Source organism: Helicobacter sp. 23-1046 (genome assembly GCF_053654635.1).
Genome location: NZ_JBSIUS010000001.1, coordinates 1,089,864 through 1,147,534 on the forward strand (window position 1 = coordinate 1,089,864; position 57,671 = coordinate 1,147,534).

Here is a 57,671-nt window from a genome sequence, read left to right on the forward strand (position 1 = left end):
TACCACACCGCCCATAGCATCGCTACCATAGAGTGTGGAGGCAGGACCACGGATTACTTCGATACGCTCAATGGCACTCATCGGCGGGATAAAGTAATTTACCGCACCACCAAAGCCATTGGGAAATAGCGCGTCTCCACCTGTGGTTACACGATTGCCATCGATGAGAGTAAGCACATCGGTTGAGCCACGAATAGAGATATTATACCCGCTCGTTTTTGACACGCCACTATCGATGCTGACACCGGGCACATATTGTATCGCTTCGCCCAAATCCCGCACAGGACGGCTCATCACTTCTTTTGGACTTACCGTGCTGATACTCGCAGGAGCAAGTGTGTATTCTTGTTCGTGTCCGCTGGCTGTAACCACAGATTTTTCTAATCGCACTTTATCACTTGGTGCAGAAGGGATAGAAGATTGTGTATTTGGAGAATCTGTATCATTTTGGGCAAGAAGTAACGGGGTGGCATTATTGTTTAATGATTGCCCCCCCCCCCGCTCGCTCTTTTGTCTCTTTTGCAGAAATATTACTTATCAATATAAATGCTAAAGTTGCACTTACTAACGCTTTTGTTTGCATTATCGCTCCTTTTTAATGTTTTATTTTGCACTTATTGTGAGCATTTTCATTTATCGTAAAATAATGATAATAACTTGCAAATTGTGCGAGGAAGTTTATAAGTTTTATTCTTAAATATTGCTTAAAAAGAAAGAAAAATTGAAATTTTTGTGAAAAGTTATGGTTGCTTTATCCCATTTTGTATGTTTTGGGAATCTTGCAATGGATTTTGGACAATGCGCTCTAAGTTGGCAAGGGCTAGGTGTATTTTGTGCTCAGATTGGTTAAAATGCAGTCTTGCTTGAGAGAGTGCGACTTCGGCATTAAGAAGTTCGCGTGAAGTTTCGATATTTTGTTTGTAGCGATTTTGGACTATCTTATAGTTCTCTTGCGCCATTTTCACGGCATTTTTTGCCACCTTATATTGTGTTTTTGCCACACTTAAATCATCTAATGCCTTATTGAGCGAGAGATTAAGCTCTTTTTTCATATCACTTATTTGACTTTGTAGGGCTAAATATTCATAGCCTTTTGCCTCAATGCTAAATTTATCGCCAAACCCACTAAAGAGATTCCAAGAAAGGCTAAGTTGTGCGCGAGAGTTTAGATTCGCCCCAGAATAAGTAGGTGTGGCAGCACTTCTCTCATACCAAAGACGCGAGTAACTCACATCAACAGAGGGCAAAAATGCTCCCCAAGAGGCTTTCTTTTGAGAATCTAGCGCGTTAAGAAGTTTTTGCATATACAGATATTCCGAGCGTGAGGCAAACATTTGGTGTTGCAAATCTTCGTATTGAAAGTCAAGTTTTTCCGTGTCAGCTTGGAGGCTTAAGGGCTCAAGCGTATCGACATCAATCTCTTGCATAATGAGTTTTTGAAGTGAGAGCAACGCGTAATTAAGGATATTTTTATCATTACTCTGTGTGATTTTGGCATTTGCAAGTGTAACCTCAACGCTCAATAAATCACTCTTCGCTCGAATACCCTGCTTGTAGAACTCTTCTGCTTGGCTTCTTTGGAGCTCTAAGAGGCGGATAGATTCTGTTGAAATAGCAAGATTATCGCGCGCTTGGAGGATTTGGATATACAAAGTCTTAGCAAGCAAAATAATATCCTCTCTCGTGGCTTCATACAGATAATTCTGCGCAGAAAGCAAATGTTGATACTGCTTAATGGCATAAAAATCCCTTAATCCATTAAAAAGATTAAAATTTGCATTTAAGTCGGTCAATCCAATCGTGTAATCCCCGATACTGCGATTAGAACGAGTAAGAGAATATTTTAAATCAAGTTTTGGGGAGAGTTTGGCATATTGGGCATACATTAGATTCTTGCTTTGGGCACTTAGGTGTTCTTGTTCTTTTACTTTATCGCTATTTTCTATGGCAAATGCGATGACTTCGCTAAGGTTTAAGCTAAAAAGTGGGGTTGCATACAACGCAAGCAAAACACCAATTCGCACAAAATTTTTCATTTCCACCACCATATTTATGTGATTTTATAACGCCATTTAAAAAACACGAGCAACGCACACGGAATCACAAACACACTCAACACCCCGCTAAAAAGCAAACCACCAATAATCACACTGCCAAGCCCGCGATAAATTTCACTCCCTGCTCCACCAAAAACCACCAAAGGCAACAAACCAAATACGCTTGTAAGGATACTCATAGAAATCGGTCGAATGCGACTTTTTGTAGATTCTATAATGCTTTGAATATGGGGCATTCCATAGCTTAGATTAAATTGTGTTTGGTAGATAATCAAAATCGCATTATTTACCACACTTCCAACCAAAATAATAAAGCCAAGCAGGCTTAACATATCAAGGTTTTGTGAATGCAAAAATGTATCCACCAATCGCAATCCCATCAATCCTCCAGCCACAGCAAAAGGCACGGTGAAAATAATAATAAATGGATAAGAGAAATTCCCATACAATGCACATAAAATAAGGTAAGTGATAAAGAGCGCGAGGCAAAAACCAAAAAATAACTCTCCTCTAGAATTTTGCAAATCCTTTGCCGCACCGCCAAAGACTAAACGATTATCACGCAATTCACCGCTAGATTCCAACTCTGGGATAATTTCTTGCTTAATAGTTTGTAAAATTTCCTCGATTGGGATATTGGCTGGAGGACTTAACACAAGCAAAATGGTGCGCTCTCTCTCATAGTGTCGCACTTGCGCCATTGTGTATTCTTGCCTTATATCACTAAGCGAGCTTAGCGGGACAATCTTACCACTTGGAGTATAAATTTGTATAAAGCCAATATCCTCTGGGCTTTGAAAGTCAATACTTTCCTTTGCCCTCTGCACGCTTTGTGCGCTTAAGTCTGGCAGGGCTTTAAGCACCAAATCAATCGTCTTGCCACTTGGCGTTTTAAACTCATCAATTTGCTTGCCATCAAGCACCACATCTACAATTTCACCAAAACTCTTCGCATCAAATCCATTAAGTGCCAAAGCAACATAATCAGGATAGAGCATAATTTCTCTGTTGGTGTTTTCTAAAGCAGGCAATGGACGCACTTGCATTGAGGGAATCTTCGCCTTAAGTGCGTTTTGGAGACTAATAGCCGTAGAAATAATAGAATCTAGTTCCTCTCCCACAATATTGATATAAATGCTTTGCGTGCTTGAACCTTTATCAAAGATTCCTTGTTGGACGATTGAGGCTTGCAAATCAGGGATATTTTGGATAGTTTTCCTTATTTGTGGAATAAGTCGTGCGACTTCATCTGGGTTACTTGAAGTTACCCCAAGCTGCATATAGTTTTCATTACCTGTGAAAAATAAATGCTTAATAGGGGGCAAATCACTGCTTGATTTTTGTCTATACCCTAATGATTCTATCAGATGCTTATTTTGGAGAAAAATACTCTCTCCGATTTCTTTGCGTTGCTCATAAGAAGTGCCCGGTGGTGCGTTAAGATAACCAATGATAAAGTTTTGATTCCCTTTTGGGAGATAATCTAATTTTGGGAAAAGAATTAAGGATATAAGCACACACAACCCCATAAACGCAAGGATAAAACGAATGCAATTTTTTGGGTTGGCTAGCAAATCCTCTAGCTTTGCCATAATAAGGCTTTGTGCTCGGATTCCAATATCGTGCAAAGAATCTAATGCCCTGCCCTGCTTGCAAACAACAACTGCGTTTTGCAAGCAAGGTGTGAAATTTTTTGTCGCATTTTTTGTCGCCTCGAATGCGTGGCTACTTGCAATCCTATCAAGTGGCTTTTTGAGAGATTCTCTCTTGTCTATGTATTGTTGAGCTGCATTCCACGCACGCAAGATATGGGGCAAAAGGCTCTTTATCACATTTACAAATCCTCCCCAAAATCTTGCAAACACATTTGGAATCTGCAATGCAAGATGCTTTAGATTCTCAAAAATCTGCAAAGCAAACGCCCTGCATTTTGCAAAAAGGTGGCGTATTTTTGCAAACGCTTGCCATAATTTAAGGGGGGCTAACGCCTCACAAAGGTGAGTATAAAGCAGAGCAATCTTTGGCTTCACACTCTTGTGCAAAAATATCTTCACTTCCTTGTATCGTAGCTCCACGCTTTTTTTATCATTAAAAAGTGCAAAGTTATAAAGCATCGAGGGAATCACAAAAAGCGAAACAAAAAACGAAATCCCAAGTCCAAAACACACACTAAGTGCAATATCATAAAAAAGCTGTCCTAAATCCTCACCCATATTCATAATAGGGATAAAAATAGCAATGGTCGTAACCACAGAAGCAAAAATCGCCCCGATAACCTCACGCACACCATTAACACAAGCACTAAAATAATCTTTGTTTTCTTTGAAATGGCGTGAAATATTTTCCACCACCACAATGGCATTATCAATAAGCATACTCATCGCAAAGCTAATACCCGCAAGTGAAATCACATTGAGGCTTCTACCAAGCAAATTTAAAAAGAAAAACGCACTTATCACGCAAATTGGCATACAAAGTAGCACTACAAACATACTATACCAACCCCGCAAAAACACATATAACACAACACACGCGAGTATGATTCCCAAAATGATGTTACCCTTTACCACACTAATGGCTGAGAGGATATAGCCCTCTTGGTCTCTACTCCATACAAGCTCCAACCCATTGTCTTTTAAGATTCCATCATTAAGCTCTTGCACGACACGGCGTGTTTGCTTAGAGAGCTCAAGCACATTGGCATCAGTCATTGGCACGATTTGCACGCTTAGCGCACGCGTATCATTTAAGAATCCATAGCTTGTCTGCTTGGCAAATCCCTCACTTACCACCGCTAAGTCCTGCAAATAGAGAATCTTGTTGTCAAAATGTTTAATAGGTGTGTGCAAAATATCACTTGCGTTGCTAAATTCAGATTGCACTTTGATTTTGTATGTGCGCATTCCATAATCTAAACTCCCAGCTGTGGTGTTTTTATTATGATTTGTAATCGCCTTTATCACTTCATTGATAGAGACATTATGAAAGGCAAGTTGTTTAGAATCGAGCAAAATGTGCATCTCACTCGCACGCCCACCGGGATAAAATACTTCTCCCACACCCTGTATGCGCTCTAAATGTTGTAAGATATAATCTTCAAAAAAAGTCTTATAAGTATCTACTTCACGCTCATTGCCCTCCAGCGTGCGCATAAACAAATAAATCGCAGGTGGGATACTCTCGCCACTTATAGCAATGACAGGTTTATCTACATCATTTGGATAGCCCTTTATCTCGTCCATTTTTGCACTCACTTTAAGTAAGGCGACATTTACATCAACTCCACCCTTAAACTCTAACCCCACAATCCCCCTGCCAGAGCGTGCCGTAGAGGTGATATACTCTAATCCCTCTATGCCTTTTAAATATTTCTCTTGGCGGTTGATGATTTCTTTTTCGATTTCTTGCGGTGTCGCACCAGCCCAATTTGTGTAAATACTAATCACAGGTCTGCTCACTTCAGGCATTAGTTGATAGGGCATTTTGCTTAAACCTAAAAATCCAAAAAGAAGCATAAATACCACACACACAAAAACTACCATTGGCTTTTTGAGGGAGAATGAAACTATGTTAATCATTGGATTTGTAAGTATCTATGGTGTTTTGGAGTTTTTGCTTAAAATTACCTTGCGGAAGCAAAATTGGCAACACATTCAAAAAAGATTCAAATTCTTTTTGAGGATTTTTTAGAGAATCTTTAAGCGAAGATTCTCTCACGCTTGTGCCATTTTTTAGCCTATCTTGCCCGCGAATGACTACTAAATCTGTGGGCTTAAGATTCCCTCGAATAATGGCGTTTTGCCCCTGCATACTGAGCACTTCCACAGGGATAGCATACGCTTTATCCTCACGCACGACAAATACACTTTGCGCACCTAAGTAATTCACCACAGAATCACGCTCCACCATATTTCCCTCAATCTTCCCCCCACTTGAGAGGAGCACGCGTGCAGCGTTCCCATCGACAAAGCTCCCATCATTTTCTACTGCGATATGCACAGGGAAAGTGCGTGTGTTACTATCTGCACGCGGGATAATGGCATAAATTTTCCCCATATAATTACGCTTTTCAATCTTTACGCCCACTTCTTGTCCATTTTTGAGATACCCGAGCATAGAGCTAGGCACATCGACAATCACTTCGGCACTCGTGGTATCTAAAATCTCACAAATCGCATCGCCCACCTCAATCCACTCACCACGATTGATTTTTTTATCCACAATCACGCCTTTTATAGGAGCGCGAATGGTTTTTTTTGTAAGCTCCATTTTGGCAGATTCCAACTCTGAGCTTAACGCAGCAATGTTTGAACTTTGGGATTTTTGCTCATATTCGATACTTTCATATTGTTGCAATGAGACAGATTCTGTGCGCAAAAGATTTCTATATCGCCCCAACTCTCGCTCTTGACGCTCATTGGTATATTGTGCTTCTTTGAGCCGAGCTTGTTTGCTTTGGATTTCTTTTTCTAGCACATCGGCATTGATTTGGGCGAGCTTTTGGTCGAGTTTGACATAATCCCCCACAGCAAAATCCACCTCCTCTACCACACCACGCGTTTGTGAAGCGACTTTAGAACTTTGCATAAAGTGCAATGTGCCGATAAAGGCATTTTGTGATTCTAAAATTCCCTTAGTTATGGGTTTAGTGATGACTGCTACCTCTTCAGCATATACACAAAAATGGCTTATTAGTAGCAACACAAGTATTTTTCTCATCGCCTATCTCCTTAAAAGCGATTTATTAAGCAAAAGTGTAGCAAAATTTATGCGTTTTTAAGCATTACAATGTGCTTTTTGCTATAATCCAAACCTTAAGGGCATAGCAGGTGGTTGCTTTTTGTAATGCAAAAAGAGGAAAGTCCGAGCTACAAAAGACAGGATTCCATTTAACGAATGGCTGGGGAAACTCAAGGGAAAGTGCAACAGAAAATAACCGCCAAGTTTATATGCGAGTCATTGTGCTACTTTGCTACCTTAGATTCTATTAAGTCTTGCTTTTTAAAAGTGCTTTATAGAATCTAAAAGCGTTCTTGGTAAGGGTGAAAAGGCGGGGTAAGAGCCCACCGACTTTTTAGTAATATGAAGTGCCGTGCAAACCCAATCCGTAGCAAGAAGAGTAGGTAAAAGTCTTATAATCTAAATCTCTTCGCTTGAGGGGTATAGTGATATATCTCCTAGATAAATAGCCACCCTAAGACAGAACTCGGCTTACGCTATGCCTTTATCATAATGTCTAAGCGGGTAATAATTTTTTATAAGATGCAAAAGAATCTTTGTCATCAAGTGAATAAAAGAACTTACGCAAAAGCGTGCCAAGCGTCTCAATCTCCTCCTCGCTAAACATTGGCAAAAACACACGCTCATATTTGACAATCATATCAAACATTTCAAGCACAATACTTTTACCCTTATCAGTAAGCAATATAAGATTCTCTTTGCGATTATTGGGGTTTTTTTGACGCACAACAAGACCAAGTTTTTCTAAATTATCAATAAACCCTCGAATGGTATTTTTATCCACTTCTAGCAAATGGGCAATTTCGATTTGAGAAATCTTATGCTTGCCTGCAATAAAGAGGATTCCCACTTCACGCTCATCACTTAGCCCCCAAGCACTCTCGTGCACTTTGTTGCGTATTTTTTCTTTCATTATGCAAGCAAGTTTCCCACACATAAAGGTTATTGATTTATCATACACTTCTTTACAAGCCTTTCTTTAAGACATAAATTATCATAACGAAATATTATAGTATAAAAATAGTATCTTTACGCCAAAAATACAATGCAATAAAAAAATTTGTATGACTTACTTAAATTTTACGCTATTGAGTGCAGTTTCTATAATCTGTGCGCGTCTATCCATTTCTTCAAAGCTCTCCACACCATCAAAATAAGCAAGAAACTTATCGTGCAATCGTTGGAGATTCCTATAAGTATCCATTGCCCTTTGCCCGTGCTCTGTGATTTTTGTGCCAGAATCTTTCCCCCCACCAGCACTTGAGATGACCAAACTCTCGGGGCTTGAAAGTTTATTAGCGATGTCAATCCCATCCCACGCAGCCTTGTAACTCATTCGCATTTGTCTTGCGGCCTTTGAGATTGAGCCACTTTGCTTAATGCGCTCTAAAAGCTCAATTCTCCCGAGTCCTAAGTAGTTTTTACCACTTTTTTTAATCCAAAACCTAGAGTAAATTTCCACAAGTGCCTCCTTAAGAATATAAATATAGGATTTATGGTGTTTGTGCATACTTTAAATACAATGTAATTATACAAAAAAAACCTATATAAACCACATTTATGCTAAAATTAAAGTCTAACCCTAAGTAATATATACAAAATTAGAGCAAAAGGACGAAATTAAAATCACTAGAAAATTAAATTTTATGGGGATAAATATTTTTGGAATACCATTTGCTTTTTAGCGACAAGGACAACTAAAAAATTACATCAAAGTCAAAGGAATGTTAATGAAAAATGTAGCGTTAAAAGGTTCTCTCATCACAGCGATTATGCTTGGAGTTGGCGGTTGTAGTATGATGGGCACAGGTGCAGATTCAAATGCGCTTGTCCCTCCAAGTGCGCAAGGGGGGTTGTCGCCTCAAGCACCGATACAAGCACCAACTTATCCGCCAATGCCGACATACAACCCAAACCCTAATCTGCTTCAAGCGCAGAATCCTAACTATCCAAAAAAGATAGATACTTTGGTAGTTGATAAAGTTGAGATTGCTGGACTTAAGCCTGAGAAGAAAGAAGAACACAAGTTTGAGAGAGATGAGGTGCTTACGCCTACTAATCGCCCAAATGATAGCATTATCCCTAACTCACCAATGCTCACAGAAAATAATGTGATTGAGCTTAATGCTGTGGGAATGGGGATTCCCCCAGAGAGCACTATCTCTCCGGGACAAGCAATGGCGTTAGCAAAGCGTGCTGCAATCATTGACGCCTACCGACAAATCGGCGAAAAAATGTATGGTATCCGCTTAAATGCGCAAGATACCGTCAAAGATATGGTGGTGCAAAACTCTAGTGTCAAAACCAAAGTCGAAGCCCTCATTCGTAATGCTGAAATTAGCGAGAGTGTGTGGAAAGATGGCGTAATGCAAGTTAGTATGCAGCTAAAACTTGATGGCAGGATTTGGCATCGCGTGCTAATGGGTAACAAATAAACGCCCTTAGTAGAATCTTTAATCCTAAAGATTCTCTCACATCACCTAAGATAAAGAATTTCTATGCGTTACTTTCGCTATGGTATCTCTATTGTTTTAGCCTTTGGTCTAGGAGCTTGTGCAAGTTTCTTAGAATCGCTTGGCTTGCAGGACAATAAGCCAAAATTCGGCGAAGAAGAAACCATAGAAGTTCCCACAAAATTTAAAATCCTCCAAATTCGCTCACCGCAATTTTCATTTTATGATTTCGCCACATTTAAATTTAAGAAAAAAGAAACTGAAATAGAACTCTACAAACTTGGCAAGCGCATAGGCAAAATTACCATAAAAAAATCTGACATTTGCTTTAATACCGATTGTCGTGGCAAATGGCTCACATCAAGAGGATTTTTTGGTGATGTAGGGTATGGTGATTTGTTTGAGGATATTATTTTAGGTCGTGATATTTTTAATAACGAGGGCAAGCAAATAAACGAAAAAGGCGCGCTTGTCCAGCACTTTGTGAAGTCCAAGCAAGAAATTTATTATGAGCGTGCAAATGACTACACTTTCTTTCACAATATCACAACAGGTGTTTTAATAGGAATCCAAGACTACAAAGTCAAAAGCACAACAAAAAAATAACCATAACTTACTATTAGGAGAGCAAAATGATAAAAAAGATTTTTGGTGCAGTGCAAGGCACACTAGACTTCATTGCAAAATATTTCAAGGTATTTGTGTTTTTGTTTATCGTGGCGTTGATTTTATCCCCTAGTGGCGAGCCTACGCAGATTCCAAACCTTGCTAAAATCGAGCTAAAAGGCGCGATTATAAACGCAAATGCTGTGCGCGCACAAATCGAGCAAATCAACAAATACCCCACCATAAAAGGCGTGCTTTTAGTGATTGACTCGCCGGGGGGCGCGGTGGGTGCGAGCGTGGAAATCGCGGACTTAATCAAAGAGCTCAATGCCAAAATCCCCGTAGTCGCGCACGCTCAAGGCACTATGGCAAGCGGGGCGTATTATGCAGGGGCATACTCTCGCAAAATCTATGCAAATCGCGGGAGCTTGGTAGGGAGCATAGGCGTGATTTTCCCGGGTAGCAATATCGAGGAGCTGCTAGGCAAAATCGGCTACAAGCCCTCCGTGCTAAAAGCGGGCGAGTATAAAGAAATCGGCACGCCATATCGCGCGTGGAGCGAGGAGGAACGCGAGTTTTTGCAAAATCTCATAAATGAGGAGTATGACATTTTTGTGAGTGATATGGTGGAGGCGCGAGGGCTTAAAAAAGAGGATTCTGCTAAATTTGCAGAGGGCAAGATTTTCACGGCAAAATCCGCTTTGGAGCTAGGGCTAATAGACGCGCTAGGCTCGCAAAATAGCGCCATAGAGGAGCTAAAAAATTTAAGCAAAGTAAAGCAAGAGCGGTGGCTAAAAAAGGATAAATTTGAATCCTTTATGGATAGCTTGATAGAGGGGAGTACTAGCCTTGTGCTTGGCGCATTTAGCGGGCTAAATAGCACACTTGGCGGGTTTTCGTTGCGCTAAATGCTTGTAAAATTGCGCGAAGTTTGTGGAATTTAAATTTTAAAATTTAAAAGGCTAAAATAAGGGAGCAAATGCAGATTTTACACGATTATTTAACCGCGATTTGTGGGATAAAAGAGAGCGACAAAGAGCATACGCATCGAAGCGCGTTAGAGCATTTATTTAAGGTGATTTTGGATTCTCTCACCCAAAGCCATAAAGATTTTAGCAACATTGCCATTATCCACGAGCCAAACAATGACAAAAGCGAAAATAAAGCAGGTGCGCCTGATTTTCAAATAATCCTTAATGGGGGGGGGGGGGCAAAATCATCTAGCGCAAAATGGACTAACGCTAGGCTACATTGAAAATAAGCGCGTGAATGCGGATTTAGCGCGATTGATTGATGAAGCAAACAAAGACAGCAAAGCCCAAATCGCCAAATATCTCACGCTAAGCGACAATCTCATTCTCACCGATTACTTGCGCTTTTTACGCATCGCCAAAGATGAAAAAGGCAAAATTATCATCACCCAAGAAATCACCATTTGCGCCATAAATGAGATTCAAGCAATTCTCAAAAACAAATCCGCGCTAGAATCCAAACAAAGCGAAATCTTAGATTTTTTCGCCCTCTTTTTTAGCGCAACTCCTAAGCCCATAAACACCGCCCTAGAATTTGCAGAATCCCTAGCACAGCGCACACGGCTTGTATTTGACATTCTCACACAAAACCCGCAAAATCCCCAAATATCCACGCTTTACCAAAATTTTAGGGATATTTTGTATAAAGATTTGGATTTTGAGTCCTTTTGCGATAGCTTCGCTCAAACGCTCACCTACGCACTCTTTTTAGCACGGCTAAACAACTCCACAGAGCCAAACCAAAGCGAATCGATTGATTTATACAATGCCAAAAAATTTATCCCCAAATCCTTCCCGCTTATTCGCGCGATGAGCGGATTTTTGGATAATTTAGATGAGTTAGATTCGCTAAAATGGCTTATCAAAGAGATTTTAAGCATTATAAATCACATTGACCCCGCGCAGATTACCATAGAGCTAAACAAAATCGCGGATAAAGACTTGCTAGGCGATTATTTGCATAAAGACCCATATTTGCATTTTTATGAGACTTTTTTAAGCCAATACGACCCGCGATTGCGCGAACTTCGTGGCGTGTATTATACGCCCTTTGCGGTGGTAAGCTTTATCATAAATGCGATAGATTGCACGCTTAAAGCCGACTTTGGCGAGGCAAAAGGGCTAGGCAGCGCGTTAGAAAATGATATTATCACGCTACTAGATTTTGCCACAGGCACAGGGACATTTTTATTAGAGGCATTTCGTAAAGCGTTACAATCCGTTAAAAAAGGCACACCTTATTACAAGCCCAAAAATTTGCTAAATCGCTTTAGTGGCTTTGAGTTTCTCATCGCTCCCTACACAATCGCACATTTAAAGATTTCGCAATCTTTCAAAGAGGAATTTAGCGCACCATTAGAGGACAATGAAAAGCTCAATATTTTGCTGACAAATACGCTGTATGACAAAAGCGAAAAGGACGAGCGCGAATCAAAAAGCAATCTTTTTACAGGAATGATTGAATTAGCAAATGAATTTCTAGCCTCCCAAAAAGTCAAAAATAACAATATCCTTATCATCACAGGCAACCCGCCTTATAATTATGAAAGCATAAATGCGTATGACTACATTTACACACCCAAAGATTCAAAGCCCAAAAAATTAAGCAAAATCCAAGCGCATTATTTTTATTGCGGTATCCAAGCAAATGCCGATAAAGGCGATAGAATCGAGCCTATTTATATCAACGAAAAAAATCCCAAAGGTTTGCAAGATGACTATGTGAAATTTATACGATTCGCCGAATCTAAAATCCAAAGCCAAGAAAATGGCATTGTCGCAATCATTTCAAATAATGGATTCATCGATAATCCCACATTTCGCGGTATGCGGTGGCATTTGCTAAATACCTTTGATAAAATCTACATTTTAGACTTGCACGGCAACGCTAGAAAAAAAGAAGTCGCGCCAAATGGCAGCAAAGATGACAATGTCTTTGACATTATGCAAGGCGTGTGTATAAGCGTGTTTGTAAAGTTGCACAACCAAAATAAGCCCACGCCACCGATTATAAAGGTTGAGTCGCCTCCGCATATCAAATGGGAAACATACACAAACACGCCACAATGCAAAGTCTATCATTATGATTTATACGGCAGACGCAAGGACAAATACGCCTTTTTGCAAGGCAACTCTCTTAAATCTATCGCGTGGAGCGAACTTGCACCAAAAGCACCATTTTATCTCTTTATCCCGCAAAATGAAGCATTAAGAGAACAATATGACAAAGGCATAAGCGTAAAGGATATTTTTAGGGTTTCTAGCGTGGGGATTGTGGCAGGTAAAGACTCTGTGCTAATTGCGACAAATGAACAAAATTTAGAAACACAAATCAAAGAACATTATAAAGAATTTGATAAAATTTTATGCAGAGATATTGCCTATCGCCCTTTTGATATTCGCAAGATTTATTACGATAAAACTAAAATTGATAGACCAAGAAGTGAAGTTATGAAGCATTTTATTTTGCCATTACAAAACAAGTTTAAAATTTCCCCCTCCCTTGCGCGTGGCGACTCCGAATCTTCCCCCTCCCTTGCGGAGGGGGTTAGGGGGTGGGTAAAAACCGATGAAAACCCAAAACACCGCCCACTTACGCCATATATGAAAGAATTTAGCCGCAAGATGCGCAAAAATCCTACTGACGCAGAAAACAAACTTTGGCAAGAATTGCGTGGCAAAAAGCTAGGATTTAGATTTAGGCGACAATTTGTAATTGATTCTAAATATATCGCGGATTTTGTGTGCCTAGAAAAACGACTAATTATCGAATGTGATGGCGGACAACACGCATTATCCCCCTCCCTTGCGGAGGGGGATAAAGGGGGTGGGTATGATAAAATAAACCACCCCGACATTCAAAGAGATTTTTATTTAGAATCACAAAATTTTAGAATTTTGCGTTTTTGGAATAATGAGATTTTAGAGAATTTAGAGGGCGTTTTATGCGTGATTAAAGAGACTTTGGAATCTGATTTTGCTGACATAAAATCTACCCACCCCCTAACCCCCTCCGCAAGGGAGGGGGAATCACAGAGTGGCACTGCACAAAATAATGGAGAATCTAAAAGTAATGGCAATATAGGATTAGTATGCGATAAAGGTTGTAAATTGCAAAAAGTAGATAATTTTTTCATAGCAAATAATATTATTGATAAACACTTAAATGGTGGTTCTGGGTATGCTTTCCCGCTTTACTTAATAGAAGCTGACTTGATAATCGAAAACTTCACTCCACAATTTCGCGCATTTGTGGATAAACAATATGGCGAAAGTTTCAGCGCGGAGCAGATTTTAGGATATATCTACGCGATTTTATATCACAAAGACTACCGCGAAAAATATTTAGATTTCTTAAAAATCGATTTTCCTAAAATCCCCTTTGTCCAATCCAAAAAAGACTTTTTGGCGTTAAGTGCTTTGGGTGGCGAACTCATCGACTTGCATTTAATGCGCGTGGATTTGAGCGGTGAGTCTGTGGGCGAACCGATTTTTAACGACACTGCAAACAAAAATGAGAGAATTGACAAAATCGCCTACAATGCCGAATCTAAACGGCTTTTTGTTAATGCAAGTTTGTATTTTAGCAATGTCAGCGCGGAAGTGTGGGAGTATAAAATCGGTGGCTACCAAGTTTTAGACAAATACCTAAAATCCCACAAAGGCGAATCCATCGACTACACGCACTTTGAACGCGTAATCAAAACCTTGCATAAATCTTTGGAGATAGAATCCAAAATCGCGCAAATATCGCTTGAGTAAGTGTGATTTTGCAAATTTTAGATATAATCCCGTTTTAAGCGTGGATTTAAGGATAATAAATGCCCAAGCTAGACGGATTAAAAGAGGATTTAGGATATTTTAAGTTTTGTTTTGGGATTGTTGTGGCGACTTTTTTAGCCCTTGTAGGCTGGATAGCGACAAACTACAACAATGCTCAAATGTGGCTTGTCATCGTTGCTTGCTGCACTTCTTTGATATTTGCTGTGCTTGCGATATTTCTCAACAAAAAAATGAGAAAAATCATCAAAGAAATCTACAAAATTAACAAAACAAAAAAGGAGAAATAAAATGGAATATGTGATTTTTGGGACGATTTTTTTGGCATTTTGCGCGATTGCGTATAGCATTTACAACGCTACTTTAGAAGAAAATTATTAAATCTAGCACTCTTAAATAAAAGCGCGTTTGCAGAGTTTAAATTCTAGAATTTAAAGGGGTGAAAATGCGTTATACATTGCTCATATCCACGCACGATAGCGCGGGGCTGGTGTATAAAATCTCGCGTGTGCTCTATGAAGCGGGGGCAAATATACAGCGACAAGATGAGTATGTCGATAGCGAGCATAATCTGTTTTTCCTGCGGACTTGCTTTGTGGTGGAGGTTTGTAATGATAGTTTGGATTTTAGCGGGGGTTTAAATTCTAAAAGAGATTGCCACGAATCGCGTTGCGATTCTCGCAATGACTCTACCCTCCCCCTAACCCCCTACGCACGGGAGGGGGAAGATTCAGAATCCGTGCTAGATTGCAAATTTATAACAGACATACAAGACAAACTAAAATCCATTTTGCCAAGCAGTGCGCAAATCGCGCTAAAAAAGGCAAGCAAAAAATCGCTAATGATTTTAGCCACCAAAGAAAATCACTGCTTAGGCGACTTATTATTGCGCGAGGAGAGTGGCGAGCTAAACGCCAAAATAAAGGCTGTGATAGCCAATCGAGCGGATTTGCGCGATTTGGTGGAGCGGTTTTACATTCCGTTTTTTTGGGTGGATAGCGAGGGGATTTCACGCCAAGCACACGAGGCGAAGTTACGCGAGATTATCGATAGATTCTCCCCTGATTTGCTTGCTTTAGCGAAATATATGCGGATTTTGTCCCCTGATTTTGTGGCGCGTTATGCGGGTAAAATCATCAACATTCATCATAGCTTTTTGCCCGCATTTATCGGGGCAAATCCCTACAAACAAGCCCACCAAAGAGGCGTGAAAATCATCAGTGCGACCGCGCATTTTGTAACCGACAAACTCGATGAAGGACCAATCATCGCCCAAGACATTATCCACATAAACCACGCGTATAGCTGGCGCGATATGCAAAAAGCGGGGAGAGATGTCGAAAAGTCCGTGTTCGCCCACGCGCTTGATTTGGTGCTAAATGACAGGGTGTTTGTAAGCGGGAATAAAACGATTGTGTTTTAGGGGGATTTCAAGTCTAAGTCTAATTTGCTTGTGGTGGCTCGCTCATAGCGATGACTTTCGTGCGACAAACAATGTCATATAAAGTTTTAGAATCTTTGCGAAAAAGTGCGATTAAGATTCCAAAAATGCTCACCACGCTTACAATCCACAAAACATAACGCAAAAATGCTATAAAAAAACTAGGCACTTCTTGCGCACTAGGAGCAGAATCTACACTAACATTGTGTTGCTGGGTGTTTTGTGCTTGTGGATTGTCTCTTATGAGCTTTAAGCGCACATAGCGGTAGCCAAGAGATTGCCCGCTAAGCGAAAACATAATAGAGAGGATTATGCCAAAGAGCAACCCACAAACAAAAATCACGCCCTGATTCTCTACAAACGCCTCCTTTGAGCCTAAAACCACATAAGTAGCGATGTATAAAATTGGCATATTTATCATAAACATATCAGTAATAAAGGCTATAACGCGCTGTGATAGGTAAAATGGAGCTTTTTTAGGTGATTTCGTATCGTTGTAATCGTTGGCTTGTTTTTTTGCGCCCTTTTTGACATCACGCCAACGCATTTAGTTCCCTCTACTGCCCGGCTTTATTGCCTTTGAGCCATTTTTACATAATGGACAGTTTTGTGGCTCATAGATTTCAAACTCAAAATCTGCTAGGGCAAAAAGTGGCTTGTCTTGTGGGAGTTTGGCTTGAGGTTTGCGCGATATGGGAGAATCTACGCGCTTGCAAAATCCCCGATTTGCCAACCCAGCGAATCCCACAACTTCACCACCTAAAGCCTCTACACAATGCGCAGATTCTAAAGCAGAGCCACCTGTGGTGATAATATCCTCACAAATTAAAATTTTCTCACCCTTGCTTACTTCAAATCCCCTGCGTAAAGTCATCACTCCCTCTACACGCTCGGTAAAAATAAAGCGCACGCCTAATGCTCTCGCTAGCTCATACCCTGCTAAAATCCCACCTAATGCGGGCGAACAAATACAATCAATGCTAAGCCCAAAATCCAAAATCTTGCGTGAGAGTTCCTCAGCAAGTCTTTGAGCTATTTTTGGATTCTCTAGCACTTTGGCAGATTGCAGATAAAAGGCTGAATGATTCCCACTGCTAAGCAAAAAATGCCCATCTAAAAGAGCGTTTGATTGTATGTAAATTTCCCTGACATCAAGCATTATTTTTCTCCATTAACATAATGATAAAATACATATTAAAATTTAAAACTATACTGCAAAAAGTTCATACTTATGCTATCTTTTACATCATAATCAAGCATATCAAAGCCAACAAAAACTTCGTGGTATTTATAGTTAAACACAGGACCAAAGGCAATAGTGGGCAAAAATCCTACCTTTCTCTCTGCGCGAGGAGCAGTGCCTGCATATTCGTGCGTGAGATTGCGTATCCCATAGCTAAGGAGTCGCACCTTAAACCCAAAATACTGATGAAAGTAAGCGCGATATTCTGCTGAGATTCCCACACGCCAAATGCTAAAATCACGCTGTGGAAAGCTAATATGATAACTTCCAATAGCATTACCAAATCTATCAGCAAAGGCAAATATACGCAAAGAGTTGTTTTGCTGAACTACGAAATTGTATCCCACTTGCGTGCCTATGTAATACCCAAATCCACCCTTTGGATTATACGCTACACCCACATCAACGCCTGCATAAAATTTGTTACGCACATCTCTATCATCTGGAATCTTTTCATCGACAAGCCGTGCTAAAAGCTTGGTTTTAGTCTTTGCGACTTCTTGTAAAACTTCATCTTGTGGCATTAAGTCGTTTTCTAATTCAAGTGGTTGTTTGTTTGTGATACTGATAGATGCCGCACTCACCACCATACAAAACGCCCAGCACAACAATAAAACTTTTTTCATTTCTTTAGAATCCTAACTTTATTTTAAAATACAATCCTAGCTGTATTTTAGCATTTATTTTGAGGAACAATGGCGAGTTGATGAAATTTTATGCTACAATCTTACAACAAAGTGGCGAAATAACTACATTATGTAAAATAACACTTTAAAGGATACAAAATGAAAAAATGGCAACAATCATTAGGGATTTTAAGTATAGCGTGTGTGAGCTTTTGTGCGAATGCAAGTGCTTTGGAATTCATAGAAGTAGGGAATAAATCACTTGGTATGGGCGGAGCTGGAGTAGCGTTTAAAAACAACTCACAAAGTTTGTTTTTCAATCCTGCGCTTATCGCAAATAATAGTTACTTTGAAGTAGGATATAGTGCTGGTGGCACTTTCAATGAAAAAAATATGCTTAAAGTAGTTTCTAGCGAACTCAACAACATACAAGATGTGCAAAACTTCAACACTCTCCTAAAAGACAATGAGTTACGAGCGCGCTTGCAAGGCGCACTTTCGCTAAGAATTGGGGGACTTGGCTATGGCACAGCTGGAATTGGTGTAGTGATGAATGCTTATGGCACAGCGGGCTTTAGCGGGTATTTACCAACTAATCAAAACAATGTCAATGGCGCAGGGATTAACTTTAACTTTGCTTCTGTGAGGCTTACTGAAGTCCCGCTTGCGTATGGAGTGGAGTTAGATGGACCGATTGGCACATTAGGACTTGGCGTGAGTGTGAAATACTTAAGCGCAAGCTTTCAAAAGAGCGTTACCCCGCTTGATACAAATTTCGATGTGAATAGCACCATAGAGCGAATCAAATTTGGTAGTGGAGAAAGTCGCTCAAACTTCGGCGTGGATTTGGGGCTAACCTACTCGCCAATCTCAGATTTATACATTGGTTTAGTGGCAAAAAATCTCAATAGCCCGACATTTGCCTTTAGTGATTATGATTTAAAAATCCGCCCACAGGTGCGTGCAGGAGCGAGCTTTAGTGTGCTAGATTCTATCACTATCGCTGCTGATGCGGATTTGACAAATAATGATGTCATTTCTCTTGGCAATGGAATCATTCATTCACAAAAAATTGGTGTGGGGGCGAGTTTTGATATTGCCTTTTTTGATTTGCGCGTGGGCATAGCAAAAGACTTGCGACAGGATAATGGTGCGATTGTATCACTTGGACTTGGTGGATTTGGAATCTTAGATGTAGCACTCGCTGTCTCTACACAGACAAGCCCATACACAAATGGGAATCAAATCCCACGCTATGTGGCAATCCAAATAGGCGGAGGATTTAGTTTTTAACGCTTCTAAAATTTCGCGCAGGAGATACATTAAAGTAAAGGAATACGATGAGATTTTCTAGGAATGTTTTTTTAAATGTCCTTAAAAAATTAGACAAGCCACTCTCTGCGCAATCTAGTAAAAAATCTCATCTCCTATACCTCAGCATAGCTGTGTGCCTCAGCACGAGCAATGCACTAGAATTTGGGACAATGGGCAATATGTCCGCTGGTATGGGCGGAGCAGGTGTCGCACTAAAGAATTCATCATTTGGACTTTATTATAACCCTGCTTTGCTCGCCGCTACACCAAAGATTCGATTGGGTTACTCCGCTGGAGTAAATATCCGTGAGAGAAATATCGCTAGGCTGGGAAGCATTGATTTAAGCAATATGCAAGATACAGCTACAAGACTAGGAGAAACCTTTAAAGGTGGTGGCGATACAAGTGGCGTGATGAAAACGGTGAGTAGCGCGTTAGATTCTGTGCTTGCTTCGCAAGGCTCCACTGGACAAAGCACACAAGACAAGCTCACAGCCTACATTAACAGTAAGGGTGGGAGCAAAGATTACAGTGATTTAATTAGTGCTATTAAAAGCGAAGTAAATAAATCAAACGATTTTACCCAAGTGCAAAAAGATTTGCTTAATAGCGTTATGGGGAGCGTGGATTTTGATAGCTTGGGAGTTGGTGGAAGTGGCAACAACGCCAAACCATTTAACATCACCATAAGCAAGGGCTCAGATAAGGGGCTTGATAAGTCGATGAGTGATATTGCCGCGGTAAAGAACTCTCTACAAGATAATCATATCAATCTTAACGCGCAAGGCGGTGTTGTATTTCAGCTTGGTTCTGCTCCAATCAATGAGGAGCTTGGCACACTTGCAGCAGGATACTTTGGCTCTATGTATTCAAGCATTTCGTTGCGAGCAAATCCAAATAGACTTGGGCTTATTTTGGAATCTGGCGGGCAGTATTATGAGCTTCAAATTTCTGATTCAGGCTATACTTACAAACTCTCTGATAAAAATACCTACGATTCTAGCTCACTTATTGGCTCTCTTGGGAACACTATAAGCGATGCAGAGGCACATAAAATCACTATTTCTTCACTTGTTTTAACAGAGATTCCCATTGGGTATGCAAGGACATTTTACACTCCGTGGGGGAATCTTAGCCTTGGTGCAAGTTATAAAATTATGAGTGCCCTAAGCAAACAAAAAGAAATTGCTATTAGAAATAATACTGACATAGGTGCAGAAATGAAAAATATCGCTCAAGACTTTAAGAATCTTAGGGCGGATAATGCCTTTGGCACAGATATAGGCGCGCTTTATGAGATTGATTTACCAACATTTCGCTATCTTACCATTGGTTTGGTGGCAAAAAATGTCAATTCTCCCACCTTTCAATCCACGCTGGGTGGCATCACCATTAAACCACAAGTGCGCGCAGGTGTGGCGTATTATAGACAAGATGGGTTTAATGTAGCCTTTGATGCCGACCTTACACAAAATGACATTATCGCCTTTACCACTAAGACACAAAAATCTCAAATGATAGGTGGTGGCGTGGGAATCGTAACACACAAGGTTGATGCACGGTTTGGTATGATGGTGGATATTGCGCAAGATAATGGACTTATCCTCACAGGTGGAGTAAATCTCTTAGGCATACTCGATGTGGCATTGCAGACAAGCACAAGATTCTCACAAATACAAGGCTATCCTATCCCGCAGTATTTTAGTGTGAGAATTGGTGGCGAAATCACTTGGTAATAGCACAATGGTATATTAAGGAATAAAATGCGTGGGTTAATTAGCGCAAGCATTTTGTGTGCGTTTGGCTGGATTTATATGGGACTTGGATTTATTAGCTTTCCTTTAAGCATATTTGTTTTGTTGCGCTCTAGGGCAAGGGAAAATAACGCAACAATCGCATTTTGGATTGTTTTTTTGCTTGATACCATAGGATTTATCCTCTCTGTATATCTTATAAGCGATAAAATTGCTCAAAGAGCTCTAATGTAAAATTTAAAAGAAAATTTCTCTACTTCACATTGCTTTCACAAAATTTTCCTATAATTTTGCGCTAAGACAACCTTTGTGTTGTCTAATATTTTTTAAGGAGTGCGTAATGAGAGCATTTATGTATGTAGGATTTGTAAGTATGGCGTTTGCTGGTTTTGTAATGGCAGCTGATTTTAGCAAAGCGAGTAACAAAGAGCTTATCGACATCGCTGGGAGCATACCGCCAAGTGATGTGCCAAGCTATCACGCTGAAGTTAAAAACCGCACACAAGAAATGACGGTCAAAGAAGCTCGCGAGTTTAAAGAAAAAATCAAAAACCAAGAACAAAAAGTTTTTGATAAAATGAAAGTAAAGGACTTTAAAGCTCGAAAAGAGGCTGTGAGTAAGGCTTTTGATGAGTTCTGCAAAGACCCAAAAAATGAATGCGGACCATCACACGATTCTAAATCGCAAAAAGATGCTAAGGGTGCTAAAACAACAGGCAAAAAGTAGTGCTTACACACAATATGGACTAAACAACACTTAAAACAAGGAATCTAATGTCAGCAAAAGTCCTCCTCTTAGAAGATGATTTTGTTTTAAGTGAAATTTTGTGTGAGTTTTTGCAAGAGGAGGGCTTTGAAGTTTCGCATTGCACAGAGGCTTCTAATGCACTTGCTCTTGTGTATGAAAACAAATTTGACATTTGGCTTTTAGATGTCAAAGTGCCTTTGGGAGAATATATCACCCCCAAAGATTCCCAAAATGCTGCTATACTCGCTGGATTTGAGTTGCTAAAACTTCTACGCGAAGCAAATCAAACAACGCCTTGTATTTTTATCACCTCCCTCTCAAGTATGCAGGATTTACAAACAGGCTATGATGCTGGTTGTGATGACTTTTTAAAAAAACCTTTTGAGCTTGTAGAGCTAAAATTGCGAATCCAAACTCTACTTAAGCGTTCGTTTTCTCATCGCAATGCGGACTTTGAGGACTTTGGTAATGGTGTGAAATTTAATGTGCTGACAAAAACCCTCTATAAAGATGACAATGTGCTTTGTATCACCCATAAAGAAAGTAAATTGCTTGCTCTATTACTCCAAAACCCTAACACTTATGTGAGTTTAGAGCGCATTTTTGATGAATTATGGGATTTAGGGCAAGAGCCAAGCGAGCTTAGCGTGCGTGCGTATATCAAAAATATCCGCAAAGTCATCGGCAAAGATAAAATCCTTAATCAGCATAATAAAGGCTATTGCTATGTCCCATAACTCCACGCGCAAGAGCATTATACAAATCTTATCGCTCTATCTTGGCACGAGCATTATTTTGCTGTGTTGGTTGTTTTACTTTTTTTACAAAAAAGAAGTGCGAAATATTTTCCTTACACAAGTCGCAAGCCTGCGTGAAGAGACCTTAGAAATCAATGATATTTTACACAAATACAAATACGACATAGATGAGGCATTGCCCGAAATCCTGCAAAACAAAGAGCATAATATTGGGATTTTTAAAAGAGATGGAACAATGCTCTTTTCAAATCTTTTAAAAAATCCTAGTGATGATGAATTTGCAAAAGGCGTGTATGAAGTGGAGGATAAAGTCATTATCGACCCAGAATTCCTCCCCTCTCCACACAAGAGCAAAAAACGCTCAAAATTTAGAATCTTTATCCAAGATAGCAAAGTAGATTCTCTTATATTTGCGAGCAAAGTTCGCCTCGCCCTTATTTTTGTGCTTGTGCTGGGGATAATGAGCATTGTTGCATTTGTGCTTGTGCGGTTATTTTTAAAGCCCCTCAACGAACATATACAACGACTTGATGACTTCATAAAGGACGCTACACACGAGACAAATACGCCTATTAGCATTGTGCTAATGAGCATTGAAACCCTCAAAACACACAATCTAAGTGAGGAGGAGCGCAAAAAAATTGGACGCATTAAACTTGCGTGCTTGCAATTAGGACACATTTATCGAGAATTGGTAGCTTATAACTTCCCCCATAGTATGCAAGACAAAATATCTAACTTGGATTTACAATCCCTTTTAGAAGAGCGATTGGACTTTTTTGCTCCATTTTTCACACAAAAAAAAGCTCTCCATAAGTTTAGATTCTAAGCCTGCGCGCATTATGGCAAGTAGAGAAAAAATCGTAACACTTTTTGATAATTTGCTTAGCAATGCTATCAAATACAACAAAAAAGGCGGAAGTATCGCCCTTAGGCTTGATAAAGGAATATTTGAAATTAGCGATGAGGGCTTTGGGATACAATCAAAAGATTTGCCAAAAATTTTTGAGCGATATAGTCGCTTTAATCCTAGCTCTGGTGGTTTTGGGATTGGACTAAGTTTGGTCAAACGCATTTGTGATGAATACAACATAAAAATACAAGTAGTGAGTGAGCCAAACAAAGGCGCGACTTTTAAGCTTTCTTGGGAATCTTAGGGGATATATGAATTTGGAGTTACGCAAGAGCGCAGATGGAAGCTTTAGCGCGTATAACAAAGACTTCTCTCAATGCTACCATAGCCTTAAATGTGGGGCATTAAGTGAGAGTTTGTATAAGCACATTTTGCCGACTTTTTTACTCTACGCACATAAAGAGACAGATACAAAACTTCATATTGATTTGCAATCCTGTGATTCAAAAGACTTTCACCAATTTTTCACAAAATATTTATCTCATATTTCATACAATCAAACCAAAAAAGAGTTAGCAATCCTTGATATTTGTTTTGGATTGGGATATAACACTTTTAGCACTTTGTATTTTTACGCACTTTTTGGACTGCCTTGTCGCCTCATAATCTACTCTCCAGAGATTGATGAGAAAATGCTTAACAACCTTACACACTTCCCATATCCTAAGGAATTTGAGAATCTTGCGCTCCCAGAGATTCTGTATAATTTGCTTACCAAACAACAATATAGCACACCGCAACTTCACATTGATCTTTTTATCGGCAATGCACAAGATTACCTTAAAATGCTTGCTAAGCAAAGTATTGACATTATTTACCACGATGCCTTCAGTCCAAAGGAGAATCCAAGTCTATGGAGCACAGAATTTTTTGGTGATTTATCACTCCTTTTAAAGCAAGATGGAATCTTAAGCACCTACTCACAAAGTCGTGTCATTCGGCACAGGGCACTATCTCAAGGATTTTTAGTATATGATTGCAAGGCAAAGTTACGCGATATTCGCGCTGGAAGTTTAATGAGCAAGCAAGACATAAGCCATAACGCGCTTTTATCACAATTTTATCATCTAAAGCCTTGTATTATCTAAGCCAAAATGTTGCATACGCCTTAAAATGAGAGCTTTAGCCCAAAGTGCAAGGCATTTTGGTGTGGATAATACAGCTTGTTCCCTCCGTGCGTGTTAAGTAAATTAAATAACACCATAAAATGCTCGCTAACGCCAAGCTCACAAAGCACATTAAGCTCATTTACTCTATCAAATGTTGCGTTTTGCGTGGCGTTTTGAGTAAATCGAGTTGTGCCATACACAAAGGCAAGTGAGATTCTATGTAGAGTGAAGTTAATCTTACCAAAACCAAGACTTGCCTCATCACCGAGCAAAAACGCTCTCCCTCCCCACATAAAAAACGGACTGACATTATTCCCAATAATATTAAGGCTACCAACGCCATTTGCACCACTTTGGATAAAGCCACCGCTAAGCTCCAAGCCATTTGCACTTGATTCAAAAATATCCTTAACCCCCAAATACGCACGCGCATCAACAACAAAGCTATCCCTACTATTGCCCTTAAGGCTACGACTCCCCTCTAATGTCGAACTCACGCTAAGGCTTCCCCCCACATAAGCACTTGAATGCGTGTATTTTGTGTTAAGTTTCACGCCAAATGCGTTAAAAATGCTTGGTGCGCCATTATAAAAGCCCTCCAATGAAAGAATCTCATCAAAAAATGAATGTTTTAATCTCACTCCAAACAACCCAAGCACATTGTGTGGATTGACATTACTCATTGCTGTCATTTTGTTATACTGCACATAGCCATTATTTTTCGCCCAAAAGACTTCTATAAGAGTGTTTGGTAAGGATTTGTTGCTAATATAAACCCCATCAACAAGCCTATCCGCCCATTGTGCTTTGGCAAAGATTCTCCCTGCTTGCACGGTTGTCTTACCATTTGAGTATTCTACATAACTTTGTCCAAGCATCGTGCGATAGCTCGCATAAAAATCCATCGAACCATCACCCTTACTTCCATTTCTGCTCGGAGAGTTTATATCATCGCCCCACAGAGAATCTGTGTGGAGTTGATAAAACATCGAGCTTGCGCGAAAACTTATCATAAAACGGACATTTTTATAAAACTCCGAACGATATGCCAATCCTATACTGCCAGCACCATAACCTGCATTTGCATTTGGTATGCCTTGCTGTGAGATAGTATCAGTGGTATGCACACCATAAAAGACAACATCACCATTAGAGATTCCATTTGAAAGCGCATCATCAATATTTTCATAGCCAAACGCCAGCTCCACGCCCGCAAATGATATACTCATAATAATCGCGCCAATCCATCGCACTCTTTGCATTTACATTCCTTGTTTTTGCTTATGTGTAAGTTTAACATAATGCGAATAATTAGGAATAAAAATCCCTCTAATCTTGCTTTTTAGATTCTATAAATTTCTCATAACATTGCTTAGAACAAAAAAATTCTTTATTTTGTCTAACGCCCTCATTTATCGCGCAAAATGTCCCGCACACTCCACATTCACACATCTCTTCGCTTTGTATTTGTTTATGTTTTGATGAGCTTTTGGTGTGATTGTGTTTATCATCTTGTCCCTTTAGTAGCGGACGCACAATCATAAACCACACAAATGCAAGAAGCGCAACAATCAAAGCAATTTTAACCATACAAACTCCTATCCTTTTTTATAAAAATAGATTCTCTCATCTCGTATGAAGCATTCCTCCACGCTCAAATGCTCTATCTCTTGCTTAAACTTCGAGCCCTTGTAAAGCAAAAAATGTCCATTAAAACTTAAAAACTTACGCCCATAGTGCATAATTTCCTCTACACTTATGCTCGCGCGCGAAGTGATTAAATCAATATTATTAACCTGCGTAATAGGAATATCTTGCAAACGCACATCAAAAACCTGCGTATTTTGCAACCCCAAAGTAGCAACAATATGCTGCAAAAAACCAAACCGCTTCGCTCTAGGCTCGCTAAGGAAAAATGCGCTGTGTGTTTTCACAATAGCAAGCGCAATAGCTGGGAATCCACCACCAGAGCCAACATCAAGGCAACTTTTAAACTCATCAACAAAGCGCAATGGATAAAGCGAATCAATAATGTTTCGTGCTATACTCTCAAATGTGCTTGCCCCGCTTAGATTATGTGTCTTATTCCAATGTAAAAGTTCCTTAGCATAAATCTCAAGCGCACCAATGGCAGAAGAATCTATACGCACGCCCAAATCTTTAAAATACAAATCTAATCCCTTTAGAGAATCTACAAACATCATATTATCACCATTCCATCGCCATAGGAATAAAATTTATAGCCTTTTTGCTTTGCGCATTCATAGATTCTTAGGCATTCTTCTCTCCCCACAAATCCACTTATCATCATTAAAAGCGTGCTTTTAGGCAGGTGGAAATTAGTTAAAATGCCATTCACACGCATTGGTGGATTCTTAGGGTGTAAGAAAATATCACACTCCCCATCGCTTTTTTTCGTGCGATAAAAATACTCCACTACACGCGCCGAAGTGCTCCCAATGCAAAAAATCTTTTTGGCATTATCGCGCACAATCTCTTGTGCTAAAGGCGAAATGCTAAAAGATTCTGTATGTATTGCAAAATCTCTAATATCCTCACAATTCACACTTCCAAATGTCCCTGCACCAATATGCAATGTAAGATAAGCAATTTCATAATGCTTTTTAAGTTTCTCAAAGTCTTTATCCTCAAAGTGTAGGCTCGCTGTGGGAGCAGCGACCGCACCAATATGCCTAGCAAACACACTTTGATAATCCCTAATATCGCTAAGAGTATCTGTTCGCTTGATATATGGCGGAAGTGGGATATGCCCGATAGATTCAAATAAATCAAGCACTTGGTTTGTGCGAAGTGAAGTTTTCATATCGTTATCACGCCAAAAGCTTACCAAACGCATTCCATTCTCTAAAAGGCTCTCCACGCGAGCCACCGCGCTATAATGTGTCAAATCTTGTGTGCTAGATTCTACAAAAAGACACGCGCCTTGCTTTAATTTCCCACGAATTTGGACTAAAAATGTAGGGGTTTGTGTATCACTAAGACTGCCAAAAGGCTTATGAAAAAAAATCTCCAACTTTTTGCCCTGCAATGTGGAATCTTTATATGCGTAGATTCTTGCTTTTATCACCTTTGTATCATTGCAAATGAGCGTGTAATCATTTGGCACAATATCACAAAAATCCCTAAAAAATGCGTGCGTGATACTTTTATCTAAACGATTATATACAAGGAGTTTGCCATTTTCACGCGGACTTGTGGGCTTAGAAGCTATAAGATGACTTGGTAGCTCATAGTCATAGCTACGCACATAAAAATCACTTACATCTAAGGCATTCACTTACACACCTTTGTTGTTTTTAGAATCTTGTGTGCTTGACTCACCTTCTTGCTTCTCCTCATCACCTTTGGGTGCTGGATTTGTGAATTTTACAATCACAATAGACAACCCATAAAGCCCAATAAGCGGAATCGCCATAAAAATCTGCGAAAGCACATCAGGTGGAGTGATTATCGCGGCAATGACAAAAATAATCACCACAGCATACTTAAAAAAGTTTTTCAAACTCTCATCAGTGATAAGCCCCACTTTGCCTAAAAAATAACTCAACACAGGGAGTTCAAATGCAATGCCAAAGCCAATAATAAGCCGAGTAAAAAACATCACATAATTATCCGCACTAATGCTCCCCTCAAACTTCCCATTTCCAAAAAGCAAGACATTCTCCACCACAACAGGTAGCACTACATAATACGCAAACGCCACACCACAAAAAAACATCGTGCTTGCAAATGCCACAAAAGGCAGGACTATTTTTTTTTCGTGCTTGTATAATCCCGGGGCGACAAAAAGCCAAAACTGCCAAAATATCACAGGCATAGCAATCACCAATGAGCCAAAAAACGCCACTTTTAACGCGACAAACACCCCCTCAAGCACGGTAAGGGTTGCCAAATGCGCTCTTATGCTTTCATTTTTGAGTGCGCTTTGTATGGGGAAAGCCACCCAATCAAAAATCACCTCCCAAAATCCAAAACACACGCAAAACGCTACGCCAATAGTAAGTGTGGATATAACCAATCGCTTACGCAAGTCTTCTAAATGTGGCTTTAAATCTTCAAACATATTTTACCTCTATGTGTTCTTTGGCTTTTTTGTCGCTCTAGATTGTGTTTGTTTAGAATCTTTTTTGGCGACTTTAGAGTCTTTTTTTATGACTTTTGTGCGTGATGTGGAATCTTTAGGTTGAGAAACTTTGTCCTTAAGCCTTTTGGTGCTAGCTGTCGCTTGAGTGTTGGTATTATCGTGCTCTGCACGCTCGTTATTAAAGGCTTCAATATCTGCATCAAGAAGCTCACTTTGAAAATTAAGATTTTCTAAAGCAAGGCTTTCTTTGCTTTTTTGTGGGGATTTCTCCTCGCCTTTTTGGGCAGAGCCATTCTCTTGCTTGCTAGATTCTAAGCTAAAATCACTGAAATCTAACTCTTTGGTAAGGGAATCTGTGCCCTTTTTAATATCATCAATATCCTTTAACACGCTATTTTTATAATCAAGGGCTTGCTTTTTAAACTCCTCCATTCGCACTTCTTTATCAAAGGTTTCTTTGGCATCGTTGATGGTTTTTTTGACCGCTCTAAAAAACTTAGTAATATCTAAAATCGCTTGTGGTAGCTTGTCAGGTCCTAAGAAAATCACCGCTACAACGAGGATTACTAAAATTTCAAAAATACCTATGCCAAACATTTAACCTCTTAAAAAATAAAAATTTTAGATTCTTAACAAATTACAAAAACATAACGCTATTTTATACTAAAATCACCAAATATTTCAAGGAATAAGAAATGCTTTTTTTACGCAATTTTCAACGATTTTACGCAAAGTTACTCAGTGATATTTAGGAGATGTGATGATTGATACAAAATTATTACTCAATGATTTTCAAACAACTTCTAGGCAACTCGCCATTAAAAAAGTGCCAAAAACCACTCTCCAAGAGCTCTATACCATTGCGACTGATTACAAAAAATGCAAACAAAACTTAGAAGAACTTCAAGCCTTTCAAAACAAATCCTCCAAACTCTTTGGGCAATATAAGGCACAAAATAAAGACATAAACGAACTAAAACAACAGCTTGATTCTAACAAAACTCTCATAGCAGATAATGAAAACAAACTAAGAGAAATAGAATCTCACTTGCATAATTTACTTTATGCTATCCCAAATCTCCCCGATGACCTAACCCCAAATGGCGAAGATGAAAGCGACAATGTGGAGATAAAAAAAGTGCTAGAGCCAAAAACTTTTGACTTCACGCCAAAAGAACATTGGGAGCTTGCAGAGCAAAATGGCTGGATAGACTTTGAAGCAGGAGTGAAACTTGCTAAAAGTCGCTTCAGTGTGCTCAGGGGAATGGGGGCAAAACTTAATCGCGCGCTTATTAACTTTATGTTGGATTCTAATGAACGCGCTGGGTTTGAGCAAGTCTGCACGCCCGCACTTGTGAATCCTCATACTTTGTTTGGGACAGGACAACTTCCAAAATTTGAAGAGGATATGTTTAAAATACAAACCCAAATTGAAGAGTTAGATAGCGCAAATAAAAGTGCCTATGAGCTCTACCTCATCTCTACTTCAGAAATCACGCTTACAAATTTATACGCTGATTGCATTATCCCACAAGAGAATCTCCCCATATTGCTCACAGCACATACACCTTGCTTTCGCAAAGAAGCTGGCAGTGCAGGACGCGATACTCGTGGGATTATGCGTCAGCACCAATTCGACAAAGTCGAGCTTGTGGCTATCACACACCCCGAGCAAAGTTATGCTATCCAGCAAAAAATGCTTCAAACAGCAAGCACAATCTTACAAGAGTTGGAGCTACCTCATCGTTTGGTTCAGCTTTGCGGTGGGGATTTAGGCTTTAGTGCGAGCAACACGGTGGATATTGAAGTGTGGTGTGCTGGGCAAAATCGTTATAGAGAAGTGAGCTCTGTATCCAATACGCGAGATTTTCAAGCAAGGCGAGCAAAAATCCGCTTTAAAGATGGGAAAAAAAATGTCTTGGCACATACACTTAATGGCTCATCACTAGCAGTCGGGCGCACGCTTATAGCGATAATGGAATATTATCAAAAAAGCGATGGAAGCATTGAGATTCCAAAAGTGTTGCAAAAATATTTATAATGAGGGTATAAATGGCAGAAGAACAAGAAGTGAATTTAAACTCTACAAGTGGCGAAGAGGGAGAAGCCACACAAACACAAGCACCACAAGGCTTTATTCAATCGCTCATAAACGCGATGAAAAAAGACAAAATGATTCTTGTTGCACTCATTCTTGGGGCGTTAAGTCTTGTGATGTTTATCTTGGTTTTTGTTGTGTTTTTTCTCACATATTTTGGTGAAAAACCCGCTGAGGATTTGGAATCTTTAGAGTTACACAAACCACCTGTGGTAATCGAGCCAGCACCACCTGTATATCAGCTCTCCAAAAAAGGTGGCGTTGATGATACTGAGCTTGGTGATATGATTAAAAAAGCAAATTTATTCTATGAGCAAGGCGATAAAGCAGAAGCCCTCAATCTTTTTGAGCATATTTCTATTTTTTCACAATCTCTTGCAAGCTATAACTTAGGAGTTATCAAACTAAAAGAAGAACAATATGATAAGGCTATTGCTTCGTTTGATAATGCTATCAATGCGGGAGAAGATGTCGCAGTTAGCGCACTTAATGCTGCGTATGCCGCACACAAACTCAATCGCTTGGACTTAATGGATTATTATTTAGGCATTAGCTATTCACATCTCCACCAAATAAGCCACCAGCCACTTTATTCCTATCTGTATAGCCTTATTGATATTTACAGAGGATTTTATTTTGAAGGATTCTCTTCATTGCTTAATCCAAACTCACAAAGCTATGATGAGCAAAACAACAAACTTGCTTCACGGCTTTTTGTGATGTTTGATGATGATTTTAATGCCTTGCAAAGCCTTAAAAAATCCTATGATAAACGCGATAATTTCGCTATTGCACTTTTGCACTCAAGGCTTGGGGAATACAGACAAGCGAGGCAATATTTATACGCATACTTAGGTTCATATCCCGATGATTTTAATGCGCTAATGGCACTCCAACTTGTAGAAATTAAACTTGGAAACTTTAAAGAAAGCGCAAGTGTGATAACTCGCGTAGCGCAAAAAAACGAAAGCGCACTAAACACCTACCCTATCCGCATTAAACTAAAAGAATCGCTTTTTGATATAAATGTCGCACAGGAAAACTTCTGGAATCGTCGCTTTGAGCACGAAAATATTTTAAGTTACAAGATTTTGTATTATTACGCGCCAATGCGGATTTTTGACGCAAAAGGCGCACTTGAAAATATCCAAGATTCCTCTCTAAGTGCTAAAATAAGGAATGTCCAAATAGCTAAAAGTGCGTTAAGCGAGGGTGGAAGCCTATCAAAGGTAAATCAACAAATCATCTTTGCTTTAAGAGAGTTTGGAGGCAACAACTTGCGTAAAGCAAGAGAAATAATGCGCGAAGCTCTGGCAATGTATCCAAACCATTCTATCTTGCATTACAACATTGCGCTTATATACGCACAAATGGGAGATTATGACAATGCCTATCAACATTTTTTGCGTGCTTATCACCTTGATAGCAACGATGTGCTTTCGGGGCTTTTAGCTGTGATAGCAGGCAGACTTACTTATCGTAACACTGATAGGATAGTTAATTCCATTAGTGCGGATTTTGAAGACATTGCATTTGAAAGCCCCGTATATAAGGAGTTTTTATTATGCCTCCTGCGCTATTTAAACAATGTCCCTATTGAAAGTTTTGATTTTATCGAGCAAAGCAAACAACAAAACCCTATGTTTTACGCATTACAAAGTGTTTATGCGCTAATGCAAGATAACCAAGAGCTCGCAAAAGAATCTTTTGGCAAATTAAAAGAGATTTTTCCTAATGACGCAGTTTCAAATATTATGGTTGAGCTCACCAGATTCTATAAACAAGACTTAAAGGAAGTCGCTTTAGAACTCAATGAAATTTATAAGAAAAATGCCATTGATATGAATAGTGTGTATTTTGGTCCAAATCTAGCCCGAGAACTTTATATTTACACCGCATTTGTAACAGGTGCGCTCCAAACCATAGAGCCAGAAATTGAAGCAAAGTTTTTAAGCCAAGAGAGCGATGCTTCAGGGATTTTGCAAGTTTTAGGCTTGCTTAATATCTACACACACGAATATGAAAAAGCCCTCGTGTATTACAATACGCTTATTGATGAATATAAAGAAGATGATTCTGCGACCAAGTTTTTAGGGGCTGTCGCGGCACTTGGCGCAGGCAGACACGAAAACGCCATCGCGCTTTTGCAAATTGCCAAAATAGAATCTGATTCTAACTTAGAATCCAGATTTGCGCTAGGCTTGCTCTACCAAGAAGCCAAAAACTTTAAAGCCGCAAGCGACCATTATAATAAAATTTCTACGCACAATTTTGTTTCTGAATATTTTGACTTTGAAATCGACTCAAGTGAAATGTTAAACGCCTATCAGCAACAATCCAACTAAGAATCTGCCAAAATCTCTCGCGCGCTCTTAATGTCTTTGCCAATTTGGGCTTTTAATTCACTAAGTGTGCTAAAGTGTTCATTGTCGCGTATTTTTTGGACGAAAAACACACTTAAATGTGGGGGCAAAAACTCAATCACATTATCTAAAATATGCGTTTCCACGCTAAAATGTCTATCTGTGCTTAGTCGATTCCCCACAAAACTCACGCTTTTGTATCTTTTGCCATTCAATTCGCTAAAAGTCGCATACACGCCATTTTGGGGCAAAAAATATTGCCCGCTATCCATATTGATAGTCGCATAAAGTTCCTTGTTACCAAGATTCTGTCCTCTAATGCTTTTACCAAAAATCCCATAAGTGCGACCAAGCAACGCATTTGCCATTTTCATATTGCCTAATGCGATAAATTCTTTGATAAGGCTAGAATGCACGCCCATATCATTCACACAAAATTCCTTAAAAATTGTAATCTTTATATGTGGAAGCAAAAAGCATAAATCACTCGCCCCAAACTCCCTGCCTTTACCAAATCTAAAGTCATATCCTATTATAATAGAGCGCAAATGCGAAAAATTCTCGCATAAAAATTCTGCAAATTCCTTGCCACTTAAGTTTTTTATAGATTCTAAAGCGAGATAAAAAAATGGAATGGTTGTATATTGCTCCTTAGAATCTGCTGGCGTTAGAGCTTTTGGCTCATTTGTTTGTATGCACAAAATCGCACCTTTATCGCAAAGATTCTCCAAAAGATGCAAATGTGCTAGGTGCATACCATCAAACTTGCCAATAGCAAGCGAAACCACATCATTTGGGTGGATTTTTGCGTGTGGCGAGGATAAAAATTTCGACATTGCCTTCCTTTCCTAAAATATGACTTGTGGTAAATAAAAGATTGTGCGTAGGACAGAGAATCTCGCTAAATGAGCGAAGTGAGCACGCAATAGAATCTTTATCACTAATCACACCTTTTTTGTTGCGTTTCACCGCCCTACCGACTTCAAATTGTGGTTTAAAAAGCAAAATAAGCGTGTGCGCATTAAAGCTACTAAGCACACCAACAAGAGAAGTAAGCGAGATAAAACTCACATCACACACAATTACATCAAAGGCTGATTTCTGGTGTGGATTCTCAATAAAATCTCGTGCAAAAATGCGTATATCACAATTTCCAAAATAACTTATACGAGAATCTGTGCGCAATTTATCACTGAGCTTATCCCCCACATCGACACAAGTGATGTGTTTCGCCCCACACGCCAAAAGCACTTCGCTAAATCCACCCGTGCCTACACCCACATCAAGTGCATTGCTACCCATACATTCATCTATTTGTAATGAGCGCAACGCGTGGATAATATCTGTGGCATTAAGCAATGTCTCATTGGTCTTTGTCGCCATAAAATCCCTAATAAATGCCTCTAAATCCTGCAATACACCATTTTTATAATCAAGCAAGAATCCAGCGAGCTTATACCCTGCACGAGAGACGAAATACGGCTCTGTGCGCAAAAGCGCAATATCAAAAACTCTATCTTGGAAAAAGAGTTCGCTCCCCTCTCTTGTAATCTCAATAGCTGGTCTATCACATAGCCTCCCATCATAGAGCACTTCTCCGCGTAAAATTGCTTCCTTTGCCTTATTGCGACTTGAAAACACATTTAAATCACGCAATGCGCTATCTAATCTCATAGAGCTTACTCCGCAAAGTAGGATACCCAAAATTAAAGTGCATTGCACCCTCCCCCTCAATGCTAATCTCTACATTCATATCTTCGCGATGTTTTTTGCTTATTTGCGCGAATTCCACGACAAAAAGTTTGTTATAAGTGTTTTTACTTTGCAAAACATCGGTATATTGAGAATCTTTAAGTTGCGTGATAAAAAGTGATTGCTCGCTTAAGGTATCGCTGCGTAAAGTTATAGTGAGTTCTTTTTGGATATTTGGATTAGGAAATTTTTCATATAACTCCAACAAAAATACCTCACGCTTTTGCTCGATATTATCCACTTCGTTAAGATAGCTCACAATCGCCATAAAACGCGTTTGTCCGTCTTTTATAATTTGAGATTTACGAGAGAATTGGACTTTGCGCTCAAGTCTTTTTTGCGTTCCTTCGTCATCATTTTTTGCTGATGGGATTAAGGAGAGGTGTCGCACATCGCCACACGCACTAAAGATAACTAAACATATCGCGCTTAAGGCAATGTGGCGGATTAAAGCCACTTGCATATCTTTATCTGTTTGTATTAAAGTAGGCGTTTTTACGCCAAAGATTCTCATTTTTCAAACCACGACTTTATTTTATTAAAGGCTTGCTCCAACGCACTTAAATGCGGAGTGCTTTCTTTACCAAAACTTTGGTGTAATTGTGTAACCAACTCTTTTTGCTGTGTGTTGAGCTTTTTAGGATAAGTGATTTTGATTTGTGCCACAAACTTCCCATAACGAGAAGAATTAAGGAACTTCACCCCCTCATTATCAAAGACAAATTGCTGTCCATCTTTTGCATTTGTGGGTATGTGGAGCTCAAGCTCACCACGCAACGCCGGAATCTTAATGCTCTCACCCAAAAGCACCGAAGTAAAAAACACAGGCACTTCAATATAGACATTTTCGCCATCACGGATAAAGTTTTCATCATCTTCCACGCTAATGCTTAAAAACAAATCACCACGATTCCCACGAGAATCTGCATTGCCTCGTCCGCTCAATCGGAGCTTATTACCAGAATCAATGCCCTCTGGGATATTTACTTCAAAACTCTCTTGCTTTTTATCAAAGCCCCTACCTTTGCACTCTTGGCAATTTTCTAGCTTTTGTTTCCCTGCGCCATTGCACGCCCTACAAGTTTGGGCGAAAGTCATAAAGCCCTGCCTTGAATAAGTCTTGCCCCTGCCTTGACATAGACTACAAGTTTGTAATTTACCATCTTTTGCGCCCGTGCCATTGCATTTCTCGCAAGGCACATTATAAGTGCTTTGCACGCTTTTTTTGCACCCAAAGATAGCTTCTTTAAAGCTCAAATGGATTTCTTGTAAAGAATCAAGCTGTTGTGCGCCCTGTGCGCTCCCAAACCCCTCGCCAAAGAAATTTTCAAAAATACTTCCAAAGCCTTCAAAAATATCGCTAAACCCACCACTAAAGCCCCCAGCACCACCTGAAAGCCCCTCTTTGCCATATCTATCATAAATCGCGCGCTTTTTATCATCGCTTAGCACTTCGTAGGCTTCGTTAATGAGTTTAAATCGCTCCTCTGCTTCCTTATCGTTAGGATTCCTATCGGGGTGAAATTTTAACGCAAGTTTTCTATACGATTTTTTAATGCTTTCTTTATCGCTACTACGCGTAACTTCAAGCACTTCATAATAATCTAAAGATTCCATAGAACTACTCCTAGTTGCATTGATATAAAAATGTGATTTTTAAGAGAAAATTGCTTTTAAACGCAAGATTGTAGCAAAATAAAATTAAAATACTAACCTAAAAAGTGAGCCAAAGCATCGGAGGAAAAATGAATACATACAAAATGGGGCTTAAAACGCTTTTTTCACTCATAGAATCTTTAGAGCAAATTCCCGCCATTGGTAAAAAAAGCGCGCAAAAAATCGCACTCAATCTCTGTGTGGAAAATAAGCTCCTAAGCCTAAAACTCGCGCACTACATAGAAGAGGCAGCGCGAAGTGTCCGAATATGTCAAAACTGCTTAGGATTAAGCGAGGGCGAGTTGTGTGAGATTTGCCTTGATGAATCGCGTGCAAATGGCGAGCTGTGCATCGTAGCCCACCATAAAGACATCTTTACTTTAGAGTCAATGGGTGAATTTGGTGGGCGATATTTTGTGCTAGATTCCAAAGCAAGCGTGCAGGATATTGATTTTTCACTCCTTTTAAGGCGCATTGAACGCGAGAATGTGCAAGAAGTGATTTTCGCACTCTCACCAACCCTCGCTAACGAAGCAATAATGCTCTTTGTTGAGGATAAACTCGCAAAGGAAAATCTCACATTTAGCAAAATAGCGCAAGGTGTGCCAACGGGGATTGGACTAGATTCTATCGACCAGCTTTCACTCTCAAGAGCGTTAAGTGCGAGAGTGAAAATTTAACACAAAACCTAACTATCCTGCCACACCTACTTAAGTTTAATTTTCATATAACCTTGTAGGATTTATTCTAAAGATTTGATTATTTTAAGAATCTTTACATAAATTTTGTGTTACAATGTGGTTGTTCTTGTCTTAAGCGATTAAGCAAGTAACAAAATCACAACAAGGAGTAAGGAATGAAAAAGGTGCTTGTATTTGTAGCAGCTGGTTTAGTAAGCGCGAGCTTGGCAGCAGAGCCTGCAGAGTGGAAAAAGTGTGTAGCGTGCCACGGTGCTGATGGCAAAAAGACATCATTTGGTAATGATGTAATTGCTGGAATGGCAAAAGACCAAATCGTCTCAGACCTAAAAGGGTATCGCGCAAAAACACTTGACAAACACGGCAAAGCGAAAGCGAATATGTTTGTTCAAGCTGCAAAGCTCACTGATGAGCAAATTGAGGAGCTTGCGACTTACATTTCTGGTCTAGCTAAGTAACCTAAAGGCTTTTTAGTTGCTTAATGCTTTTGGCTTAGGCAACTAAAGCCTATTTAAATTTTATGAGAGAAAATGGCACAAATTACCCTTAACGCTCAGCATTTCAAACACAATCTTAACCTCATCACCAATCACATTAAACGCGTTTCACACGGGCACTCTCAAGTCGCTCTTGTGCTTAAAGATAACGCCTATGGACACGGCTTACTTGAAATGGCACAACTCGCCAAACAAAATGGGATTAAGAATGTGTTTGTCAAAAATCACGCCGAAGCAAAGCTCATCGCTCCATTTTTTGAATCTATCACTCTCCTTTATGGCACACCGCAAGGCATACTCGCGCCCAATATGGCAATAGCAATCAACAATAAAGCAATTATAGATTCCTTGCGCCCAAACGACAAAGTCGAACTCAAAGTCAATGCAAGAATGAATCGCAATGGTATCGCCATTGATGAAATCAAAGAGTATATTGAAATCATACAATCCAAAGGCTTGCACTTCTTTGGCGTGTTTGCTCACAATGGCTATGGTGATGATGGAGGAGAGGACTTCACACAATCACGCGAGACATTCACGCACATCAAAGAGCAAATAAAAAACATTTGCGCAAATAAAGGCTTGCAGATTCCACGATTTCATTTTTTAAGCACTTCTGGGGCATTGCGAGCGGAAGCAATCGATGATGAGCTTGTGCGTATAGGCATTGGCGCGTATGGTTATTTAGAATCTAACCTCCCAATAGCCAAAGATTTGCGCCCTGTGGCAGCACTTTTCGCTGATAAAATCAATACAAAAACACTCCATAAAGGTGATAAAATCGGCTATGGTGGCAAGAGTGTGCTCCAAAAAGACACCACCATTAGCACTTATGACATTGGGTATGGCGATGGATTCCCTCGTATAGATGAGGGGCTACGCATTCATTGTGCGAGTGGTGAGCTGATTTTGCCCAGCACTTCGATGGATTGCTTTTCGTGTGAGAGTGAAAAAAGTCAAATTTGTGTTTTTAGCGATGTGCGTGAGATTGCTCGCGCGTTTAACACCATAACCTATGAAATCCTTACACATCTCTCTCCTGCAATCCCGCGCATAATAATCAATGAAGGATAATGTATGAAATTAGCGGTTTTTGACTTTGATAGCACGCTTATGAATGGCGAAACCATAGACTTTTTAGCCAAAGAATGTGGTGTAGAAAGCCAAGTAGCGAAAATCACAGCAAGCGCAATGCAAGGTGAAATAGACTTTTATGAGAGTTTAAAAAAGCGCGTAAGCTTGCTAAAAGGACTTCCATTCGCCCGTGCTAAAGAAATTTGTGAGAATCTCCCCCTGCATAATGGCGCGAAACAAATAATCCAAACCCTCCACACAAAAGGCTATAAAGTAGTGTGCTTTAGCGGTGGATTTAGCCTTGCCACAGGGCATTTTGCTAAAGTTTTAGGGCTAGATTCTCACTTTAGTAATATTTTACATAGCAAAAATGACACGCTCAGTGGCGAAGTCGGCGGGGAAATGATGTTTTCTCACTCAAAAGGCGATATGCTCGTGCGCTTGCAAAATCTCCTTGATATATCTCAGCAAGATACGCTATGTGTAGGTGATGGAGCGAATGATTTAAGTATGTTTGCATACTCTGGGACAAAGATTGCCTTTTGTGCCAAAGAGATTCTCAAACAAAATGCGGATATTATCATTGATGAGCCCAATTTGTGTGCTATTGAAAAATTTTTACCATAATACAAATTCCAGCACGCAAAGATAAAGAGCGGTGAAATTTTGCTACAATCACAAAATATAAATCCACAATAAAAGAGCAACAATGAAAAAAGTCTTAATCTCTCCAAGTCTTTTATCAGCAGATTTCTTGCATTTAAGAAAAGAAGTAGAGGCGATATGTGCGACTTCTTGTGATTTTTTGCATATTGATGTAATGGATGGGCATTTCGTGCCAAACCTAACCATTGGTCCGCTTGTGGTTGAGAAAATCGCTAAAGTCGCCACAAAGCCACTTGATATTCATCTAATGACAAACAACACAGAATTTTTTGTAGAACTTTTCGCTCCGCTAAAGCCTGCATTTTTAAGCGTGCATATCGAGGAAGTGCGCCATTTAGATAGACTTGTAGATTCTATAAAGTCGCAAGGAATCGGTGCAGGTGTGGTGCTAAACCCACACACAAGCCTTGAATCTCTACGCTATATCCTCCCAAAAGTCGATTTAGTGCTCCTAATGAGCGTAAATCCGGGCTTTGGCGGGCAAAAGTGCCTGCCTTATGTCGCTGATAAATTGTGTGATTTAGTCAAAATGCGCGATTCTCTTAATCCAAAATGTCTATTACAAATCGATGGCGGAATCAACGACAAAAACGCTCCCCTCTTTATCCAAAATGGTGCAGATATACTTGTCGCTGGGAGCTATATCTTTGGAAGTAGGGATTATAAAAAGGCTGTGGAGAGCTTAAAATGCCAAAATCAGTAGATTCTAAAAATAAGAGTTAAGAAGCCACAAACCCAAAATCCAAAAGGACAACAATGTATGATGTAACCATACCCGAAGAAGAGCTAAAAAACAAAGTCGCACGGGACTTTTTTGGTTCGTTTGATACAACAGAGCGTCCCAACAATATCGATTTTGTAATCGCACCCAAACGCCAGCACGAGCAAGAAAAACAATATTTTCTCTGGGCAGAAGCAAAAAAGGGCAACAAAAACGACATTTACGCAAGTATCGTGCAGTTAATTCTAACTATTGGCAAGGCAAAATTGCAAGATTTGCTTATGCCACCGCACTTTTTGGGTGCGTTTGATGCGCAAAAAATCGCATTTATCGAGTTTAGCAAAATCGCACATATTTTTAGTCAAAATGATTTTAATTGGAGCGTTACGCCTAGTAACCACGAATCAAAAGAATTTAAGCAACTCTACAAACTCATAGTCAAAACACTTGAATGCGAAAATTTGCTATTTAGATTCGCATCGCAAAGCGATGAATTGAGAGAATTTATAGAGGATAATTTCACGCTAGATTCACAAGGGACGCAAAAAATCAACATTACAAAAAATAATTTTTTCAACATATATTTAGAGTGGCTTAAACGCGTAAAACCCACTATTAGCGTAGATTGGGAGGCTGAAAAGCCAGATATTGTGGATAGTGATTTTTATTTGGCGGATTTATTAAGTCGCAATAATTCTACAAAAGAGATTTATGAAAATTTACGGATTTTGTTGCAACACGATTATTATGAAGTCAAGTTAGAAGCGCGAGATTTGAAGCGCACGCAGTTTAGCTTTACTAAATTTGGTTTTACGGATAAGCAAGATGCGCATAAAAACTTTTGGAATATCTATGAGCGTCCGCCAAAAGAGGAATTTTGGGATTATATTATACAACGGCGTGATTTGCTTGTGCCTCAGGACATTAGAGAACGCAAGGGGGCGTTTTTTACCCCGCGTGTGTGGGTAACAAAAGCACAGGAATATTTAGCAGATGCGCTTGGTGAGGATTGGCAGGAGGAGTATTATATTTGGGATTGTGCCGCAGGGACAGGGAACTTACTCGCAGGGCTAACAAATGCGCGAAATATCTATGCTTCTACGCTAGATAGTGCAGATGCCGAAGTGATGCAAGAGCGCAGGCAAAATGGCGCGAATTTACTAGAGAGCCATATTTTTCAATTTGATTTTTTAAATGACGAGATTTTTGATAAAGTCGATGAAAAAAGTGGCGAGATTTTAGCAAAATCCAAACTCCCACAATCTTTGCAAGAAATCATCAAAAATGAGCCACAAAAGCTAGTAATTTTTATCAATCCACCATATAGCACAAGTGGCAATGCAAGAACGCAAAGAGGCACAGGCTCACACAAATCTCAAGTATCCAAAGACACAGATACATATTTCAAATATAAAAAACACCTTAGCGCATTAAGCGATGAGCTTTACACGCAATTTTTTATACGAATCTATGAGGAGATTCCAAACTGCATTTTAGGGAGTTTCTCTACGCCAAAATATATTAACTCATACACTTCAACCAAATTCAGGCAAAGATTTTTAGCTAAATTTTTAAAAGGATTTATCGTGCCTGCTTGGACATTTGATAATGTTGCGGGTGAATTTCCTATCGGCTTTTGGGTGTGGAATCTAGGCAAAAAGCAGGAAACGAAAAATGCAAAAGTGGATAATTTTAAAGTAAAAGTAGATATTTTCAATGAAAGCAATAAAAAAATTGGTAAAAAAACATTTTATGCAGGGGAAAAATATATCACGGCGTGGTTGCAAAAATTTTATGACAAAGATAATGAATCGCTTGGCATTTTAATGGCAGACGCACCAGATTTTCAACAAAATAACCATATAGCCTTGCAAAGCAAAAAAGGCACGGCACACATAATTTATACGCCAATTACAAAATATAATTTGATTCCATTTTGCGTATATTTTGCCGTGCGACAAGTCATTAGCCCATCGTGGTTAAACAACAAAGACAATTTCTTATACCCAAAAAATAAATGGCAAAAAGATAAAGAATTTTACAATGATTGTTTGGCGTATGCACTATTTGATGAGGGGCAAAACAAAATCACTTCAAAAGATGACATAAATCACTTTATCCCATTTAGCGAGCAAGAAGTCGGTGCAAAAGAAGCGTTTAGAAGCGACTTTATGACGCGATTTATCGAAGGCAAAGTCAAAAATGGGACACTTTGCGATTGTTTTATCCCAAATGAAAAAATTACCTTTTCAAGCGAGGCAAAAGCCGTTTTTAACGCAGGGTTAGAGCTATGGCGATATTATCACGAGCAGGCAAAATCTAGCGAAAAATACCTAAATGACGCAAGTTTGTATGATATAAAAGAGTATTTTCAAGGGCGAGCAGAATCTAAAAACGGCAAGCAGGGCAAACTAAATGCAAAAAGTGAAGATTCTCATTATAATGATTTGCTAGCAAACTTGCGACTAACTCTCAATGATTTAGCCACAAAAATAGAGCCCAAAATCTATGAATACGGCTTTTTAAAGAAATAAATACTACAAATATTAAGTATTTTGAGATTTATCTAGTCTCTATTTGATAATCTTACGGAGATTCTTTGCCATTGATTACAAGGGAATCCAAACAAAATCCATAGGAAAATATGATTTTAGCTATAATTGCGGGGAAACATTAAAGGAGCTAATAGGGCTTTGATTATAGAGAATGCAAATATTGAAACTTTGCGCGTGATTGAGAGATTAAATGGAGTTTAACAAACAATGAAAGACTATAAAAATCGCTAAGTATGACAAGACTAAAATCATAGATAGTGTAATTGAGAAGCTAGAAAAAGGCGATATTTTGGACGCAAAATACAAAGACCACGCATTTGCAAGGAATCTATAAAGACACAAGGGAATGCCACATAGAGCTAGATTTATTGCTCATCTATAAGAAACAAAATGATGTTTAGTGCTTACTTGTCTGCGTGTGGGCTCACATAGCAAACTATTTTGGATTTAATTTGCACTTATGTGATAATCCCGCACCCTTGTTATGAGATTTTATGCTCGTTCGCCTAGCACGATATTATTTGCCTCTTCTAATCGCTGGAGGTGCTCCCACCGCTCATCTACTTCTTTTTGGAATAGTTCGATAATATGCTCATTTTCTTTTTTAAAGAGATGCTTAAATCGCCCCTGTGCCGCTAGATAATCGCGCACAGGAATGACATTTTTAGGGCGATAAGTGATACGCACTTCACGCCCACCGATGATTTCAAACAGCGGAAACACAAGGCTATCCACCGCCAAATCCGAAGTATCAATGGTTTTGTGTGATTCAAACTTCCACTCTGTCGTGCAGGCACTCATCGCATTGATAAATGTCGGTCCCTCCGTGTCGATTGCTTGCTTAATCTTTTTATTCATATCTTTCCATTTGTTTGGCGCGACTTGCGCGACATAGGGGCTTCCGTGTGCTGCCATCACAAAGAGAATGTCCTTTTTGCGCTCCTTTTTGCCATAGCTCGTGCTTCCCGCAGGCGTGGTAGTCGTGCTAGAGCCAATCGGCGTAGAGCTTGAGCGTTGCCCGCCTGTGTTTGCATACACTTCGTTATCTAAGCAAATATAAGTCATATCGTGCCCGCGCTCAAAGCACCCGCTGATAAATTGAAATCCAATGTCATAAGTGCTCCCATCGCCACCAAATGCGACAAATTTTGGCTTTTCGCCGTTATATTTGCCCTTTTTTGCGAGCGCGCGATACATTGTCTCCGCTCCCGCTGCTGCGGTGCTTCCGTTTTCAAAGCCGATATGAATCCACGGCACATCCCAGCTAGTGTGCGGATACACGGCGGTTGAGACTTCGAGGCAGCCTGTGGAGTTGCCGATTACTAGCGGTCCATCGACAGCGTTTAGCACTTCGCGGATAATGATGCCGTGTGCGCAACCCGGACAGAGGATATGCGCTCCTTCAAATTTTTCGGCAGATTTGGAAAACTGCTTGAGATTTTTTACTTCTTTTACCATTTTAGCTCCTTTGTTAGATTTTGGTTGCGCTTGTCTTTTTGGCTAAAATCGTGGATTGCGCGCGCTTAGCTTCGGTCATTACCCTCTAAGGTAACTCCCTCGCTTCGCGCTTCAAAACCACGATTTTATTTCAAAAATACTTCGCACATTTGTTGCTCCTTTTGTTTGTTGCGCATTCTCGAATTTAAATTCTACGCATTTTTGTGCGGTGGATTTTGCGATGATTTTGTGGGTTGCGCGAGTGTGTGGCGAGGAGTTACCTAAAGCGGTAATGACGAAGCCACACACGAAGCGAGCGTTAGAAACTAGATTCTAACGCGTCTCCCGCAAAAGCACGCAAAAGGACACGCACAAAGCTAAAAAAAGCTCATTTTGGGTCCGCGTAGCCCCACAAACTGCTGCACCGCGTGCGTTAATTTGCCCTCCTTTGCATCGTTATGTATTTGAGCCAAAATCTCGCCCAAATCTTTTTGCGTCATATCGCGCTCGCCAAGCCCATAGATATAGTTGCTTAGCACAGGGCGACTTTGCACACCGCCACTGCCACCGCTCCCAAAGGTTGCGCCATACAATGCCGCGCTTACTTCGTTAAAGAGCGCGCCCATAGCCCCAGCGGGCAGGCTTTTATCAAGGATTGCGATTGCCTTGCAGTGTTTTAGTGCGTTTGCAACCTCAATAAAAGGGAAAGGGCGAAAGACTTTGAGGCTTACTACGCCAGCTTTGATTCCATTTTTGCGGGCGTTTTGCGCTGCTACGCGGGCGGACTCTACCGTCGTGCCAAGCGCGAAAATCGCCACTTCGGCATCTGCTAAATCATAAGTTTCTACGATATTATGCTCCCTGCCTGTGAGGCTAGCAAATTCGCTAAACACGCGCTTTATGACTTCATTTGAGTGCATTAGCGCGTTGTGAAGTTGAGCTTTATGCTCATAGTGCCACTCCTCTTCTGCTTGCGCTCCGTAAGTAACGGGGTGAGCAAAATCAAAAAGCGGATTTTTAGCCTTATATTCACCGATAAACTCATACGCCTCACTATCGCTTAGCGGGCGGACATTTTGGGCAGTGTGTGAGCAGAGGAAGCCATCTTGATTGACAATCACAGGGAGGCGCACGCCCATATCCTCGGCAATCTTAAACGCCATAAGATTCAAATCATAGGCATCTTGTGGATTATACGCGCAGAGGTTTATCCAGCCCGCATCGCGCCCTAGATACATATCGCTATGGTCGCCGTGTATGTTTAGAGGCGAGGCAAGTGCGCGATTTACGAGGTTTAGCACGATTGGCAGGCGCATACCAGAGGCTTGATACAGCACCTCCACCATAAGCGCAAATCCTTGCGAGCTAGTCGCAGTCGCCACGCGCCCGCCCGCTGCTGCTGCACCCACACACGCGCTCATCGCGGCGTGTTCAGATTCTACGAGCAAAAACTCGCCATCAATGTAACCATTGCTTGTGAAAGTCCCATAATTTTGCACGATAGGCGTGGATGGCGTGATAGGATAGGCTGCGACTACATCGATTTGGGCTTGGCGCATCGCTTGGCAGGCTGCCATATTGCCATCCCACACGACTACTTTATCGAGTTCCATTTCTTTTGGCATATTTTTTCTCCTTTTTGTTGTTTTAGTGATTGAGATTTTAAAATCTAGATTCTATGTTGCACGCTAATTTGACTCGCTAGCGGGCTTTTTTGGCTCTTTAGCTGGCCAGTTCCCTAGTGCGTTTTCATTGCTCTCATTATTATCAAACATTAGCAGGGATTTTGGGTTGGTAGGGCATACGCTCACGCACACACCACAACCCTTGCAATGCTGATAATCCACGCCACGCATTTTCTCCTCGCGCACCAAAATCGCGGCATCAGGGCAATATACCCAACAATTAAAGCAATTTATGCAAATATCCATATTATGCACGGGCTTATCCACACGCCAATGCGCCACGCTCGTGCCATAGGAACTCTCTTTGGTATAGCTTCGCTCATTATTATGCTCTCTTAGTGCCTCTCTGCCATCTTCGGCGAATGGAAAAAGCACCGAGCCCATTTCTAGTTGCGTCCAATCTTTCATCTACGCCTCCTTGTTGTTGAATTTGTTGTTTAAATTTTAAAATGTGCAAAATCTAGTGGCGATTTTGCGCTGCTTCTTTGTGCTACTCTTGTCGCTACTTTACCGCGTTATACGCCTGCTCAATCGCGCTCATATTTGCGTCAATGATATTTTGTGGGAGCTTCTTGCCAAGCACCTTTGTGAAAGCCTTTTTGAAATACTCTAGCTCTAGGCTTTGCGAGATTTTGATAAAAGCCCCTAGCATTGGCGTATTTGGGATAGGCTTGCCGATGGTGTTAAGCGCGATTTTGATACAATCTAGCACATAGAGTTCTTTGCCCGCTAGCTCGGGCTTTTTTGCCACGAGCTCATCTTTGCTTAAATGCGTGGTGATAATGTATTTGGTGCTTGGCTTGTCATTGGCGCAAATATCGGTGATAAAGACGATTCCGGGGTCAATCACAAGCACATAATCTGGCTCCATATATTTTTCGTGGTTTAGGATTGGGCTATCATCGATTCTATCATACGCACTCATCGCCGCACCACGCTTTGCCGAGCCATATAGCGCAAAGGCTTGGACTTCTTTGCCTGTGCTAGCAAAGACATCTGCTAGCCCTTTTGCACCCGTTACAGCACCCTGCCCAGCGCGAGAATGCCACCTGATTTCTAGCATATTATCTCCTTATTCTTAAAGATTTATAAAAACCTTTTTACTAAAATGACATTATAAATGCCAAAACATAAAAAGTCAAGTAAGAATACTAAGAAAATTAAAAAATATTTAAAATTTTTTATGATTTTATAGAAGTTGTCAGATTCTAGCGTTTGAGGTTAAGTGCCTCTTTGATAAGCTCATCACCTGTGGTAAAAGCTCTAGCATTCATCGAATATCCGCGCTGCATAACAATCAAATCTGTGAGTGCCTCGCCCACATTGACATTGCTTGTCTCTAGCTTTTTATACATAACGGTGCCAAAGCGCAAATTTTGCCCATCCCAACCAAGCAATGGTTTCCCACTTGCGATATGCGCGTCTTCTCCATTGGTAATCTCTGTCATTTCAAAGAGATTATTTCCCACTTTTTTAAGCCCTTGGTCATTGACAAAGGCTGAAACCCCTACACGCCCCATAACTTCGGTTACACCATTAGTAAATGAGAGAAATATAAGCCCATCTTTATCAATACGCAAATTTGCTAAATGTCCGTCATTCTTGCCGTCTTGCTCGGTTTGCAAAATGCTAGATTCCTGATAGGGACGATTTGTGGTTTTTAGATTCTGTGTATTTGCGATATTATACGCTATCTCGCCACTATCAAAAGGCACAGAAATAGGCTCTGCAATCGCATTCCCTGCCTCATCAAATTCTAATTTATGTGTGATTTGTTCGCCTAGTGGGATAAGTCCATCTTTATCAAAAATACGCGTGCGAACCTCCCAAAGCTCATTTTTTGACTCTTGAGATTCTTTATCTAAAGAGCTCAGCAAATAATAATGACTTTGGAGTAAAAACTTTCTCCCCCCTTCATCAAAAATTTCCACATTGGTTTGATAAGTAGGTGTCTCTAAATACGCACTCTCAAAAATATCTTGGTGCAACATTCTCCAACCCACAGAATCTACTCGAGGGTTGCCCGCGCTACCTTGTGTGAGCTTTTGGAATAAATTCCCTTGATGTAAAACAATATCTTTTGGATTATACTCCCTGCCATCCTCATAAGTTTGTGGTAAGTTCATTGTTGATTGAGCGACTTCTTCCCAACCACCCTCATTTGGGCGAGAATTGCCACTAGATTCTATTTTGCGATACACTCTGCCCTCGTAATTTACCATTTCATCGACTTTATAGCTTGTATTTTGCTTCCATTCGCCTAAAGCACTTGTGTCCATAATCTCCCAATTCGCAGTATCTTCAAATGGATTAGAATTGCCCTCTTCTCCTATATAGCGCACAGCCACACCATCTAGATTCAAAATATCGCCATTTTGATACACTTTGTTTGGGCTGTATTCTCTATCAATGCCACTTTTAAAGTTGTCATTGCGCCCAGAGATATGAAGTTTATCTGCTAAACTCCCGCTAATGGTTACACTGCGCGTAGAAAAAGTAGCGTTAAAGACTTTCATTGCGACTTTTGGACCGACACTACCATCAGGCAATCGCTCAATATCAATGCCAAGTCCGCTCTTTTGCAATAAAGCTTCTTGAAGTTCTTTAAAGCTGCGAAAGTCCTTACCATAGGCAAACACATAATCTTCATTGCGCCCATTTGTCTTTATACTTACCTTAATGGTATCATACACGCTTGCATTAAGCGGGTCGCCCTCTATGCTTAGGCTGTTAATATCCGCATTCATAAAAGCCTCTTCATCAAACTTTTCATCAGAATCCATATACACTTTGGTTACATTGACTGAATGCGCGCTTTTATTGATATTTAGTGCTAAATCTACCCTTGTAGTAACCACAGGGCGAAAATACAGATTCTGTGGGATTTGGATAGGAGTAAGCGTGCCCGTGCCAAGTTTTACAAAGTCTTCATCAGAACCTTGAGAAGTAGTAAATATTTCATTTTCTATCTTGCCTAGATTCACACCATACATATAGTATCCACGCGCATTGACAATGTATCCCTCGCCATCACGCATAAACCCACCATCTCTAGTGAAATAAGTTTTTTGCTTGCTTTCATATCCATCATCAGTAATAGTAAATTCGCCATTCTTATTCTCTCCTACGACAAGCCACCCCTTACCAGAATATGCGACATCAAAATCGCCATCAGTATTTCTATAACTTCCACTTCTTGTCGAAATAGCATTGCTTGCTTTTGTTGTGCCGTAGTTGAAGTCATTGCTCACAGGCGAAGTGGAATTAAGTGTTTCCATTGGCGCGGCAAAAAGACTCTCAAATTGTGGCACATTCTCTCGATAACCTGTGGTATTGACATTGGCAATGTTATTTGCCAGAGAATCCAACCCAAACTGATGTGTCCTAATGCCACTTGATGCGTTGATAAGCGTAGAGTTCATCATAGATTCCTTTAAAATTTAAAGTGTGCTTTGTCGTTCATAAAACTCAATCGCACTTTGAAGTGGCAAAATCATATCGCCCATTCTCATCATTGGCTTGCCCTTATCAAAGATAATGCTTTGCACTTCGCCTCTGCCAACTCTCGCTCCGTGATATTGGCTTGTTGCTTGGTCGTAGTTATATTCGGCTCTTACATTGTAGCTCCCTGTTGGAGCTTGCTTGCCATTATCACCTAGCCCGTCCCAAACAAACTCTAAATATCCACTTTTGCCATCATAATTACGCAACGGCAAAGTGCGGATAAGTTCGTTTTCTTGGCTATAAATATAAACATTTGGATTGCCTTTTTGTGAATCAATTTTTTCATCAAAAAATATTTGAAATCTCACACTATCACCAGAATCTAACTTCACGCCAAATACATCAGTCTCGGCAATTTTGCCAATCATCGCCACAGAATTAAGCGCGTTTAACCAAGCCATAGATTGAGTGGATTCTGCGTTTGTCTTTATCCCATCTGTAAGTCCTTCTAAAGATTCTTTCATTTTAGCTTGAAATTCTTTTAACTCTTGGTTGGTCTCTTTTGTCGCTTCCATTGCCTTTGCCATTTCTAGCATTGTTTGTTTGTTTTGTTCTTGCATTTCGACTTGAGTGAGCTGGGCGGTCTGAGTGATGATTTTATCCACTTCCATTGGCGCAGTTGGGTCTTGGTTTTTGAGTTGCTCCAAAAAAAGTCGCATAAACGCCTGATTATCAAGCTCATTGATATTTCTTGGATTTTGTTTGTTTTTCTCGTTTCGAGCATTCACTCCTGTTATTTCGCCTAAATCAACTGCCATTCTAACTCCTTTTACTTACGCATATCGTGGGATAGTAATCTCCATTACGCTACTCAAGCTATTTTTATTCCCTTGATTTTCTTCTTCACTTGTATCAGCACTTTGTGCGAACTCTTGTGATTGGGAATCTTGCTTAGCATTTTGCTCTCCTTGCCCATCTTGTGGGGTGTTAAAATTCATATCAACATTTTCAAATCCCATTTGGTTTAAATTTGTGCGTAACTCCACTTGATTTTGTGAAAAAAGTGTAATAGCGTTTTGATTAGAGAGCACTTGAAGCACCAAATCCTTACCGCGTTTTGAAATAGTAAGCTCGACTTTGCCTAGATTCTGCGGATGAAGCTCCAATAAAATACGCGTGATTGGTGGTTTGTAGTTTTTTACTTCATCGCGTATTTGCTGGGCAAAGGTTTTTATGGTTTCTCTAGCAAGCGTTGTGCGCTGAGAAACTTGGGCTTCTTGGCTTGCCTTTACACCTAAATTAGTTTGTTGTGTTTGCTTAGATTCTGTGGCTTTTTCGTTTTGTGTGCTAGAAGATTTTTGTGCGTTGTGCAATGCCTTTTGTTTGCCAAGCTCAAATTCCTCCATAGCCTGCGTGCCCTGCTCCAAACTCTCTAATAAATCATTTTGAAAGTCCTCTTGTATATGCACTTGGGCTTCATTTTTGATTACTTGCAGTGTGCTTTGGGAATCTTTAGAGTTTTGTTTAGAAGAATCACCACCTTGTTGTTTAGAATCTTTGGCATTGCCTGCAAGCCATTGCGCGCCTTTTTGTTCATTTTCAATCCTACTCTCTTTGGGAATATTGGCAACATCGCGCGTAATGCGAGATTGTGCCCCTTTGTGCGTATTTTGAATGGTTTGTGCCTGCTCGTTTGTGGATTCTGCAAGTTGCTCTATAATGTGCTCTTGGAAATGCTCTTTGAGAGAATCTTGTGTGCTAGATTCGTTGATTTCATTATTTATAAGCGTCTTTGTAGTCTCTGTGGAAATCTTTAGATTCTCGTGTGTTTGCTTAGATTGGCGTGCTTTTGTGTTTGCATTCGACTTGGTTTTGGCATTTTTTGGTGCGTTCGTATCTTCTTGTTTTTGGATTGCTTTTTTTGCTTTAGTGCGTGTGTTTTTTAGCTTTGGCTTAGAATCATCTTGCAACAAATGCGCCAAATCAGGGAGCTCACCTAATTCACTAGATTGCATAGTGGCTGTTTGTTTAGAGTTTTGAAGCTGTGCTAATTGCTTGGCTGTGAGAGTCTTTTGAGGAAGTGCAATAGCGTTTGCCTCTTGTTGTGTGTGCTTTTGTGCTTGAATTTGATTATTGGCAGTGGGCTTGGCTTTGGCATTTTTTGTGCGTGTAGCCTTTTGCCCAAGCACTTTGGAATCGCTCTTAGATTCCAAAGCGACAAAGTGCTTAGAAAGCATCTCATCTATTATTTTAGAATCTACCTCATCACCACCTAGCGTGATGTGATGATTGCTTAGCGTTACTTTTGAGACTTCATTAGTGGCGTTAGGGTAAATCCTTTAAGCCAAATAACGAACTTAGCGTTGGCATAGATTCTTCAGTTTTTATGCTTTCATAAATGCTTGAAATTTTAGTCGTAATATTTTGAGGCTTTTGTGTGCCACGATGGATAACTGCCACATATTCGCCATTGTCTAGCTTGTATTGGACTTTATATTTGGCAGATTCTGGGATTACATCTTCACTTGATTCTTTTGCTTTTGATTGCACTATTGGCGTGCTTGCTTCATCTTGGAGTGCCTCGACTTTTGTAGGGTTTAATCCATTAAGTTGTGCGAGATTTCTCACATCTTGGAGTGTTTTTGGACTTTGTGTATTTGCGAGATTTCCCTTTGTAGCACCCAAATCTTTAGAATCTTTTGACGCGGTATCTTTAGTATCCTCGTTTGCTTTTTGTGCTGGACTTTGTGAAGCGTCTTTTTGTTGATTTAGGGCTTGAGAAAGCACTGAAGTCGCCATATTTTGATTGACATTTTTCGCACTTGCTAATTTATGAGAGGAGAGAGAATCTTCAATTACCACTTCATCGCCATCGTCTTTTGCGTTGGCTTTTTGGGTAGTTTTTTTCACTCCTTTTTGCTCTAGCTCCTCACCTTTAGCGTTCTTTGTCCCTTTGCTTTCATCGCCTTTGGCTAAAGTGCTTTTGCTTGCTTCTTCTTTTTTATCGGCATTTTTGGCGTGGATTTCTTTTGAAGTGTGTTCTTTAGAGGTGCTCTCCTGCGCTCCTTTGATATTTGATTCTTTCGCGCTAAATTCATTTTGTGTTTCTTTTAAAAAATTACTAAAATTGCTGTCTTGGCTTTTTGTGTTAGGTTTTTTGCCAACCTCAAATGGAACGATATTTTGTGATTGTGTGATTTCTTCTACCATTTTGCACCTCATATTCTTTGAACTTAAGTTGAGAGGCTTGAAGCAAAAAACATTCCTAATAAATCATAGCACCCACACGCTACAATAGCGACAAAACAATGGCTGATGAGATTTTACACAATATATGGGGGTTGTAACTTTTTATGAAAATGATTTGTTGGTCCATTTCCTTTACCAAGCGCGAGAGAATGTAAAATCGCATTAAACACATACTCTTTTGCTTGCTTGATAGAATCTAACACGCTGTTGCCAAGTGCTAAATTGCTAGCAATCGCGCTAGATAGCGTGCAACCCGTGCCGTGTGTGTTTTTTGTTTCTATTCTCTCACAAGGCAGGATAAAAAACTCCCTCCCATCAAAAAACACATCATCGCTACGCACACTTAGATTTCCTTGTGTGGTGGATTGTGTATTACTTGATTCCAATGTAAGTGCGATAGTATGCGTCTTAATAGAGCTAATCTCTCCATTCATATCGCTACTTTTATGGTTTATGCCACTATCATTATAATGCCCGCCTTTTAACAAGACGGATTTCGCGCCTTTTTTATGCAGAGCAAATGCGGCGCGCTTCATATCATCGAGATTTTGTATCGCAAAGCCACAAAGTGCCTGTGCTTCAGGGATATTTGGTGTAAGCACATCAGCAAATCTCAGCATTGTTTGTCCATAAAATTCACAAATCTCGCTAGGCATTAGCGCGAATCCATTTTTAGCAAACATCACAGGGTCAATAACGCAGTTTTTAGGCGCATATCGCTCTAAATTCTCTTTGACGCATTGTATGATTTCCTTAGAGCCAAGCATTCCAATTTTTATAGCCTTTGGTGGAATGTCCTCAAAAATCGCCTCAAACTGCTCATCAATGTATTGTCGTGGCACATCAAAGCTCGAAATTACACGAGCAGTGTTTTCAGCCACCACGCTTAATACCACGCTCATACCAAATAATCCGTGCGCGCTAAAAGTCTTTAAATCCGCTTGTAATCCAGCTCCACCACTACAATCACTCCCCGCTATGGTAAGTATAGGTGTGGCTTTTGTTGTTTTCGCCTGCATTGTATGCCTTTGTCTAAATTTTTAACATTTTTAAGAATCTAAAGTCTTAATGTTGTGTTCCAAATATCCATAGATTCTCAAAAAGCGCGATTCTAACACAAGTTTTAATTTTTTTTGCATTTTTAAGTCTTTTTTAATGCAAAGCGCGTTATAATCAGTGCTTTTATTTTTGTCGGGGCGTAGCGCAGTCTGGTTAGCGCACTTGGTTTGGGACCAAGGGGTCGAAGGTTCGAATCCTTTCGCCCCGACCACTTATGGAGATTCTTATATTGTTGATGGTGGGTGTAGCTCAGTTGGTTAGAGCATCAGTTTGTGGCACTGAGGGTCGTGGGTTCGAACCCCATCACCCACCCCATTACATAATTTATAAGCAAACATTGGCAATTTAGTGGCGTTCGTAGCTCAATTGGATAGAGCATCAGACTTCGGATCTGAGGGTTGGGGGTTCGACTCCCTCCGAGCGCACCACTTAACTTCAAAAGCACAAATGCAAAACTTGCGCCTATAGCTCAGCTGGATAGAGCAACGGCCTTCTAAGCCGTAGGTCAGAGGTTCGAATCCTCTTGGGCGCGCCACTTATTATTGTATTTGGTTACTCTTTAAGCCCCTTAAAATCCCATAAACCTAAAGAAAAGCGAAAAATACTGCGAAAATTTTGACGATTTTTAGCTATAATCGCTAAGTTGTAATCTTAAAGTAGAGGATTTTATATAGTATGGATACTTTTTCACCACAGGCAGTTTTTATTTTAGTAAGTTTTTTTGCGACGGTCTTATTTGCCGTAGTGGCGTTATTTTATGCCTTTGGTCCAACCCCCAAGCCTCCTCCCCCAGAGCCAGAACCACCAACCCCAACATCAATGATGAATGAGATTATGCGTGTGTTGGATAATCAAAAAAGCTCTATTGTAGAATTAAGCCAAGCTGTAGATGATTTTTTCAAACATTACGATGATTTGGAGCTTTCTGATTACAAGAAAAAGGCGTTTTTCTTTGCGCTTATCATTCATCAAAATGTAACCCCAGAGCTTATTTTAAAAGTAGATGAAGATTTAAAAGCTGCGAATCCTCATATGCTTTCTGAGCTTAATAAGGTGCTTACACGCGGACTTGATAACCGCGATATGAAAAGCAAACGAATATAGAATCTAAAGGACAAAAATGCAAAAAAAAAGCGGGCAATATTCACAACAAACCACACAAAACATAGGAGAAACATCTTCGCCCAAACACATTGATGACAAAATAGCACAAAGCCCACAGACTAAAGCACTCACAACCATTAGCTTGCGCCAACAAGTCAATAAATTACTCAAAGATGGCTTTAAACTCTTTAGACATAAAAATTATGGACGGGCATATAATTATTTTGAGCGGGCATTTTTGCTCGCTCCACAAAACAAAGAAGCAAAAATAGGGCTTTTCCTCACAGAACACGCTAAAGATTATCCAGATAGCGCGCATACGACCTATGAGTTTTACCAGCATTTGCTCTCTTCAGGGACTTCTAGGCTCAAATCACAAAAACAGATTCTAAAAATTATTCAATCAATGGACGAGGCGACTTTAGTGCTTTCAAACAATTTCAAAAACACTGATAGCAAAAAAACGCAAAGTTTAGATGGCGTTTTATATGGTGATTTTTTGGAAGCCGTGAGCACTCGCGGGAGCTTTAAAGAGGCATTTGAAGATATTATGTTTAGTAGCAAGTTGATTTTTACCAAAAAAAAGGATTTTTATCATTTCTTACATCAGCTTATTGATAATGGCTTTGCTGAAATTGGACTTGAATACGCTTATAGCCTAGAGGCGCAAGATTATGACGCAGAAATTGAAAAAATCATCAAAAAGGCAATTTCGTATGCGCCTAACAAAAAAACTAAGCTACCATAACCACGATTTTAGCGCAATCACTGATGACAATCGGTGTGCAGATTCTCAAACGCTCTTTGTCAAAACAGCGCAAAATGCCAAATATTGCGACAATATACAATCCCCATTTATTGAGGCAAAGGATTTGCCCGAAATTTTTGCCTTGCCAAAGCATATTGTAGGTATCACAGGGACAAATGGCAAAACCACCACCGCGGCGTGTATTTACTCTATCTTGCTTGATTTGGGTTATAAGGTGGCATTGCTTGGCACACGAGGATTTTTTATAAATGGCGAGGAAATTAAGCCAAAAGGGCTTACTACACCACCTGTGCTTGAGCTATATGAGAATTTTGAGCGCGCACAAGATTGTGATTACTTCATAATGGAAGTAAGTTCGCACGCCATCGCACAAGAGCGCATTGCGGGCGTGGATTTTGCCTTAAAGATTCTCACTAACATAACAAGCGACCATTTGGACTTCCACGGCAATGTGGAGGAATATGTGCGCGTGAAAAATAGCTTTTTTGCTAATGATACGCTAAAACTCATCAATGCCGATGAAAAGCAAGCCACATATAATCAACAAAATGTCCTTAGCTACGGCATAGAATCTCCAGCTAATATGAATGTCCGTGCATATAGCCTTAAATATGGCATTTGCGCGCATATTGCGTGGAATGAAAGCACACCCACAACGCCACAACCCCAAGAATCCACAATACACTCAAATCTCTATGGCAAATATAATCTCTACAATCTCCTTTGTGCCGTAAGCGCGTGCAAGATTCTCACCAATGCCACTCTTGATGAAATTTGTGAAAAGCTAAAACATTTCGGTGGGGTAAGCGGAAGAATGGAAATCATTAGTCAAAATCCTCTTGTAATCGTTGATTTCGCGCATACTCACGATGGAATGAAGCAGATTTTTGAAGCCTTTATGCACCATAAAATTGTAGTGCTCTTTGGCGCAGGAGGAGATAGAGATATGAGCAAGCGCGCGAAAATGGGCGCAGTAGCACAGCAATACGCACAAAGAATCTATCTCACAAGCGATAATCCACGCAATGAAAACCCAGATTCCATTATCGCTATGATTTTAGAGGGTATTAGCGAGCGCAGCAAGACCATTATAGAATCAAACCGACAAAAAGCCATAGAGCTTGCCCTGCGTGATTTAGCCAGCGATGAAGTGTTGCTTGTGCTTGGCAAAGGCGATGAAACCTATCAAATTATCGGTGAGAAAAAAATTCCTTTTGATGATAGAGAAATTATCCGCGAGATTCTTAAACGCACTTCACAAACAAACCAACAAGAATAAATAGCAATGCTTTACTTTAGTGATGAAGAGTTGCGTGATTTATTACATCAAGATGTGCCATACCTTGATAATACGAGCTTTGGGTTAAACATTAGTGGCGATGCGCGCTTGGAGTTTTTCCCTAAAAATGAGGAAATTATCCTTTGTGGTATCGATGAGTGCAAAAGGCTAGCCCAGCTTGAGAATCTGCAATACATAACTCACGCAACCAATGGGGATTACATCGCACCAAAAGAGGTATTTCTCACCTTGTGGGGCAATGCACAAAGATTATTGAGCGTGCAAAAGACATTGCAAAATATCTTAGAACACGCAAGCTCAGTAGCCACCTATACGCACAAAATGCTTAGTCTAGCAAGGGGAAAAAATCCACATATCGCCCTGCTTGGCACACGAAAAACAATGCCTTTTGCTAAAAAACTTTTATTAAAGGCTTTAGTAAGCGGTGGTGGATTGCCACATAGATTGGGATTAAGCGACAGTATCTTACTTTTTAAAGAGCATCGTTTGCTTTGCAAAAATATTCAAAATGATTTTAAACGACTAAAAAATACTTTCAAAGAGCACAAAATTATCGTTGAAGTTGAAACACTTAAAGAAGCACAGGAGTTTGCGCTTTTGGGCGCAGATATTTTGCAATGCGAGCGATTAAGTGCCAAAGAGTTAAGCCGTGTCGTCAAAGAGATAAAGACGCGCTTTCCACACATTTTACTCTCCGCTACGGGAGGGATACATATCAAAAATGTGGAGGAGTTTGCAAGCAGTGGAGTAGATATGATAGTGAGCACTGCTATGTATCGTGCTCCAATCTGTGATGTCAAAGCACAATTTCACAAAGATTAACGCATCTTGCTTAGAATCTTAATATCGTTGCATTACGGCAAGAG

55 protein-coding genes, 4 tRNA genes, 1 other RNA gene and 2 pseudogenes (2 of these 62 cut by a window edge) are annotated in these 57,671 nt (G+C 40.0%); 33 read left to right on the forward strand and 29 right to left on the reverse strand.

What is annotated here, in order from left to right; translation table 11 throughout:
- The 4 genes from ACWIUJ_RS05270 to ACWIUJ_RS05285 form a co-directional block, all read right to left on the reverse strand.
- Positions 1 to 390, reverse strand: the 5' portion of a protein-coding gene (locus ACWIUJ_RS05270) for a TonB-dependent receptor domain-containing protein (protein WP_454169421.1). Its footprint begins 1,830 nt before the window's first position; the window shows 390 of its 2,220 coding nt (coding positions 1–390); the start codon lies at positions 388 to 390; the stop codon falls past the left edge of the window.
- 350 nt (positions 391 to 740) lie between these two features.
- Positions 741 to 2,036 (reverse strand): TolC family protein, encoded by a 1,296-nt coding sequence (locus ACWIUJ_RS05275; RefSeq protein WP_454169423.1) that lies wholly within the window; start codon positions 2,034 to 2,036, stop codon positions 741 to 743.
- A 14-nt stretch (positions 2,037 to 2,050) separates the two neighbouring features.
- Positions 2,051 to 5,635 carry an efflux RND transporter permease subunit gene (locus ACWIUJ_RS05280; protein ID WP_454169424.1) on the reverse strand — a complete coding sequence of 1,195 codons (3,585 nt, stop codon included), beginning with the start codon at positions 5,633 to 5,635 and terminating at the stop codon, positions 2,051 to 2,053.
- Entirely contained in the window at positions 5,628 to 6,776 is a 1,149-nt protein-coding gene (locus tag ACWIUJ_RS05285; protein WP_454151103.1) for an efflux RND transporter periplasmic adaptor subunit, read from the reverse strand. The genes ACWIUJ_RS05280 and ACWIUJ_RS05285 overlap by 8 nt, the downstream gene beginning before the upstream one ends.
- Before the next feature lie 98 nt (positions 6,777 to 6,874).
- Between ACWIUJ_RS05285 and rnpB the strand changes: the two genes are divergently transcribed.
- Positions 6,875 to 7,286: RNase P RNA component class A (gene rnpB / locus ACWIUJ_RS05290), an RNA gene on the forward strand.
- Between the two features lie 7 nt (positions 7,287 to 7,293).
- On the opposite strand, the gene ACWIUJ_RS05295 is transcribed toward rnpB, so the two are convergent.
- Complete coding sequence (locus ACWIUJ_RS05295) at positions 7,294 to 7,758, reverse strand: MarR family winged helix-turn-helix transcriptional regulator (protein WP_454151102.1); 465 nt, start codon at positions 7,756 to 7,758, stop codon at positions 7,294 to 7,296.
- 108 nt (positions 7,759 to 7,866) lie between these two features.
- Entirely contained in the window at positions 7,867 to 8,259 is a 393-nt protein-coding gene (locus tag ACWIUJ_RS05300; protein WP_454151100.1) for a winged helix-turn-helix domain-containing protein, read from the reverse strand.
- 268 nt (positions 8,260 to 8,527) lie between these two features.
- Here ACWIUJ_RS05300 and ACWIUJ_RS05305 point away from each other — a divergent pair, with 268 nt between their 5' ends.
- The 7 genes from ACWIUJ_RS05305 to purU all read left to right on the forward strand — a co-directional run bounded on the left by ACWIUJ_RS05305 (position 8,528) and on the right by purU (position 16,090).
- Positions 8,528 to 9,232: an LPP20 family lipoprotein gene (locus ACWIUJ_RS05305; RefSeq protein ID WP_454169426.1), complete on the forward strand. Its 705-nt coding sequence runs from the start codon at positions 8,528 to 8,530 to the stop codon at positions 9,230 to 9,232.
- 63 nt (positions 9,233 to 9,295) lie between these two features.
- Positions 9,296 to 9,856, forward strand: coding sequence for an HP0838 family lipoprotein (locus ACWIUJ_RS05310; RefSeq protein WP_454151096.1), 561 nt, complete (start codon positions 9,296 to 9,298; stop codon positions 9,854 to 9,856).
- 26 nt (positions 9,857 to 9,882) lie between these two features.
- Positions 9,883 to 10,764, forward strand: a complete 882-nt coding sequence (sppA, locus tag ACWIUJ_RS05315; RefSeq protein WP_454169427.1) for a signal peptide peptidase SppA — start codon at positions 9,883 to 9,885, stop codon at positions 10,762 to 10,764.
- 71 nt (positions 10,765 to 10,835) lie between these two features.
- On the forward strand, positions 10,836 to 11,111 hold the full coding sequence (locus tag ACWIUJ_RS05320) for a hypothetical protein (protein WP_454169429.1): 276 nt from the start codon (positions 10,836 to 10,838) through the stop codon (positions 11,109 to 11,111).
- Positions 11,053 to 14,649 carry a type ISP restriction/modification enzyme gene (locus ACWIUJ_RS05325; RefSeq protein WP_454169431.1) on the forward strand — a complete coding sequence of 1,199 codons (3,597 nt, stop codon included), beginning with the start codon at positions 11,053 to 11,055 and terminating at the stop codon, positions 14,647 to 14,649. Before ACWIUJ_RS05320 ends, ACWIUJ_RS05325 begins: the two co-directional genes overlap by 59 nt.
- 59 nt (positions 14,650 to 14,708) lie before the next feature.
- Positions 14,709 to 14,957, forward strand: a complete 249-nt coding sequence (locus ACWIUJ_RS05330; RefSeq protein WP_454151091.1) for a hypothetical protein — start codon at positions 14,709 to 14,711, stop codon at positions 14,955 to 14,957.
- Between the two features lie 155 nt (positions 14,958 to 15,112).
- Complete coding sequence (gene purU, locus ACWIUJ_RS05335) at positions 15,113 to 16,090, forward strand: formyltetrahydrofolate deformylase (RefSeq protein ID WP_454169433.1); 978 nt, start codon at positions 15,113 to 15,115, stop codon at positions 16,088 to 16,090.
- Between the two features lie 19 nt (positions 16,091 to 16,109).
- Here the strand turns inward: purU and ACWIUJ_RS05340 are convergent, their stop codons facing one another.
- The 3 genes from ACWIUJ_RS05340 to ACWIUJ_RS05350 are packed head-to-tail and all read right to left on the reverse strand — an operon-like array spanning position 16,110 to position 17,977.
- Positions 16,110 to 16,655 (reverse strand): RDD family protein, encoded by a 546-nt coding sequence (locus ACWIUJ_RS05340; protein ID WP_454169435.1) that lies wholly within the window; start codon positions 16,653 to 16,655, stop codon positions 16,110 to 16,112.
- Positions 16,656 to 17,267 carry an orotate phosphoribosyltransferase gene (pyrE, locus tag ACWIUJ_RS05345; RefSeq protein WP_454169437.1) on the reverse strand — a complete coding sequence of 204 codons (612 nt, stop codon included), beginning with the start codon at positions 17,265 to 17,267 and terminating at the stop codon, positions 16,656 to 16,658. It abuts the gene before it with no gap.
- Positions 17,268 to 17,302: 35 nt separating this feature from the next.
- Positions 17,303 to 17,977, reverse strand: coding sequence for a hypothetical protein (locus ACWIUJ_RS05350; RefSeq protein WP_454151083.1), 675 nt, complete (start codon positions 17,975 to 17,977; stop codon positions 17,303 to 17,305).
- Between the two features lie 159 nt (positions 17,978 to 18,136).
- On the opposite strand from ACWIUJ_RS05350, the gene traF (ACWIUJ_RS05355) reads away from it, so the two are divergent.
- The 8 genes from traF (ACWIUJ_RS05355) to ACWIUJ_RS05390 all read left to right on the forward strand — a co-directional run bounded on the left by traF (ACWIUJ_RS05355) (position 18,137) and on the right by ACWIUJ_RS05390 (position 24,552).
- The gene (gene traF / locus ACWIUJ_RS05355) at positions 18,137 to 19,270 is read left to right on the forward strand and encodes a conjugal transfer protein TraF (protein ID WP_454169439.1); all 1,134 of its coding nucleotides are present in this window, start codon (positions 18,137 to 18,139) and stop codon (positions 19,268 to 19,270) included.
- 47 nt (positions 19,271 to 19,317) lie between these two features.
- On the forward strand, positions 19,318 to 21,027 hold the full coding sequence (gene traF, locus ACWIUJ_RS05360) for a conjugal transfer protein TraF (RefSeq protein WP_454169441.1): 1,710 nt from the start codon (positions 19,318 to 19,320) through the stop codon (positions 21,025 to 21,027).
- 27 nt (positions 21,028 to 21,054) lie between these two features.
- Complete coding sequence (locus ACWIUJ_RS05365) at positions 21,055 to 21,279, forward strand: hypothetical protein (protein ID WP_454151078.1); 225 nt, start codon at positions 21,055 to 21,057, stop codon at positions 21,277 to 21,279.
- 106 nt (positions 21,280 to 21,385) lie between these two features.
- A complete protein-coding gene (locus ACWIUJ_RS05370) occupies positions 21,386 to 21,772 on the forward strand; it encodes a DUF1104 domain-containing protein (RefSeq protein WP_454169443.1) in 387 nt (128 codons plus the stop codon).
- A gap of 47 nt (positions 21,773 to 21,819) precedes the next feature.
- Positions 21,820 to 22,530 carry a response regulator transcription factor gene (locus tag ACWIUJ_RS05375; protein WP_454169444.1) on the forward strand — a complete coding sequence of 237 codons (711 nt, stop codon included), beginning with the start codon at positions 21,820 to 21,822 and terminating at the stop codon, positions 22,528 to 22,530.
- Positions 22,520 to 23,380, forward strand: coding sequence for a histidine kinase dimerization/phospho-acceptor domain-containing protein (locus tag ACWIUJ_RS05380; RefSeq protein ID WP_454169446.1), 861 nt, complete (start codon positions 22,520 to 22,522; stop codon positions 23,378 to 23,380). The genes ACWIUJ_RS05375 and ACWIUJ_RS05380 overlap by 11 nt, the downstream gene beginning before the upstream one ends.
- A complete protein-coding gene (locus ACWIUJ_RS05385; protein ID WP_454169447.1) occupies positions 23,331 to 23,708 on the forward strand; it encodes a sensor histidine kinase in 378 nt (125 codons plus the stop codon). The genes ACWIUJ_RS05380 and ACWIUJ_RS05385 overlap by 50 nt, the downstream gene beginning before the upstream one ends.
- A 7-nt stretch (positions 23,709 to 23,715) precedes the next feature.
- A complete protein-coding gene (locus ACWIUJ_RS05390) occupies positions 23,716 to 24,552 on the forward strand; it encodes an MnmC family methyltransferase (RefSeq protein ID WP_454169449.1) in 837 nt (278 codons plus the stop codon).
- Between the two features lie 20 nt (positions 24,553 to 24,572).
- Here the strand turns inward: ACWIUJ_RS05390 and ACWIUJ_RS05395 are convergent, their stop codons facing one another.
- From ACWIUJ_RS05395 to tatB, 6 genes and pseudogenes are all read right to left on the reverse strand, one after another.
- Positions 24,573 to 25,835 carry an Opr family porin gene (locus ACWIUJ_RS05395; RefSeq protein ID WP_454169451.1) on the reverse strand — a complete coding sequence of 421 codons (1,263 nt, stop codon included), beginning with the start codon at positions 25,833 to 25,835 and terminating at the stop codon, positions 24,573 to 24,575.
- 67 nt (positions 25,836 to 25,902) lie between these two features.
- A complete protein-coding gene (locus tag ACWIUJ_RS05400; protein ID WP_454169452.1) occupies positions 25,903 to 26,163 on the reverse strand; it encodes a PP0621 family protein in 261 nt (86 codons plus the stop codon).
- 8 nt (positions 26,164 to 26,171) lie between these two features.
- Positions 26,172 to 26,777, reverse strand: coding sequence for a 16S rRNA (guanine(527)-N(7))-methyltransferase RsmG (gene rsmG / locus ACWIUJ_RS05405; RefSeq protein ID WP_454169454.1), 606 nt, complete (start codon positions 26,775 to 26,777; stop codon positions 26,172 to 26,174).
- Positions 26,774 to 27,871, reverse strand: a complete 1,098-nt coding sequence (gene queA / locus ACWIUJ_RS05410; protein WP_454169456.1) for a tRNA preQ1(34) S-adenosylmethionine ribosyltransferase-isomerase QueA — start codon at positions 27,869 to 27,871, stop codon at positions 26,774 to 26,776. The genes rsmG and queA overlap by 4 nt, the downstream gene beginning before the upstream one ends.
- Positions 27,872 to 28,657 (reverse strand): twin-arginine translocase subunit TatC, encoded by a 786-nt coding sequence (tatC, locus tag ACWIUJ_RS05415; RefSeq protein WP_454169458.1) that lies wholly within the window; start codon positions 28,655 to 28,657, stop codon positions 27,872 to 27,874.
- A 425-nt stretch (positions 28,658 to 29,082) separates the two neighbouring features.
- A pseudogene (gene tatB / locus ACWIUJ_RS05420) lies at positions 29,083 to 29,275 on the reverse strand (Sec-independent protein translocase protein TatB); the annotation flags it as partial.
- Positions 29,276 to 29,438: 163 nt separating this feature from the next.
- On the opposite strand from tatB, the gene serS reads away from it, so the two are divergent.
- The gene (gene serS / locus ACWIUJ_RS05425) at positions 29,439 to 30,719 is read left to right on the forward strand and encodes a serine--tRNA ligase (RefSeq protein ID WP_454151058.1); all 1,281 of its coding nucleotides are present in this window, start codon (positions 29,439 to 29,441) and stop codon (positions 30,717 to 30,719) included.
- Positions 30,720 to 30,730: 11 nt separating this feature from the next.
- Entirely contained in the window at positions 30,731 to 33,121 is a 2,391-nt protein-coding gene (locus ACWIUJ_RS05430) for a tetratricopeptide repeat protein (protein WP_454169460.1), read from the forward strand.
- Here the strand turns inward: ACWIUJ_RS05430 and ACWIUJ_RS05435 are convergent.
- Genes ACWIUJ_RS05435 through dnaJ form a run of 4 tightly spaced genes read right to left on the reverse strand, consistent with a single transcriptional unit; the run spans position 33,118 to position 36,508 of the window.
- Positions 33,118 to 33,975, reverse strand: a complete 858-nt coding sequence (locus tag ACWIUJ_RS05435; RefSeq protein ID WP_454169462.1) for a bifunctional riboflavin kinase/FAD synthetase — start codon at positions 33,973 to 33,975, stop codon at positions 33,118 to 33,120. The genes ACWIUJ_RS05430 and ACWIUJ_RS05435 overlap by 4 nt on opposite strands.
- Positions 33,929 to 34,813, reverse strand: coding sequence for an SAM-dependent methyltransferase (locus ACWIUJ_RS05440; protein WP_454169463.1), 885 nt, complete (start codon positions 34,811 to 34,813; stop codon positions 33,929 to 33,931). The genes ACWIUJ_RS05435 and ACWIUJ_RS05440 overlap by 47 nt, the downstream gene beginning before the upstream one ends.
- Entirely contained in the window at positions 34,800 to 35,405 is a 606-nt protein-coding gene (locus ACWIUJ_RS05445; protein ID WP_454169465.1) for a hypothetical protein, read from the reverse strand. The genes ACWIUJ_RS05440 and ACWIUJ_RS05445 overlap by 14 nt, the downstream gene beginning before the upstream one ends.
- Positions 35,402 to 36,508 carry a molecular chaperone DnaJ gene (gene dnaJ, locus ACWIUJ_RS05450; RefSeq protein ID WP_454169467.1) on the reverse strand — a complete coding sequence of 369 codons (1,107 nt, stop codon included), beginning with the start codon at positions 36,506 to 36,508 and terminating at the stop codon, positions 35,402 to 35,404. Before dnaJ ends, ACWIUJ_RS05445 begins: the two co-directional genes overlap by 4 nt.
- A 128-nt stretch (positions 36,509 to 36,636) precedes the next feature.
- Here dnaJ and recR point away from each other — a divergent pair, with 128 nt between their 5' ends.
- The 7 genes from recR (at position 36,637) to ACWIUJ_RS05485 (ending at position 43,159) form a co-directional block, all read left to right on the forward strand.
- Complete coding sequence (gene recR / locus ACWIUJ_RS05455) at positions 36,637 to 37,227, forward strand: recombination mediator RecR (RefSeq protein WP_454169469.1); 591 nt, start codon at positions 36,637 to 36,639, stop codon at positions 37,225 to 37,227.
- A 176-nt stretch (positions 37,228 to 37,403) separates the two neighbouring features.
- Positions 37,404 to 37,703, forward strand: coding sequence for a c-type cytochrome (locus tag ACWIUJ_RS05460; protein ID WP_454169471.1), 300 nt, complete (start codon positions 37,404 to 37,406; stop codon positions 37,701 to 37,703).
- 72 nt (positions 37,704 to 37,775) lie between these two features.
- A complete protein-coding gene (locus ACWIUJ_RS05465; RefSeq protein WP_454169473.1) occupies positions 37,776 to 38,816 on the forward strand; it encodes an alanine racemase in 1,041 nt (346 codons plus the stop codon).
- A 3-nt stretch (positions 38,817 to 38,819) separates the two neighbouring features.
- Positions 38,820 to 39,443 (forward strand): phosphoserine phosphatase SerB, encoded by a 624-nt coding sequence (serB, locus tag ACWIUJ_RS05470; RefSeq protein WP_454151040.1) that lies wholly within the window; start codon positions 38,820 to 38,822, stop codon positions 39,441 to 39,443.
- Between the two features lie 82 nt (positions 39,444 to 39,525).
- Positions 39,526 to 40,185, forward strand: coding sequence for a ribulose-phosphate 3-epimerase (rpe, locus tag ACWIUJ_RS05475; RefSeq protein WP_454169475.1), 660 nt, complete (start codon positions 39,526 to 39,528; stop codon positions 40,183 to 40,185).
- A gap of 53 nt (positions 40,186 to 40,238) precedes the next feature.
- Positions 40,239 to 42,737 carry a hypothetical protein gene (locus ACWIUJ_RS05480; protein WP_454169477.1) on the forward strand — a complete coding sequence of 833 codons (2,499 nt, stop codon included), beginning with the start codon at positions 40,239 to 40,241 and terminating at the stop codon, positions 42,735 to 42,737.
- A gap of 338 nt (positions 42,738 to 43,075) precedes the next feature.
- The gene (locus ACWIUJ_RS05485) at positions 43,076 to 43,159 is read left to right on the forward strand and encodes a type II toxin-antitoxin system YafQ family toxin (RefSeq protein WP_454169729.1); all 84 of its coding nucleotides are present in this window, start codon (positions 43,076 to 43,078) and stop codon (positions 43,157 to 43,159) included.
- Positions 43,160 to 43,250: 91 nt separating this feature from the next.
- Here ACWIUJ_RS05485 and ACWIUJ_RS05490 read toward each other — a convergent pair whose 3' ends face one another.
- The 9 genes and pseudogenes from ACWIUJ_RS05490 to thiD all read right to left on the reverse strand — a co-directional run.
- Positions 43,251 to 44,216 (reverse strand): thiamine pyrophosphate-dependent enzyme, encoded by a 966-nt coding sequence (locus ACWIUJ_RS05490; RefSeq protein ID WP_454169479.1) that lies wholly within the window; start codon positions 44,214 to 44,216, stop codon positions 43,251 to 43,253.
- 356 nt (positions 44,217 to 44,572) lie between these two features.
- Entirely contained in the window at positions 44,573 to 45,820 is a 1,248-nt protein-coding gene (locus ACWIUJ_RS05495; RefSeq protein WP_454169481.1) for a 2-oxoacid:ferredoxin oxidoreductase subunit alpha, read from the reverse strand.
- A 63-nt stretch (positions 45,821 to 45,883) separates the two neighbouring features.
- Positions 45,884 to 46,288 carry a 4Fe-4S dicluster-binding protein gene (locus tag ACWIUJ_RS05500; protein WP_454151027.1) on the reverse strand — a complete coding sequence of 135 codons (405 nt, stop codon included), beginning with the start codon at positions 46,286 to 46,288 and terminating at the stop codon, positions 45,884 to 45,886.
- Between the two features lie 94 nt (positions 46,289 to 46,382).
- Positions 46,383 to 46,943 carry a pyruvate flavodoxin oxidoreductase subunit gamma gene (locus ACWIUJ_RS05505; RefSeq protein WP_454151025.1) on the reverse strand — a complete coding sequence of 187 codons (561 nt, stop codon included), beginning with the start codon at positions 46,941 to 46,943 and terminating at the stop codon, positions 46,383 to 46,385.
- A gap of 145 nt (positions 46,944 to 47,088) precedes the next feature.
- Positions 47,089 to 49,302 (reverse strand): flagellar hook-basal body complex protein, encoded by a 2,214-nt coding sequence (locus tag ACWIUJ_RS05510; protein ID WP_454169483.1) that lies wholly within the window; start codon positions 49,300 to 49,302, stop codon positions 47,089 to 47,091.
- 18 nt (positions 49,303 to 49,320) lie between these two features.
- A complete protein-coding gene (gene flgD, locus ACWIUJ_RS05515; RefSeq protein ID WP_454151021.1) occupies positions 49,321 to 50,142 on the reverse strand; it encodes a flagellar hook assembly protein FlgD in 822 nt (273 codons plus the stop codon).
- Between the two features lie 15 nt (positions 50,143 to 50,157).
- Positions 50,158 to 51,561, reverse strand: coding sequence for a flagellar hook-length control protein FliK (gene fliK, locus ACWIUJ_RS05520; RefSeq protein WP_454169485.1), 1,404 nt, complete (start codon positions 51,559 to 51,561; stop codon positions 50,158 to 50,160).
- Between the two features lie 88 nt (positions 51,562 to 51,649).
- Complete coding sequence (locus ACWIUJ_RS05525; RefSeq protein ID WP_454169487.1) at positions 51,650 to 52,534, reverse strand: hypothetical protein; 885 nt, start codon at positions 52,532 to 52,534, stop codon at positions 51,650 to 51,652.
- A 164-nt stretch (positions 52,535 to 52,698) separates the two neighbouring features.
- Positions 52,699 to 53,592 (reverse strand): annotated as a pseudogene (gene thiD / locus ACWIUJ_RS05530) (bifunctional hydroxymethylpyrimidine kinase/phosphomethylpyrimidine kinase); the annotation flags it as partial.
- 173 nt (positions 53,593 to 53,765) lie between these two features.
- Here thiD and ACWIUJ_RS05535 point away from each other — a divergent pair.
- The 8 genes from ACWIUJ_RS05535 to modD all read left to right on the forward strand — a co-directional run bounded on the left by ACWIUJ_RS05535 (position 53,766) and on the right by modD (position 57,627).
- Positions 53,766 to 53,843: transfer RNA gene (locus ACWIUJ_RS05535), tRNA-Pro, on the forward strand.
- Positions 53,844 to 53,870: 27 nt separating this feature from the next.
- Positions 53,871 to 53,947, forward strand: a tRNA-His gene (locus tag ACWIUJ_RS05540).
- 36 nt (positions 53,948 to 53,983) lie between these two features.
- Positions 53,984 to 54,060, forward strand: a tRNA-Arg gene (locus ACWIUJ_RS05545).
- Positions 54,061 to 54,090: 30 nt separating this feature from the next.
- Positions 54,091 to 54,167 (forward strand) — tRNA-Arg (locus ACWIUJ_RS05550).
- A gap of 140 nt (positions 54,168 to 54,307) precedes the next feature.
- Entirely contained in the window at positions 54,308 to 54,736 is a 429-nt protein-coding gene (locus ACWIUJ_RS05555) for a hypothetical protein (RefSeq protein ID WP_454151015.1), read from the forward strand.
- Between the two features lie 16 nt (positions 54,737 to 54,752).
- Entirely contained in the window at positions 54,753 to 55,484 is a 732-nt protein-coding gene (locus tag ACWIUJ_RS05560) for a hypothetical protein (RefSeq protein ID WP_454169489.1), read from the forward strand.
- Positions 55,453 to 56,784, forward strand: coding sequence for a UDP-N-acetylmuramoyl-L-alanyl-D-glutamate--2,6-diaminopimelate ligase (locus ACWIUJ_RS05565; RefSeq protein ID WP_454169491.1), 1,332 nt, complete (start codon positions 55,453 to 55,455; stop codon positions 56,782 to 56,784). The genes ACWIUJ_RS05560 and ACWIUJ_RS05565 overlap by 32 nt, the downstream gene beginning before the upstream one ends.
- A 6-nt stretch (positions 56,785 to 56,790) precedes the next feature.
- On the forward strand, positions 56,791 to 57,627 hold the full coding sequence (gene modD, locus ACWIUJ_RS05570; protein ID WP_454169493.1) for a ModD protein: 837 nt from the start codon (positions 56,791 to 56,793) through the stop codon (positions 57,625 to 57,627).
- A gap of 18 nt (positions 57,628 to 57,645) precedes the next feature.
- Here the strand turns inward: modD and ACWIUJ_RS05575 are convergent, their stop codons facing one another.
- Positions 57,646 to 57,671, reverse strand: partial view of a shikimate dehydrogenase gene (locus ACWIUJ_RS05575; RefSeq protein ID WP_454169495.1) — the 3' portion only. Its footprint extends 802 nt past the window's final position; only the last 26 of its 828 coding nucleotides appear in the window; the start codon falls outside the window, past its right edge; its stop codon occupies positions 57,646 to 57,648.

Bases quoted from the DNA above. Each gene is read 5' to 3' on its own strand.
- ACWIUJ_RS05275 (WP_454169423.1), bottom strand. From the start codon at position 2,036: ATGAAAAATTTTGTGCGAATTGGTGTTTTGCTTGCGTTGTATGCAACC.
- ACWIUJ_RS05280 (WP_454169424.1), bottom strand. From the start codon at position 5,635: ATGATTAACATAGTTTCATTCTCCCTCAAAAAGCCAATGGTAGTTTTT.
- ACWIUJ_RS05285 (WP_454151103.1), bottom strand. From the start codon at position 6,776: ATGAGAAAAATACTTGTGTTGCTACTAATAAGCCATTTTTGTGTATAT.
- ACWIUJ_RS05305 (WP_454169426.1), top strand. From the start codon at position 8,528: ATGAAAAATGTAGCGTTAAAAGGTTCTCTCATCACAGCGATTATGCTT.
- ACWIUJ_RS05310 (WP_454151096.1), top strand. From the start codon at position 9,296: ATGCGTTACTTTCGCTATGGTATCTCTATTGTTTTAGCCTTTGGTCTA.
- sppA (WP_454169427.1), top strand. From the start codon at position 9,883: ATGATAAAAAAGATTTTTGGTGCAGTGCAAGGCACACTAGACTTCATT.
- ACWIUJ_RS05320 (WP_454169429.1), top strand. From the start codon at position 10,836: ATGCAGATTTTACACGATTATTTAACCGCGATTTGTGGGATAAAAGAG.
- ACWIUJ_RS05325 (WP_454169431.1), top strand. From the start codon at position 11,053: ATGGGGGGGGGGGGGCAAAATCATCTAGCGCAAAATGGACTAACGCTA.
- ACWIUJ_RS05330 (WP_454151091.1), top strand. From the start codon at position 14,709: ATGCCCAAGCTAGACGGATTAAAAGAGGATTTAGGATATTTTAAGTTT.
- purU (WP_454169433.1), top strand. From the start codon at position 15,113: ATGCGTTATACATTGCTCATATCCACGCACGATAGCGCGGGGCTGGTG.
- ACWIUJ_RS05340 (WP_454169435.1), bottom strand. From the start codon at position 16,655: ATGCGTTGGCGTGATGTCAAAAAGGGCGCAAAAAAACAAGCCAACGAT.
- pyrE (WP_454169437.1), bottom strand. From the start codon at position 17,267: ATGCTTGATGTCAGGGAAATTTACATACAATCAAACGCTCTTTTAGAT.
- ACWIUJ_RS05350 (WP_454151083.1), bottom strand. From the start codon at position 17,977: ATGAAAAAAGTTTTATTGTTGTGCTGGGCGTTTTGTATGGTGGTGAGT.
- traF (WP_454169439.1), top strand. From the start codon at position 18,137: ATGAAAAAATGGCAACAATCATTAGGGATTTTAAGTATAGCGTGTGTG.
- traF (WP_454169441.1), top strand. From the start codon at position 19,318: ATGAGATTTTCTAGGAATGTTTTTTTAAATGTCCTTAAAAAATTAGAC.
- ACWIUJ_RS05365 (WP_454151078.1), top strand. From the start codon at position 21,055: ATGCGTGGGTTAATTAGCGCAAGCATTTTGTGTGCGTTTGGCTGGATT.
- ACWIUJ_RS05370 (WP_454169443.1), top strand. From the start codon at position 21,386: ATGAGAGCATTTATGTATGTAGGATTTGTAAGTATGGCGTTTGCTGGT.
- ACWIUJ_RS05375 (WP_454169444.1), top strand. From the start codon at position 21,820: ATGTCAGCAAAAGTCCTCCTCTTAGAAGATGATTTTGTTTTAAGTGAA.
- ACWIUJ_RS05380 (WP_454169446.1), top strand. From the start codon at position 22,520: ATGTCCCATAACTCCACGCGCAAGAGCATTATACAAATCTTATCGCTC.
- ACWIUJ_RS05390 (WP_454169449.1), top strand. From the start codon at position 23,716: ATGAATTTGGAGTTACGCAAGAGCGCAGATGGAAGCTTTAGCGCGTAT.
- ACWIUJ_RS05395 (WP_454169451.1), bottom strand. From the start codon at position 25,835: ATGCAAAGAGTGCGATGGATTGGCGCGATTATTATGAGTATATCATTT.
- ACWIUJ_RS05400 (WP_454169452.1), bottom strand. From the start codon at position 26,163: ATGGTTAAAATTGCTTTGATTGTTGCGCTTCTTGCATTTGTGTGGTTT.
- rsmG (WP_454169454.1), bottom strand. From the start codon at position 26,777: ATGATGTTTGTAGATTCTCTAAAGGGATTAGATTTGTATTTTAAAGAT.
- tatC (WP_454169458.1), bottom strand. From the start codon at position 28,657: ATGTTTGAAGATTTAAAGCCACATTTAGAAGACTTGCGTAAGCGATTG.
- serS (WP_454151058.1), top strand. From the start codon at position 29,439: ATGATTGATACAAAATTATTACTCAATGATTTTCAAACAACTTCTAGG.
- ACWIUJ_RS05430 (WP_454169460.1), top strand. From the start codon at position 30,731: ATGGCAGAAGAACAAGAAGTGAATTTAAACTCTACAAGTGGCGAAGAG.
- ACWIUJ_RS05435 (WP_454169462.1), bottom strand. From the start codon at position 33,975: ATGTCGAAATTTTTATCCTCGCCACACGCAAAAATCCACCCAAATGAT.
- ACWIUJ_RS05440 (WP_454169463.1), bottom strand. From the start codon at position 34,813: ATGAGATTAGATAGCGCATTGCGTGATTTAAATGTGTTTTCAAGTCGC.
- ACWIUJ_RS05445 (WP_454169465.1), bottom strand. From the start codon at position 35,405: ATGAGAATCTTTGGCGTAAAAACGCCTACTTTAATACAAACAGATAAA.
- dnaJ (WP_454169467.1), bottom strand. From the start codon at position 36,508: ATGGAATCTTTAGATTATTATGAAGTGCTTGAAGTTACGCGTAGTAGC.
- recR (WP_454169469.1), top strand. From the start codon at position 36,637: ATGAATACATACAAAATGGGGCTTAAAACGCTTTTTTCACTCATAGAA.
- ACWIUJ_RS05460 (WP_454169471.1), top strand. From the start codon at position 37,404: ATGAAAAAGGTGCTTGTATTTGTAGCAGCTGGTTTAGTAAGCGCGAGC.
- ACWIUJ_RS05465 (WP_454169473.1), top strand. From the start codon at position 37,776: ATGGCACAAATTACCCTTAACGCTCAGCATTTCAAACACAATCTTAAC.
- serB (WP_454151040.1), top strand. From the start codon at position 38,820: ATGAAATTAGCGGTTTTTGACTTTGATAGCACGCTTATGAATGGCGAA.
- rpe (WP_454169475.1), top strand. From the start codon at position 39,526: ATGAAAAAAGTCTTAATCTCTCCAAGTCTTTTATCAGCAGATTTCTTG.
- ACWIUJ_RS05480 (WP_454169477.1), top strand. From the start codon at position 40,239: ATGTATGATGTAACCATACCCGAAGAAGAGCTAAAAAACAAAGTCGCA.
- ACWIUJ_RS05490 (WP_454169479.1), bottom strand. From the start codon at position 44,216: ATGGTAAAAGAAGTAAAAAATCTCAAGCAGTTTTCCAAATCTGCCGAA.
- ACWIUJ_RS05495 (WP_454169481.1), bottom strand. From the start codon at position 45,820: ATGCCAAAAGAAATGGAACTCGATAAAGTAGTCGTGTGGGATGGCAAT.
- ACWIUJ_RS05500 (WP_454151027.1), bottom strand. From the start codon at position 46,288: ATGAAAGATTGGACGCAACTAGAAATGGGCTCGGTGCTTTTTCCATTC.
- ACWIUJ_RS05505 (WP_454151025.1), bottom strand. From the start codon at position 46,943: ATGCTAGAAATCAGGTGGCATTCTCGCGCTGGGCAGGGTGCTGTAACG.
- ACWIUJ_RS05510 (WP_454169483.1), bottom strand. From the start codon at position 49,302: ATGAACTCTACGCTTATCAACGCATCAAGTGGCATTAGGACACATCAG.
- flgD (WP_454151021.1), bottom strand. From the start codon at position 50,142: ATGGCAGTTGATTTAGGCGAAATAACAGGAGTGAATGCTCGAAACGAG.
- fliK (WP_454169485.1), bottom strand. From the start codon at position 51,561: ATGCTTTCTAAGCACTTTGTCGCTTTGGAATCTAAGAGCGATTCCAAA.
- ACWIUJ_RS05525 (WP_454169487.1), bottom strand. From the start codon at position 52,534: ATGGTAGAAGAAATCACACAATCACAAAATATCGTTCCATTTGAGGTT.
- ACWIUJ_RS05555 (WP_454151015.1), top strand. From the start codon at position 54,308: ATGGATACTTTTTCACCACAGGCAGTTTTTATTTTAGTAAGTTTTTTT.
- ACWIUJ_RS05560 (WP_454169489.1), top strand. From the start codon at position 54,753: ATGCAAAAAAAAAGCGGGCAATATTCACAACAAACCACACAAAACATA.
- ACWIUJ_RS05565 (WP_454169491.1), top strand. From the start codon at position 55,453: ATGCGCCTAACAAAAAAACTAAGCTACCATAACCACGATTTTAGCGCA.
- modD (WP_454169493.1), top strand. From the start codon at position 56,791: ATGCTTTACTTTAGTGATGAAGAGTTGCGTGATTTATTACATCAAGAT.